The 57,060-nt window shown below is 70.3% G+C and carries 52 protein-coding genes (1 of these 52 only partly in view); 3 read left to right on the top strand and 49 right to left on the bottom strand.

Going from position 1 to position 57,060, the window contains the following annotated elements; genetic code table 11:
* Positions 1–54 precede the first annotated feature (54 nt).
* From pyk to aspS, 47 genes are all read right to left on the bottom strand, one after another.
* Positions 55–1,593, bottom strand: coding sequence for a pyruvate kinase (gene pyk, locus ABD154_RS05580; RefSeq protein WP_198498858.1), 1,539 nt, complete (start codon positions 1,591–1,593; stop codon positions 55–57).
* A 116-nt stretch (positions 1,594–1,709) separates the two neighbouring features.
* Entirely contained in the window at positions 1,710–3,152 is a 1,443-nt protein-coding gene (locus ABD154_RS05585; protein ID WP_211979174.1) for a glutamate synthase subunit beta, read from the bottom strand.
* Positions 3,145–7,842, bottom strand: a complete 4,698-nt coding sequence (gltB, locus tag ABD154_RS05590; RefSeq protein ID WP_211979173.1) for a glutamate synthase large subunit — start codon at positions 7,840–7,842, stop codon at positions 3,145–3,147. Before gltB ends, ABD154_RS05585 begins: the two co-directional genes overlap by 8 nt.
* 188 nt (positions 7,843–8,030) lie before the next feature.
* Positions 8,031–9,191, bottom strand: coding sequence for a prolipoprotein diacylglyceryl transferase (gene lgt, locus ABD154_RS05595; RefSeq protein ID WP_211979172.1), 1,161 nt, complete (start codon positions 9,189–9,191; stop codon positions 8,031–8,033).
* On the bottom strand, positions 9,188–9,994 hold the full coding sequence (gene trpA, locus ABD154_RS05600) for a tryptophan synthase subunit alpha (RefSeq protein WP_211979171.1): 807 nt from the start codon (positions 9,992–9,994) through the stop codon (positions 9,188–9,190). Before trpA ends, lgt begins: the two co-directional genes overlap by 4 nt.
* Positions 9,991–11,205 carry a tryptophan synthase subunit beta gene (trpB, locus tag ABD154_RS05605; protein ID WP_198498863.1) on the bottom strand — a complete coding sequence of 405 codons (1,215 nt, stop codon included), beginning with the start codon at positions 11,203–11,205 and terminating at the stop codon, positions 9,991–9,993. The genes trpA and trpB overlap by 4 nt, the downstream gene beginning before the upstream one ends.
* A 70-nt stretch (positions 11,206–11,275) precedes the next feature.
* A complete protein-coding gene (trpC, locus tag ABD154_RS05610; protein WP_211979170.1) occupies positions 11,276–12,085 on the bottom strand; it encodes an indole-3-glycerol phosphate synthase TrpC in 810 nt (269 codons plus the stop codon).
* Positions 12,082–12,351: an HGxxPAAW family protein gene (locus ABD154_RS05615; protein ID WP_198498865.1), complete on the bottom strand. Its 270-nt coding sequence runs from the start codon at positions 12,349–12,351 to the stop codon at positions 12,082–12,084. The genes trpC and ABD154_RS05615 overlap by 4 nt, the downstream gene beginning before the upstream one ends.
* 169 nt (positions 12,352–12,520) lie before the next feature.
* Entirely contained in the window at positions 12,521–13,156 is a 636-nt protein-coding gene (locus tag ABD154_RS05620; RefSeq protein ID WP_211979169.1) for a Trp biosynthesis-associated membrane protein, read from the bottom strand.
* Positions 13,153–14,691: an anthranilate synthase component I gene (gene trpE / locus ABD154_RS05625; RefSeq protein ID WP_211979168.1), complete on the bottom strand. Its 1,539-nt coding sequence runs from the start codon at positions 14,689–14,691 to the stop codon at positions 13,153–13,155. The genes ABD154_RS05620 and trpE overlap by 4 nt, the downstream gene beginning before the upstream one ends.
* The gene (gene hisI / locus ABD154_RS05630; RefSeq protein WP_198498868.1) at positions 14,672–15,040 is read right to left on the bottom strand and encodes a phosphoribosyl-AMP cyclohydrolase; all 369 of its coding nucleotides are present in this window, start codon (positions 15,038–15,040) and stop codon (positions 14,672–14,674) included. The genes trpE and hisI overlap by 20 nt, the downstream gene beginning before the upstream one ends.
* Positions 15,037–15,801 carry an imidazole glycerol phosphate synthase subunit HisF gene (hisF, locus tag ABD154_RS05635; RefSeq protein WP_198498869.1) on the bottom strand — a complete coding sequence of 255 codons (765 nt, stop codon included), beginning with the start codon at positions 15,799–15,801 and terminating at the stop codon, positions 15,037–15,039. Before hisF ends, hisI begins: the two co-directional genes overlap by 4 nt.
* A gap of 18 nt (positions 15,802–15,819) precedes the next feature.
* Complete coding sequence (locus ABD154_RS05640) at positions 15,820–17,322, bottom strand: carboxyl transferase domain-containing protein (protein WP_211979167.1); 1,503 nt, start codon at positions 17,320–17,322, stop codon at positions 15,820–15,822.
* A gap of 4 nt (positions 17,323–17,326) precedes the next feature.
* Complete coding sequence (locus tag ABD154_RS05645) at positions 17,327–18,550, bottom strand: CaiB/BaiF CoA transferase family protein (protein ID WP_211979166.1); 1,224 nt, start codon at positions 18,548–18,550, stop codon at positions 17,327–17,329.
* 2 nt (positions 18,551–18,552) lie between these two features.
* Positions 18,553–19,014 (bottom strand): PH domain-containing protein, encoded by a 462-nt coding sequence (locus ABD154_RS05650; RefSeq protein ID WP_198498872.1) that lies wholly within the window; start codon positions 19,012–19,014, stop codon positions 18,553–18,555.
* Positions 18,995–19,834, bottom strand: coding sequence for an ATP phosphoribosyltransferase (gene hisG / locus ABD154_RS05655; RefSeq protein ID WP_211979165.1), 840 nt, complete (start codon positions 19,832–19,834; stop codon positions 18,995–18,997). Before hisG ends, ABD154_RS05650 begins: the two co-directional genes overlap by 20 nt.
* A gap of 28 nt (positions 19,835–19,862) precedes the next feature.
* Entirely contained in the window at positions 19,863–20,126 is a 264-nt protein-coding gene (locus ABD154_RS05660) for a phosphoribosyl-ATP diphosphatase (RefSeq protein WP_198498874.1), read from the bottom strand.
* Between the two features lie 45 nt (positions 20,127–20,171).
* Complete coding sequence (locus ABD154_RS05665; protein ID WP_211979164.1) at positions 20,172–20,849, bottom strand: nicotinamide mononucleotide transporter family protein; 678 nt, start codon at positions 20,847–20,849, stop codon at positions 20,172–20,174.
* 24 nt (positions 20,850–20,873) lie between these two features.
* Complete coding sequence (rpe, locus tag ABD154_RS05670) at positions 20,874–21,539, bottom strand: ribulose-phosphate 3-epimerase (RefSeq protein WP_211979163.1); 666 nt, start codon at positions 21,537–21,539, stop codon at positions 20,874–20,876.
* 1 nt (position 21,540) lies between these two features.
* On the bottom strand, positions 21,541–22,914 hold the full coding sequence (locus ABD154_RS05675) for an RsmB/NOP family class I SAM-dependent RNA methyltransferase (RefSeq protein WP_211979162.1): 1,374 nt from the start codon (positions 22,912–22,914) through the stop codon (positions 21,541–21,543).
* Position 22,915: 1 nt separating this feature from the next.
* Complete coding sequence (locus ABD154_RS05680; protein ID WP_211979161.1) at positions 22,916–23,914, bottom strand: methionyl-tRNA formyltransferase; 999 nt, start codon at positions 23,912–23,914, stop codon at positions 22,916–22,918.
* Between the two features lie 31 nt (positions 23,915–23,945).
* Complete coding sequence (locus ABD154_RS05685; protein ID WP_211979160.1) at positions 23,946–26,030, bottom strand: primosomal protein N' family DNA-binding protein; 2,085 nt, start codon at positions 26,028–26,030, stop codon at positions 23,946–23,948.
* 2 nt (positions 26,031–26,032) lie between these two features.
* Positions 26,033–27,235 (bottom strand): methionine adenosyltransferase, encoded by a 1,203-nt coding sequence (metK, locus tag ABD154_RS05690; protein ID WP_211979159.1) that lies wholly within the window; start codon positions 27,233–27,235, stop codon positions 26,033–26,035.
* Entirely contained in the window at positions 27,232–28,533 is a 1,302-nt protein-coding gene (gene coaBC / locus ABD154_RS05695; protein WP_211979158.1) for a bifunctional phosphopantothenoylcysteine decarboxylase/phosphopantothenate--cysteine ligase CoaBC, read from the bottom strand. Before coaBC ends, metK begins: the two co-directional genes overlap by 4 nt.
* A complete protein-coding gene (rpoZ, locus tag ABD154_RS05700) occupies positions 28,530–28,877 on the bottom strand; it encodes a DNA-directed RNA polymerase subunit omega (protein ID WP_198498882.1) in 348 nt (115 codons plus the stop codon). The genes coaBC and rpoZ overlap by 4 nt, the downstream gene beginning before the upstream one ends.
* Positions 28,878–29,441 (bottom strand): guanylate kinase, encoded by a 564-nt coding sequence (gmk, locus tag ABD154_RS05705; RefSeq protein ID WP_198498883.1) that lies wholly within the window; start codon positions 29,439–29,441, stop codon positions 28,878–28,880.
* 18 nt (positions 29,442–29,459) lie between these two features.
* On the bottom strand, positions 29,460–29,771 hold the full coding sequence (gene mihF, locus ABD154_RS05710; protein WP_137823967.1) for an integration host factor, actinobacterial type: 312 nt from the start codon (positions 29,769–29,771) through the stop codon (positions 29,460–29,462).
* A gap of 136 nt (positions 29,772–29,907) precedes the next feature.
* Positions 29,908–30,789: an orotidine-5'-phosphate decarboxylase gene (pyrF, locus tag ABD154_RS05715; protein ID WP_211979275.1), complete on the bottom strand. Its 882-nt coding sequence runs from the start codon at positions 30,787–30,789 to the stop codon at positions 29,908–29,910.
* On the bottom strand, positions 30,789–34,064 hold the full coding sequence (gene carB, locus ABD154_RS05720) for a carbamoyl-phosphate synthase large subunit (protein WP_344250537.1): 3,276 nt from the start codon (positions 34,062–34,064) through the stop codon (positions 30,789–30,791). The genes pyrF and carB overlap by 1 nt, the downstream gene beginning before the upstream one ends.
* Before the next feature lie 9 nt (positions 34,065–34,073).
* Positions 34,074–35,213, bottom strand: coding sequence for a glutamine-hydrolyzing carbamoyl-phosphate synthase small subunit (gene carA / locus ABD154_RS05725; protein ID WP_211979156.1), 1,140 nt, complete (start codon positions 35,211–35,213; stop codon positions 34,074–34,076).
* Entirely contained in the window at positions 35,210–35,704 is a 495-nt protein-coding gene (locus tag ABD154_RS05730; RefSeq protein ID WP_137823963.1) for a PH-like domain-containing protein, read from the bottom strand. Before ABD154_RS05730 ends, carA begins: the two co-directional genes overlap by 4 nt.
* The gene (locus tag ABD154_RS05735) at positions 35,689–36,999 is read right to left on the bottom strand and encodes a dihydroorotase (RefSeq protein WP_211979155.1); all 1,311 of its coding nucleotides are present in this window, start codon (positions 36,997–36,999) and stop codon (positions 35,689–35,691) included. Before ABD154_RS05735 ends, ABD154_RS05730 begins: the two co-directional genes overlap by 16 nt.
* Positions 36,992–37,972: an aspartate carbamoyltransferase catalytic subunit gene (locus tag ABD154_RS05740; RefSeq protein WP_198498886.1), complete on the bottom strand. Its 981-nt coding sequence runs from the start codon at positions 37,970–37,972 to the stop codon at positions 36,992–36,994. Before ABD154_RS05740 ends, ABD154_RS05735 begins: the two co-directional genes overlap by 8 nt.
* Positions 37,969–38,520 carry a bifunctional pyr operon transcriptional regulator/uracil phosphoribosyltransferase PyrR gene (gene pyrR / locus ABD154_RS05745; protein WP_198498887.1) on the bottom strand — a complete coding sequence of 184 codons (552 nt, stop codon included), beginning with the start codon at positions 38,518–38,520 and terminating at the stop codon, positions 37,969–37,971. Before pyrR ends, ABD154_RS05740 begins: the two co-directional genes overlap by 4 nt.
* 121 nt (positions 38,521–38,641) lie before the next feature.
* Entirely contained in the window at positions 38,642–39,049 is a 408-nt protein-coding gene (nusB, locus tag ABD154_RS05750) for a transcription antitermination factor NusB (RefSeq protein WP_137823959.1), read from the bottom strand.
* On the bottom strand, positions 39,050–39,610 hold the full coding sequence (gene efp, locus ABD154_RS05755; protein ID WP_137823958.1) for an elongation factor P: 561 nt from the start codon (positions 39,608–39,610) through the stop codon (positions 39,050–39,052).
* Between the two features lie 129 nt (positions 39,611–39,739).
* On the bottom strand, positions 39,740–40,852 hold the full coding sequence (aroB, locus tag ABD154_RS05760; protein ID WP_198498888.1) for a 3-dehydroquinate synthase: 1,113 nt from the start codon (positions 40,850–40,852) through the stop codon (positions 39,740–39,742).
* The gene (locus tag ABD154_RS05765; RefSeq protein WP_140954958.1) at positions 40,849–41,472 is read right to left on the bottom strand and encodes a shikimate kinase; all 624 of its coding nucleotides are present in this window, start codon (positions 41,470–41,472) and stop codon (positions 40,849–40,851) included. Before ABD154_RS05765 ends, aroB begins: the two co-directional genes overlap by 4 nt.
* A complete protein-coding gene (gene aroC / locus ABD154_RS05770) occupies positions 41,469–42,668 on the bottom strand; it encodes a chorismate synthase (RefSeq protein ID WP_198498889.1) in 1,200 nt (399 codons plus the stop codon). Before aroC ends, ABD154_RS05765 begins: the two co-directional genes overlap by 4 nt.
* 10 nt (positions 42,669–42,678) lie before the next feature.
* A complete protein-coding gene (locus ABD154_RS05775) occupies positions 42,679–43,449 on the bottom strand; it encodes a prepilin peptidase (RefSeq protein ID WP_198498890.1) in 771 nt (256 codons plus the stop codon).
* A 12-nt stretch (positions 43,450–43,461) separates the two neighbouring features.
* Positions 43,462–44,349, bottom strand: a complete 888-nt coding sequence (locus ABD154_RS05780) for a shikimate dehydrogenase family protein (RefSeq protein ID WP_344250544.1) — start codon at positions 44,347–44,349, stop codon at positions 43,462–43,464.
* Positions 44,325–45,452 carry an endolytic transglycosylase MltG gene (gene mltG, locus ABD154_RS05785; protein WP_198498892.1) on the bottom strand — a complete coding sequence of 376 codons (1,128 nt, stop codon included), beginning with the start codon at positions 45,450–45,452 and terminating at the stop codon, positions 44,325–44,327. Before mltG ends, ABD154_RS05780 begins: the two co-directional genes overlap by 25 nt.
* Positions 45,453–45,455: 3 nt before the next feature.
* The gene (ruvX, locus tag ABD154_RS05790; RefSeq protein WP_198498893.1) at positions 45,456–45,920 is read right to left on the bottom strand and encodes a Holliday junction resolvase RuvX; all 465 of its coding nucleotides are present in this window, start codon (positions 45,918–45,920) and stop codon (positions 45,456–45,458) included.
* Entirely contained in the window at positions 45,917–48,571 is a 2,655-nt protein-coding gene (gene alaS / locus ABD154_RS05795) for an alanine--tRNA ligase (RefSeq protein ID WP_198498894.1), read from the bottom strand. Before alaS ends, ruvX begins: the two co-directional genes overlap by 4 nt.
* Positions 48,572–48,738: 167 nt before the next feature.
* Positions 48,739–49,338, bottom strand: coding sequence for a 30S ribosomal protein S4 (gene rpsD, locus ABD154_RS05800; RefSeq protein WP_137824111.1), 600 nt, complete (start codon positions 49,336–49,338; stop codon positions 48,739–48,741).
* Between the two features lie 246 nt (positions 49,339–49,584).
* Entirely contained in the window at positions 49,585–51,069 is a 1,485-nt protein-coding gene (locus ABD154_RS05805) for a replication-associated recombination protein A (protein ID WP_376870939.1), read from the bottom strand.
* Positions 51,070–51,123: 54 nt separating this feature from the next.
* Positions 51,124–52,905, bottom strand: a complete 1,782-nt coding sequence (gene aspS, locus ABD154_RS05810; protein WP_198498895.1) for an aspartate--tRNA ligase — start codon at positions 52,903–52,905, stop codon at positions 51,124–51,126.
* A gap of 101 nt (positions 52,906–53,006) precedes the next feature.
* Between aspS and ABD154_RS05815 the strand changes: the two genes are divergently transcribed.
* Positions 53,007–53,342 (top strand): ArsR/SmtB family transcription factor, encoded by a 336-nt coding sequence (locus ABD154_RS05815; RefSeq protein WP_198498896.1) that lies wholly within the window; start codon positions 53,007–53,009, stop codon positions 53,340–53,342.
* Between the two features lie 42 nt (positions 53,343–53,384).
* Here ABD154_RS05815 and hisS read toward each other — a convergent pair whose 3' ends face one another.
* Together hisS and ABD154_RS05825 are read right to left on the bottom strand one after the other, a co-directional pair.
* On the bottom strand, positions 53,385–54,719 hold the full coding sequence (gene hisS, locus ABD154_RS05820; protein WP_198498897.1) for a histidine--tRNA ligase: 1,335 nt from the start codon (positions 54,717–54,719) through the stop codon (positions 53,385–53,387).
* A 91-nt stretch (positions 54,720–54,810) separates the two neighbouring features.
* Complete coding sequence (locus ABD154_RS05825) at positions 54,811–55,458, bottom strand: MBL fold metallo-hydrolase (RefSeq protein ID WP_198498898.1); 648 nt, start codon at positions 55,456–55,458, stop codon at positions 54,811–54,813.
* 107 nt (positions 55,459–55,565) lie between these two features.
* Here ABD154_RS05825 and ABD154_RS05830 point away from each other — a divergent pair, with 107 nt between their 5' ends.
* Both ABD154_RS05830 and ABD154_RS05835 read left to right on the top strand, forming a co-directional pair.
* Complete coding sequence (locus ABD154_RS05830) at positions 55,566–56,918, top strand: DUF349 domain-containing protein (protein ID WP_198498899.1); 1,353 nt, start codon at positions 55,566–55,568, stop codon at positions 56,916–56,918.
* A 106-nt stretch (positions 56,919–57,024) separates the two neighbouring features.
* Positions 57,025–57,060, top strand: partial view of a hypothetical protein gene (locus ABD154_RS05835; protein ID WP_198498900.1) — the beginning only. The gene runs 579 nt beyond the window's last position; only the first 36 of its 615 coding nucleotides appear in the window; its start codon is at positions 57,025–57,027; the stop codon falls past the right edge of the window.

Raw genomic sequence — 57,060 nt, forward strand, 5'->3', positions numbered from 1 at the left:
ACGAGCCTCACGCGCACAGCGCGAGCGCTCAGTTCACGCGCTCAGTCCAGACGCTCAGCCCTCCGCGGACTGCACGATCGGGATGTCGCGGGTGATCGGCGCCTCGGACACGACGCCGTACCCGGCGAGGGGATCCTCGTCGCTGTCGCTCGAGTCCTGGTACGCCGCGGCCACGCCCTTCGCGGCATCGCCCATCGTGTGGATGCGCAGGGCGTTCGTCGACCCGGGGATGCCGGGAGGCGATCCGGCGACGAGGATCGACTGGTCGCCTTCGCGGGCGGTGCCGTCGGCGAGCAGCACCGCGTCGACCTGCCGGGCCATCTGGTCGGTGTGGCGGACGGTCTTGACGAGGTAGGGCCGCACGCCCCACGTCAGCGCGAGCTGGTGACGGACCTGCGGATCGGGGGTGAAGCCGAGGATCGGCCACCGCGGACGCAGCCGCGACATCCGGCGCACGGAGTCACCGGTCTGCGAGAACGTGCAGAGCAGATCGATGTCGAGCTGCTGAGCGATCTGCACGGCGGCGGCCGTGACGGCGCCGCCCTTCGTGTGCGGGACGGTGCCGAGCGGACGGATCCGATCGAGCCCGTGCTCCTCCGTCGAGGAGATGATCCGGCTCATCGTGCGGATCGCCTCGACCCAGTGGGCACCGACCGAGGTCTCCCCCGAGAGCATGAGCGCATCGGCGCCGTCGAGGACCGCGTTCGCGCAGTCGCTCGCCTCGGCGCGGGTGGGCCGTGAGGCCTCGATCATCGTCTCAAGCATCTGCGTGGCGACGATGACGGGCTTGGCCTGCTGGCGCGCGATCTCCACGGCGCGCTTCTGCACGATCGGCACCTGTTCGAGCGGCAGTTCGACGCCGAGGTCGCCGCGGGCGACCATGATCCCGTCGAAGGCGTCGATGACGGCGTCGAGCTCCTCGACGGCCTGCGGCTTCTCGAGCTTGGCGATGACGGGGGCGCGCACGCCGACCTCGTCCATCACGGCGTGGACGTCGTCGATGTCGGCGGGGCTGCGGACGAAGGAGAGGGCAACCCAGTCGAACCCGAGGCCCAGACCCCATTTGAGGTCGTCGATGTCCTTCTCCGACAGCGCCGGCACGGACACGGGCACACCGGGCAGGTTGATGCCCTTGTGGTTGGAGATCGGACCGCCGATCTCGACCTCGGTGACGACGTCGGTCTCGGTAACCTCGGTGGCCCGCAGGCGCAGGCGGCCGTCGTCGATGAGCAGCGGGTCGCCGACGGACACGTCGTTCGGCAGCGTCTTGAGCGTCGTGCTCACGATCTCCGCGGTGCCGGGCACGTCGCGGCTCGTAATCGTGAAGGTCGCCCCGTCCTCGAGGTACTCCTTGCCGTTGGCGAAGGTGCCGACTCGGATCTTCGGACCCTGGAGGTCGAGGAGGACGGCGACGGCGCGGCCGGTGTCGAGAGCGGCCTGGCGGACCCAGGCGAACTTCTCCTCATGCTCTTCCCGCAGCCCGTGGCTGAGATTGAATCGGGCGACGTCGACGCCCTCATCGACGAGTGTGCGGATGTCTTCGTAGGAATTCTGATTCGGACCCAGTGTTGCGACTATCTTTGCTCGCCTCATGCACTCCACCCTACCTGCACCTCAGGAGTCACATCGACCCTTCTCCGGCAGGAGATCCCTGCCGGAGAGCCGATGCACGCCCTTGTGCGTATTCTCAAATAGTGACACAGATCATTTTACACTGTGAATCCGGTGTCGCGCGGCCGGACCGGTGCCGGAAGCCGCGTCGACCCCGTGAGGTACGTGTCGACCTCGGCGGCGACCGCCCGTCCCTCGGCGATCGCCCAGACGATGAGCGACTGCCCGCGGCCGGCGTCACCGGCGACGTAGACGCCCGGCTGTGACGACGCGTAGCTGTCGTCGCGGACGAACGCTCCGGTGTCGGCGACGTCGAGGCCGAGCGCCTCGGACTCCGGTCCGGAGAACCCGAGCGCGAGCAGGACGAGGTCCGCGTCGAGGACGTGCTCGGTGCCCGGGGTCGGGATCCGCTTCCCGTCGACGAACTGCGTCTCGGAGACCTCGATGCCGGCGACCTCGCCTTCGCCGTTGCCGGCGAAGCCCGTCGTCGACGCCAGGTACTGCCGGGTGCCGCCCTCCTCGTGGGAGGTCTGGACCTCGAAGATCCGCGGCACCGTCGGCCACGGGTCGCGTTCGCTGCGCGAGGCCGGGGGCTTCGCGCCGATCGCGAGCGTCGTCACCGAGGCGGCCTCCTGGCGCAGCGCTGTGCCGAGGCAGTCGGCGCCCGTGTCGCCGCCGCCGATGATGATGACGTTCTTGCCCTTGGCGCTGATCGGCGTGGGATCCCCGCCGGCCTGAGCCTTGTTGCTCGGGACGAGGAAGTCCATCGCGAATTCGACGCCGTCGAGCTCGCGCCCGGCCACCGGCATGTCCCGGGGCACGGTCGCCCCGGTGCAGACGATGACGGCGTCGAAGCGCGACTGGAGCTGCTCGAGGGTGATGTCGACGCCGATCTCGACGTCGGTCTCGAAGCGCGTGCCCTCGGCCCGCATCTGGTGGAGACGCCGATCGATGTGGTGCTTCTCGAGCTTGAAGTCGGGGATGCCGTAGCGCAGCAGCCCGCCGAGGCGGTCGTCGCGTTCGTAGACGACAACGGTGTGCCCGGCGCGGGTGAGCTGCTGGGCCGCGGCGAGTCCGGCCGGACCCGACCCGACGACGGCGACGGTGTGCCCGGTGATGCGGTCGGGGATCTGCGGCTGGATGAGACCGGCGGCGAAGCCCTCGTCGACGATCGTCACCTCGACCTGCTTGATCGTCACGGCCGGCTGGTTGATGCTGAGCACGCACGCGTTCTCACAGGGCGCCGGGCACGCCCGACCGGTGAATTCCGGGAAGTTGTTCGTCGCGTGGAGGAGGTCGACGGCCCGCGGCAGCTCGCCGCGGTACATCGCATCGTTGAACTCCGGGATGAGGTTGCCGAGCGGGCAGCCCTGGTGGCAGAACGGAACGCCGCAGTCCATGCAGCGCGACGCCTGGCGCCGCAGCTGCTCGGGGTCGCCGGCCTCGTAGACCTCGCGGTAGTCGAGCAGGCGGATGGGAACCGGGCGGCGCTGCGGCAGCTCGCGTTCGGTGACGGTGAGGAATCCGTGCGGATCAGCCATTGGTGACCTCCAGAATCTTGCGCCAGGCGGCGTCCGAGTCCGCTGGCGTGCCCTCGGCGGCCATCTCGGACTGGATGTCTCGCACCGCCTGGTAGGCGACGGGAATGATCTTCGTGAAGCGGGAGAGGACGTCCTCGCCGCGGCGCAGGCCGTCGAGCAGCTGGGCGGCCAGCGGCGAGTCCGTCCATTCGACGTGCTCGCCGAGCAGCCGCTCGAGGACCTCCATGTCATCGACGCCGACCCCGGTGAAGCGGAAGACGCCGGCGGCGCGCTCGTCCGGGTTGAGCCGGGCCGGGTTGAAGTCGAGGACGTAGGCGGTGCCGCCGGACATGCCGGCCGCGAAGTTGCGTCCCGTGCCGCCGAGGATGACGGCGACCCCACCGGTCATGTACTCCAGGCCGTGGTCGCCGATGCCCTCGACGACCGCCTCGGCGCCGGAGTTGCGCACCATGAAGCGCTCCCCCACCTGACCGGAGATGAAGAGCTTGCCGCTGGTCGCGCCGTAGCCGATGACGTTGCCGGCGATGACGTTGTGCTCGGGGCGGGTCGGGTTCTCCGGGGCCGGGTGGACGGCCACGGTGCCCCCGGACAGTCCCTTGCCGACGTAGTCGTTGGCGTCGCCGGTGAGGTCGATGCTCACCCCGACCGGCAGGTACGCGCCGAGCGACTGCCCGGCGGTGCCGTGGAGTTCGAGGCGGATCGTGTCCTCGGGCAGGCCGCGGTCGGCGTAGGCCCGGGTGACGTGATGGCCGAGCAGGGTGCCGACGCTGCGGTCGGTGTTGACGACCGTCGAGGAGATCGTCACCGGCGACTTCGTCTCGATCGCCTCCCGAACCTGGTCGAGCAGCTGCGGGTCGAGCTCCCCGTGGAAGTCGCGGAACACCTGACCGGCGCATTTGCGGGCCACCGAGGTGTCCCCGGAGAGGTTGCCCGGGACCGTGAGGATCGTCGAGAGGTCGAGGTCGAGACCGGACTCCCGGGCCCGGTCCTCGTCGACGCGCAGGCGCTCGACGGCGCCGATCGCCTCGTCGAGGGTGCGGAAGCCCAGCTGCGCGAGGTACCCGCGGACCTCCTCGGCGATGAACGTGAAGAAGTTGACGACATGGTCGGCCTGGCCCGTGTAGCGCGAGCGCAGCAGCGGGTTCTGCGTGGCCACGCCCACCGGGCACGTGTCCTTGTGGCACACGCGCATCATGATGCAGCCGGAGACGACGAGCGCGGTCGTCGCGAACCCGAACTCCTCGGCCCCGAGGAGGGCGGCGATGATGACGTCGCGGCCGGTCTTGAGCTGACCGTCGACCTGGACGCTCACCTTCTCCCGCAGGCCGTTGAGGATGAGCGTCTGCTGCGCCTCGGCGAGTCCGAGCTCCCACGGGGTGCCCGCGTGCTTGAGCGAGTTGAGCGGGCTCGCGCCCGTGCCACCGTCGTGACCGGAGATGAGGACGACGTCGGCTCCGGCCTTCGCGACTCCCGCCGCGACCGTGCCGACCCCGACCGCGGAGACGAGCTTGACGTGGACCCGGGCCCGGGCATTGGCCCGGCCGAGGTCGTAGATGAGCTGCGCGAGGTCCTCGATCGAGTAGATGTCGTGGTGCGGCGGCGGGGAGATGAGCCCGACGCCGGGGGTCGCATGCCGGGTCTTCGCGATCCACGGGTAGACCTTCTCCCCGGGCAGCTGACCGCCCTCCCCGGGCTTGGCGCCCTGCGCCATCTTGATCTGCAGGTCGTCGGCCTCGGTGAGGTAGTGGCTGGTCACCCCGAAGCGGCCCGAGGCGATCTGCTTGATCGCCGACCGGCGCTCGGGGTCGAGGAGCCGGTCGACGTCCTCGCCGCCCTCCCCCGTGTTCGACTTCCCGCCGATCCGGTTCATCGCGATCGCGAGCGTCTCGTGGGCCTCCTTCGAGATCGACCCGTAGCTCATCGCGCCGGTGGAGAAGCGCTTCATGATCGCCTCGGCGGGTTCGACCTCGGCGATGTCGATGGGGCCCTCGGCCCCGGGCACGAGGTCGAGGAGGCCGCGCAGGGTCATCAGCTCACGCGACTGGTCGTCGACGGCGCGCGTGTACTCCTGGAAGATGTCGTAGCGCTTCGACGCCGTCGAGTGCTGGAGCTTGAAGATCGTCTCCGGGTTGAACAGGTGGCCCGGCCCCTCCCGGCGCCACTGGTACTCCCCGCCGACCTTGAGGGGCCGATGAGAGGGGCGCGGATGGTCGTCGCGGTGGGCATCGGCGTGGCGCGCGGTGTTCTCCGCGGCGATCTCGCGCATCCCCTTGCCGCCGAGCTGGTGCGGTGTCGACGTGAAGTGCCGGTCGATGAGGTCATCGGAGAGACCGACGGCCTCGAACGTCTGCGCCCCGTGGTAGGACTGCACGGTCGAGATGCCCATCTTCGACATGATCTTGAGCAGGCCCTTGTTGAGCGCGCCGAGGACGTTGGCCACGGCCGCGGATTCGCTCACCCCGGTCACCCGGTCGGAGCGGACGAGGGCTTCGGCGGTCTCCATGAGCAGGTAGGGGTTGACCGCCGAGGCGCCGAAGGACACGAGCGTCGCGGCATGGTGGACCTCGCGGACGTCCCCGGCCTCGACGACGATGCTCACCCGCGTCCGGGACCTCTCCCGCACGAGGTGGTGATGGAGCGCCGAGGTGAGCAGCAGCGACGGGATCGGCGCGAGGTCGGCCGTGGAGTCGCGGTCGGAGAGGATGATGAACACCGCGCCGGCGTCGACGGCGGCGCTCGCCTCGGCGCACAGTGCCTCGATCCGCGCCTCCATCGCGTCGGGTCCGGCGTTGACCGAGTAGAGACCCGAGAGCGTGACGGTGGGACGCGGATTGTCGACGCCGAGGTGGTGGCCCTTGACGTGGCCGATCGCCGCGAGCTCGTCGTTGTCGATGACCGGGCGCGAGAGCATGATGTGCGCGGAGTCGGGGCGGCTGTGCTCGAGGAGGTTGCCCTCCCGACCGAGTCCCGCGGCCATGCTCGTGACGATGTGCTCGCGGATGGAGTCGAGCGGCGGGTTCGTCACCTGCGCGAAGTTCTGGTGGAAGTAGTCGAAGAGCAGCCGCGGGCGCGTCGAGAGGCCCGCGATCGCGGTGTCGGTGCCCATCGCCCCGAGCGGTTCGGCCCCGGTCTCGGCCATCGGGGTGATCAGCAGCCGCAGCTCCTCCTCGGTGTAGCCGAAGGTCCGCTGGCGCCGGCGCACCGAGGCCTGCGGGTGGAGGACGTGGACGCGGGTGGGCAGGTCCTCGAGGCGCTTCGAGGAGTCGGCGACCCACTCGGCGTAGGGGTGCTGGGTGGCGAGCTGGTTCTTGATCTCCGTGTCGGAGATGATCCGCTCGGACTCCGTGTCGACGAGGAACATGCGGCCGGGGGTGAGCCGGCCGCGGCCGACGATGTCGGCCTCGGGCAGGTCGACGACGCCGATCTCACTGGCGAGGACGACGGTGTCGGAGGTCATGACGTAGCGGGCCGGTCGCAGACCGTTGCGGTCGAGCACGGCACCGGCGAGCTTGCCGTCGGTGAAGCCGACGCACGCGGGACCGTCCCACGGCTCCATGAGCAGCGAGTGGTACTCGTAGAAGGCCTTGCGCGACTCCCCCATGCCCGGGTTGTTCTCCCAGGCCTCGGGGATCATCATGAGCATCGCCTGCGGCAGGGACCGCCCCGAGGCGACCATGAGCTCGAGGACGGCGTTGAAGGACGCGGAGTCCGAGGCGCCCGGGGGCACGATCGGGAAGAGGCGCTCGAGGCTCGAGTCGGTCTCGGGCACCGGGGAGGCCAGCAGGTCGGAGGCGAGGTGCGCCTCCCGGGCCCGCATCCAGTTGCGGTTGCCGCGCACGGTGTTGATCTCCCCGTTGTGGGCGATCGTGCCGAACGGCTGGGCGAGCTGCCACGACGGGAACGTGTTCGTCGAGAACCGCGAGTGGACGAGCGCGATGCGCGAGGTCACCCGGTCGTCGTTGAGCTCCGTGTAGTACGGGGCGAGCTGGCCGGTCGCGAGCATGCCCTTGTACGTGATCGTCGCCGGCGACAGCGACGGGAAGTAGATGCCCTCCCGGTCGAGGCGCTTGCGCACGATGTAGGACCGGCGGCGCAGGTCGTCGGCGTCCCGGGCCGGGTAGCGGGCGTCGAACCCGAAGAAGACGTGGCGCATGTGCGGCTGCGTCGAGCGCGCGATCTCCCCGAGCACGCTCTCGTCGCGGGGGACGTCGCGGATGGCGAGGACGCTCAGGCCCTCTTCGGCGGCGATCCGGCGGACGAGCGCCTCCTCGTCGGCGAGCGGCTCCTCCCCGGCGGTCGGGAACTCCCCGGCGGGGATCGGCGACTCGGTCGAGGTCAGGCCGGTGAGGTCGGTGCGGTAGTCCTGGGAGAAGAATCCGATGCCCACGGCGTACTCGCCGGGCGCGGGCAGGTCGATGTCCTGCTCTTCACGGACCACCTCGGCGAAGTAGTCGTGCGGGATCTGCAGGGTGAGGCCGGCGCCGTCGCCGGTGCCCTCGTCGGAGCCGATGCCGCCGCGGTGCTCGAGCTTGCGCAACGCCCTCAGCGCCTGTTCGACGACCTCGTGGTCGGCGGCGCCGCGGTAGCGGACGATGAGAGCGAGACCGCACGCATCGTGTTCGAGCGCGGGGTCGTAGAGTCCGGTGCGCTGCGGCGGGAGTTGTGGGGTCGATGAGGTTTCACGGGACATCGGCTGCCTTCACGGGGTCTAGTCATTCTCCAGCAGACGACGCTGTCTCGAACTGGCTTCGGCATGCCCTGGGGAGATCGTCCTGCGGGCACAGGTGTGACGTGGTTCTCACGGTCGGATTACCAACTTACACCCCGTGAGGGCTCAACGTGAAAACGAGAAAGGACCGAAAGGTGAACCTCAACGTCTCAATTGCCGGACTTTTCGTCCTCTCCTCCGCGGTTCCGCGACCGCACATCGGGGATGATCGAGATCGCCGAGGTGACCGCTCCGAAGAACCCGAACCCGGGCTTCTCGTCGTCCCTGCCCCGCGGCTTCCGCCGCGCACCGGCCCGGTCGGCCGCCGTGTCATCGGCGGTCGCGGTGTCCTGCGCGGGAGCCTGGCCTTGCGCGGCTGAGCGGGTCGACGCGGCGCCTCCGCCGCCGGGCGTGCCGTCGTGGTCGGCCCCGTCGTCCTCGTGTCGGCCGTGCTTGGCCAGGGCGCGGGCGCCGGGCACGTAGATCGTCGACTCGGGCTCCTTGTGGCGTGAGCGGGAGACGAGGAACCAGATGAGTCCGACGGCGAAGACGAGGATCGATGTCCAGATGTTGAGCCGCAGGCCGAGGACGAGTTCGGCGTCGTCGATGCGCAGCGCCTCGATCCACACGCGTCCGAGCGTGTAGTAGCAGATGTAGAGCGCGAAGACCTGGCCGTGGCCGAGGCGGAATTTCCGCGCGGCGACGATGAGGATGAGGCAGCCGGCGAGGTTCCACAGGGATTCGTAGAGGAACGTCGGCTGGAAGAGCGTGTCGGCCGGCAGCGCGGGATCCGGCCAGTTCGGGTTGAGCTGCCCGTCGATGAACTTGTCGATGCGCAGACCCCACGGCAGGGTCGTCGGGGCGCCGAAGAGCTCCTGGTTGAACCAGTTGCCCCACCGGCCGACGGCCTGGGCGAGGATGAGCCCGGGGGCGGCGGCGTCGAGGAACGGGAGGATCCGGATCCCCTGATAGCGGGCGACGAGCCACGCCGCGAGCATGCCGAGCGCCACGGCGCCCCAGATGCCGAGGCCGCCGTTCCAGATCTTGAACGCATCGAGCGGGTTGCCGTTGGGCCCGAAGTACGGGTCAGGGGTGGAGAAGACGTGGTAGAGGCGTCCGCCGATGATGCCCGCGGGCACGGCGATGATCGCGATGTTCCACAGGTCGTCCTCGTGTCCGCCCATCGCCCGCCAGCGCCGCGAGGTCAGCCACAGGGCGAGCAGGATGCCGGCGAGGATGCACAGCGCGTACGCGTGGATCGTCAGCGGCCCGATGGAGAATCCGCTCCACGTGGGAGACGGAATCGCAGCGGTGATGTCGACGGGGCTCATGCACAGCCTTCCCTGAGTTGCGCGGCGAGATCGGACAGGGCGGCCACGCCGCCGTCGTCGAGGCTGCGGACGAGAGCGGAGCCGACGATGACGCCGTCGGCGTAGGCGGCGACCTCGGCGGCCTGGTCCCGGGTCGAGACGCCGAGGCCGACGCACGCGTGCGGGGCGCCTGCCTCGCGGAGGCGGGAGACGAGGTCGCGGGCATGGTCGTCGACGGACGTGCGCACCCCGGTCACCCCCATCGTCGAGGCCGCGTAGACGAAGCCGCGGCTGGCGGAGACGATGCGGCTGATGCGCTCGGGGGTCGAGGACGGAGCGGCGAGGAAGATGCGGTCGAGGTCGTACTCGTCGGAGGCGGCCAGCCAGTCGGCGGCTTCGTCGGGGATGAGGTCGGGGGTGATGATCCCGGCCCCGCCGGCGGCGTCGAGGTCGCGGGCGAACGCGTCGACGCCGTACTGGAGGACGAGGTTCCAGTAGCTCATGACCACCGGCGTCCCGCCCGCCTCGGCGACGGCGCTGACGGCCGCGAAGACGTCCTTCGTGCGCACCCCGCCGGCCAGGGCCTGCTCGGCGGCGCGCTGGATGACCGGCCCGTCCATGCCCGGGTCGGAGTACGGGAGGCCGACCTCGACGATGTCGACGCCGGAGTCGACGAGGGCGGTCATCGCCTCGATCGACCCTGCGACGGTGGGGAACCCGACGGGCAGGTAGCCGATGAGGGCGGCGCTGCGTCCGGAGTCCGCGATCGCGTCGAGCGTCGCCCCGGTGCGGGGACCTGCCTGCGTCTCTGTCGTGCCTGTCATACCTGCACGGCTCCTTCGTCGAAGTAGTCGAACCACGTGGCGGCCGTGGTCATGTCCTTGTCGCCGCGGCCCGAGAGGTTGACGAGGAGGACCGCGTCGGGGCCGAGCTGTCGGCCGACCCGCATCGCCCCGGCCAGCGCATGGGCGGATTCGATCGCGGGGATGATGCCCTCGGTGCGGGCGAGCAGCTGCAGGGCCTCCATCGCCTCGTCGTCGACGACGGGTTCGTAGGTGACGCGGCCGGCATCGTGGAGGTACGAGTGCTCGGGTCCCACCGACGGGTAGTCGAGACCTGCCGAGACCGAGTGCGAGGGCCGTGTCTGGCCGTCCTCGTCCTGGAGGATGTAGGTCGCCGACCCGTGGAGGACGCCGGGGCGACCCCCGGAGAAGCGGGCGGCGTGCCGTCCGGAGTCGATGCCCTCTCCCCCGGCCTCGAAGCCGTAGATGCGGACCTCGGGGTCGTCGAGGAACGCCGCGAAGATGCCCATCGCGTTCGATCCGCCGCCGACACAGGCGAGCACGGCGTCGGGCAGGCCGCCGGTGGCCTCGCGCAGCTGGTCGCGGGCTTCGTCGCCGATGACGCGCTGGAACGCGCGGACCATCGCGGGGAACGGGTGGGGACCGGCGACGGTGCCGATGACGTAGTGCGTGCTGCCGACGTTGGCGACCCAGTCGCGCATCGCCTCGTTCATCGCGTCCTTGAGGGTGCGGGTGCCGTTCGTCACGGCGTTGACCTTCGCCCCGAGCAGCCGCATCCGGGCGACGTTGAGCGCCTGGCGCTGCGTGTCCTCCTCGCCCATGTAGACCTCGCACTCCATGTCGAGGAGGGCCGCGGCGGTCGCCGTGGCGACCCCGTGCTGGCCGGCGCCGGTCTCGGCGATGAGCCGGGTCTTGCCCATCCGCTTGGCGAGCAGAGCCTGACCGAGGGCGTTGTTGATCTTGTGGCTGCCCGTGTGGTTGAGATCCTCCCGTTTGAGGAACACGCGGGCCCCGCCGCAGTGGGCGGAGAACCGCTTGGCCTCGGTGAGCAGGCTCGGGCGCCCGATGTAGGACACCTGCAGCTCGTGCAGCTCGGCCCCGAACTCCGGATCGACCTGGGACTTGCGCCAGGTCTCCTCGATCTCATCGAGGGCCGGGATGAGGGCTTCGGGAATGAACCTGCCGCCGAACGCACCGAAATACGGTCCGGTCTCCTGGCTGGTCTCGGTCATGGTGCGTCCTTTGCGGGTCGTGGTGCGTCCGGCACCGAGGCGGCCGGGGCCGTCTCGGGCGCCGTGCGGGTCAGCGGCTGGGGTGGGGCGTCCGGGGTGTCCGGGCGGCCCGACCGGCGGCGGTGAAGGCGGCGACGGCCGCGGCGGGATCGCCGTCGCGGACGAGGGCTTCGCCGACGAGGGCGACGTCGGCGCCGTCGCGCGCGTAGTCCTCGATGTCGGTTACCGAGGCGACCCCCGACTCGGCGACGAGCGTGGCCTCGGCCGGGGCGAGGGCCGCCAGCGGTGCGAATCGTCCCGTGTCGACGCTGAGGTCCTTGAGGTTGCGGGTGTTGACGCCGATGAGGCGGGCGCCGATGTCGATCGCGGTGGCGAGTTCGGCTTCGCTGTGGGTCTCGACGAGCGCGGTCATCCCGAGGGAGGCGGCGAGGTCGTGGAACTCCCGCAGCTGGGCGGGGCTGAGCGCGGCGACGATGAGGAGGACGAGGTCGGCGCCGTGGGCGCGGGCCTCGTGGAACTGGTACTCGTCGACCATGAAGTCCTTGCGGAGGACGGGCAGGTCGACGGCCGCGCGAACCGCGTCGAGGTCGGCGAGGCTGCCGGAGAAGCGCCGGCCCTCGGTGAGCACGCTGATCGCCCGGGCGCCGCCGGCGGCGTAGAGGCCGGCGAGTGTCCCCGGATCGGGGATCGTCGCGAGATCTCCGCGGGAGGGCGAGCGGCGCTTGACCTCGGCGATGACCCCGAAGTCGGCGCTGAGGTCGAAGGGGCGGACGGCCGGTGCGGCCGCTGTCGCGTCGCGGACGGCCGTCAGCGGGACCTCGCGCCGACGGGCGGCGAGGTCCTCGGTCACCCCGGTGACGATGTCGTCGAGGACGGTCATGTGCGCTTCGGCTTGTTTCCCAGTCCGACGGCGCGCAGGATGATGCCGACGATGAGGCCGAGAACGGTGACGCCGCCGCCGATGTAGGTGATCATCGGGGCATGGATCGTGAAGCCCACGCAGCCGATCGAGAGTCCGATGAGCATGATGATGACGCCGGTCCACCCGGCGACGGAGTTGCCGTGACCGGGATCGGCGATCGCAGCGTAGTCGATCGTGGACTTATCGAGATCGGCGGCACCCGAGCGGGCGACTGATTGCGACATGGTGCTCCTTATGCTGACGTGCACGTGATGGGTCTATTGTGTCATGTCCGAGGTGGTGAGTTCGCATCGACGCGACCTGCAGGACAGGGTCGGGGCAGGATCGTCATGTCCGGAATGCTGATTCCGCATCGACGCGAGAGGCGAGACGTGGCAGACGCCACACGCGCACTCAGGAACTCCGGCTGCTTGTCGGACCGTCGTCGTTGCGCGGGGACTCGTCCTCCGCCGCCTGCGCGTCTGAGGGCTGTGCATCCGCGGACTGCGCGTCCGCGGATTCCGCCGCCGCCTCGGCGCCGGCCTCCTCGCGTCCGGTCTCCACTTCGTCGCCGCGGGAGAGCGCATCCCACGTCGCGGCCGAGTCGAATTCGCCGCCGGCGCCTTCGGCGCTGCGGGCGTACCGATTCGACCCCGTCCAGGTCCGCGAGGCGTAGGCGACCCAGCCGATGACGATGACGCCGACGACGGCGGCGAGCAGCGCGACGATCGGCCATGAGGTCGCCCCCGGGGCACCGATCGCGGTGATCGCGCTGACCCCGTAGCCGAGTGCCGCGAGCTCCGCGAGACCGAAGATGACGAAGCGGCCGATGCGGCCGAACATCGCCGAGAGCAGCCCGCACACAGCGATGATCGCCACGCACGCGGTGGCCACGGGCGAGGCCTGCGTCGTCTCGGCCTGGCCGGGCATCGCGACTCCCGCGGGACCGAGAGTCTCGCTGCTCGCCCCCGCCTGCCACGTGGCCAGGGTGATCGCCCACATGCCGGCGGCGACGACGAGGACGAGGAGGACTCCGCGGGATTTGGTCATCGTGCTCCTTCCGTCAGGCGCTGGACCCGACCGGCTGCTGCGGCGGCTGCGAGCACCGCGGCCGCCTTGTTCTCGGACTCACGATACTCCGTCTCCGGCTGGGAGTCGGCGACGATCCCGCCGCCGGCGAAGACGCTCATCACCCCGCGGGCGAGCACCCCGGTGCGGATGGCGATCGCGAGATCGAGGTCACCGGTGAAGGAGAGGTAGCCGACGACTCCCCCGTAGAGTCCGCGCCCGACGACCTCGAGCTCGTCGATGATCTGCAGGGCACGCGGCTTCGGGGCCCCGGAGAGGGTGCCGGCGGGAAAGGTCGCCCGCAGCACGTCGATGCCGTCGTGGCCGTCGGCGACCTCGCCGCGCACGGTCGAGGAGATGTGCATGATGTGGCTGAAGCGCTCGATGTCCATGAAGGTGCTGACATCGACCGTGCCCGCGGTGCAGACCTTCGCGAGGTCGTTGCGGGCGAGGTCGACGAGCATGAGATGCTCGGCGCGCTCCTTCTCATCGCGGAGCAGCTCCCTCGCGAGCCGGTCGTCGTCCTCCGGGGTCGCCCCGCGGGGACGGGACCCGGCGATGGGGTGGGTGACGACGGTGCCGGAGCGGACCGTGACGAGGGCCTCGGGCGAGGAGCCGATGATGCTCACCGGCTGCCCGTCTGCGTCGTGGAGGCCCAGCAGGTACATGAACGGCGAAGGGTTCGAGTGCCGGAGCATGCGGTAGACCATGAGCGGGTCGGCGTCGCAGTCGGTGTCGAAGCGCTGGCCGAGGACGACCTGGAAGATCTCCCCGTCGACGATGTCCTGCTTCGCGCGCTCGACTCCGGACAGGTAGTCCGCCCGCGGTGTGCGGGTGCGCACCTGCGGTGTCGTGGCCACCGGGACGACCGCCTCGGCGGGAGCAGGACGGGAGAGCCGGGCGAGCATCGTCTCGATCCGCGCCACTCCGGCCGCGTACGCCTCGTCGATGCCGGTGTCGGCCCCGTTGACGTTGACGACGTTGGCGACGAGGGTGAGCGTGCCCGAATAGTGGTCGTAGACGGCGATGTCGCCGGGGATCATCAGCTGCACGGTCGGCAGGCGATGCTCGTCGGGATTGGCGGTGCCGAGCTTCTCGAACTCCCGGATGATGTCCCACCCGAAGTACCCGACGAGGCTCGAGACCATGGGCGGCAGATCGCTCGTGTCGATCTTGAGCAGCTCGAGCGTCGCCGAGACCGCGTCGAGGACGCTGCCGGTCTCGGGCACCCCGACCGGCGGCGTGCCCGTCCAGGTGAAGCCCTCGGGGGTGGTGACGAGCGTCGCCACAGGGGCGGAGCCGATGAACGAATAGCGCGCCCAGGCCCCGGCCTCGGCGGATTCGAAGAGGAACGACCCGGGACCGCCGTCGGTGAGCTTCCGGTAGAGGCTCAGGGGCGTGTCGGTGTCGGCGAGGACCTCGGTGTGGACGGGCACGAGCCGGTGGTCGGCGCCGGCGGCGCGGAACTCGGCGAGGCTCGGGCGGATGGTCAGCGGTTCAGTCGCGTGCGTCGTCACTGATCGTCCTTCCGGTGAAGCAGGTCGCGGTCAGAGTGTGGCAGGCCGGTCCCGTCTGGTCGACGGTCATGAGGAGGGCGTCGGCGTCGCAGTCGAGGGCGAGCGAGCGCAGCGCCTGGGTGTGGCCCGACGTCTCCCCCTTGACCCAGTGCTCCTGCCGGGACCGCGACCAGTAGACGGCGCGGCGTTCGGCCAGTGTCCTCTCGACGGCGGTGCGGTCCATCCACGCGAGCATGAGGACCTCGCGCGTCGTCGCCTCCTGGACGACGACGGGGATGAGCCCGCCGGGCCCGAAGCTGATGATCTCGCGCCAGTTCTCCGGCGTCGCATCGATCTGCTGCTGACTCATCGGACATCGAACCCTTCTGCGCGCAGTGCGTCCTTGACCTCGGCGATGGTGAGCGTCCCGAAGTGGAAGACGCTCGCGGCGAGCAGGGCATCGGCCCCGGCCCGCACGGCGGGGGCGAAGTGCTCGACCTTCCCGGCGCCGCCGGAGGCGATGAGCGGGACGCCCACAGCCTGACGGGCGGCGGCGATGAGTTCGAGGTCGAAGCCCTCACGGGTGCCGTCGGCGTCGATCGAGTTGAGCAGGATCTCGCCCACCCCGCGGTCGGCGGCCTCGCGGATCCAGTCGATCGCGCAGCGGCCCGTGCCCTCACGTCCGCCGCGCACGGTGACCTCGAAGCCCGACGGTGTCGTCGTCTCCCGGGTGCGCCGGGCGTCGAGGGAGAGGACGAGCACCTGGTTGCCGAAGTGCCGGGAGATGTCGCTGATGAGCTGCGGATCGACCACCGCCGAGGTGTTGACGGAGATCTTGTCCGCGCCGTCGCGCAGGAGCCGGTCGACGTCGTCGACGCTGCGCACTCCCCCGCCGACGGTGAGCGGGATGAACACCTGCTCGGCGCTGGCCCGGACGACATCGTGGACGGTCTCCCGGTCGCCGCTGCTCGCGGTGACGTCGAGGAACGTCAGCTCGTCGGCCCCGGACTCGCCGTAGACACGTGCGAGTTCGACCGGGTCTCCGGCATCCCGGAGGTCGGCGAAGCGCACGCCCTTGACGACGCGTCCCTCATCGACGTCGAGGCACGGGATGACTCTCACGGCAACCATGGTTCTCTTCTCTCTTCTCTAGATCCCGAGCGTGCGGTAGCGCTCCATGCGGCGGGCCAGCCGGCGCTCTGACTGCGCCCGCATGAGCTCGATGAGCTCGAACTCGAGGGTCTGTCCGACCCGGGCGACGAAGTCGAGGGGTTCGTCGCTGGCATCGGGATGTTCGGCGATGATCCGGTCGACGACTCCCGTGGCGAGCAGCTGGGGAGCGTGGACGCCCTGGCTCTGCGCCATCTGCGGGGCGAAGTCGGTCGTCCGGTGGACGATCGCCGAGGCGCCCTCGGGCGGCAGCGGCGACAGCCAGCCGTTCTCGGCGCTGAGCACGCGGTCGGCGGGGATGAGCGCGAGCGCCCCGCCGCCGGAGCCCTCCCCGAGGATGAGGGAGACGGTGGGGGCGTCGAGGTTCGCGAGCTCGGCGAGCGAGCGCGCGATCTCTCCGGCCATCCCGCCCTCCTCGGCGGATTGGGACAGGGCGGCGCCGGGGGTGTCGATGACGGTGACGAGCGGCAGGTCGAGCTCTCTGGCCAGGCGCATGCCGCGGCGGGCCTCCCGCAGCGCGGCCGGACCGAGCGGTGCCCGCGAGTCCTGCCGGAAGCGGTCCTGGCCGAGGACGATGCACGGGGCGGAGCCGAACTTCGCGAGCGCGAGCAGCAGCCCGGGATCCTTCTCCCCCTCCCCGGTGCCGTTGAGCGGGAGCACCGTGTTCGCCGCGGTGCGCAGGAGATCGCGGACGCCCGGGCGTTCGGGACGGCGGGACCGGGTGATCGCCGCCCACGCATCCGACTCGGGGTCGATCGTGCCCGGGCGGGTGTCCGGGTCGGGCACGCGCGGAGGCACCTCCTTGGCGCCCATGAGGACGTCGAGGACCCGGGAGACCGTCGTCTGGATCCGCTCGGGACCGATGACGGCGTCGATGATCCCGTGCTTGTGGAGGTTCTCCCCGGTCTGCACACCCTCGGGGAACGACTCGCCGTAGAGGGCTTCGAAGACGCGGGGGCCGAGGAAGCCGATGAGGGATCCGGGTTCGGCGACGGTGACGTGGCCCATCGAGCCCCACGAGGCGAACACGCCGCCGGTCGTGGGATGCCGAAGGTAGACGAGGTAGGGCAGACCGGCCCGACGGTGGGCGACGACGGCGTTGGTGATCTTCACCATCGAGAGGAACGCGACGGTGCCCTCCTGCATCCGGGTGCCCCCGGAGGCGGGACCGGCGAGCAGCGGCAGGCCCTCGAGCGTGGCCCGCTCGATCGCGTCGACGAGCCGCTGGGCGGCGGCGACGCCGATCGATCCGGCGAGGAACCGGAACTCTCCGGCGACGACGGCGACCCGGCGGCCGCCGATCGTGCCCTCCCCGGTGATGATCGCCTCGTCGACCCCGGACTTCTCACGGGCCGCGGCGAGTTCGGCGGCATAGTCCTCGGAGATGCCTCCGGCGGGGGTGATGGGGGCCTCGTCCCAGGAGACGAAGGACCCCTCATCGACGACGATGTCGACGAGTTCGTGCGCGTTCAGCCTCGCCATCGTCTCAGTCCCCGCCCTCGGGCGCCGACTCGCCGGTGAGCCACGCCGCGATCGCCTCGGCGTCCTCATCGAGCAGCGGCGGGGCCTCGTGCGTCCTCTTCGTCGTCTCGACCTCCCCGTCGGCTCCCGTGTCGAAGAACCGCAGCGGGGGTCCGGGCAGGTCGATGTCGCCGAGCACGGGGTGGTCGACGGAGACCTTGAGCCCCTGGCTCAGCGCCTGCTCCCAGTCGTAGACCTCGGCGAGGGTGCGCACCGTGCCGGCGGGGATGCCCGCGGCGCTGAGCTTCTCGAGCAGCTGCGCGGACGTGAAGTCGGCGAAGCGGGATTCGATGAGGGCGATGACGGCCGGGCGGTTGGCCACGCGCTCGGCGTTGTCGGCCATGCCCGGGGTGGCCGGGTCGATGTCGAAGGCCGCGGCGAACTTCTGCCAGAGGCTCTCGTTGCCCACGGAGATCTGCACGGCCCCGTCCTGGGAGGCGAAGAGGCCGTACGGGGACAGGGACGGGTGGTGGTTGCCGCCGGGCTGCGGGTTCTCCCCGGCCACGGTGGCCCGGGTTCCCTGGAACGCGTGGACGCCGACCATGCCGGCGATGAGCGAGGTGCGCACGATCTTCCCGCGCCCGGTGCGCTCGCGCTCGAGCAGGGCGGCGAGCACCCCGTAGGAGCCGTAGATGCCGGCGAGCAGGTCGGCGATCGGCACGCCCACCCGCTGCATGTCCTCAGGCCCGGACCCGGTCAGGGACATCAGTCCCGCTTCGCCCTGGGCGATCTGGTCGTAGCCGGCGCGGGCGGCCTCCGGCCCGTCGTGGCCGAAGCCGGTGATCGAGAGGATGACGAGGCGCGGGTTGATCTCCAGGCACGTGGCCGGGGAGAACCCGAGGCGGTCGAGGACGCCGGTGCGGAAGTTCTCGATGAGGACGTCGGCGCGGGCGATGAGCGCCCGCAGCGTGTCCTTGCCGGTCTCGGATTTGAGGTCGAGGGCGATCGACTCCTTGTTCCGGTTCGCGGAGAGGAAGTACGTCGCCTGCGGATCGTCGGCGGGACCGACGAAGGGCGGACCCCACGAGCGGGAGTCGTCGCCGCGGCCGGGGTTCTCGACCTTGATGACCCGGGCGCCGAGGTCGCCGAACATCATTCCCGCGTGCGGACCCGCGAGGGCGCGGGAGAGATCGATGACGGTGTACCCGCTCAGCGGCCCCTCACCTGTGGCCGGTGCGTCGTCGAACATGCCTAGTCCTCCTCATATGTGGTCCATGTGGTCACGAGCTTACGCAGTCGGGCGACCTCGTCGTAGGCGCGGGGGCCGTCGGCGTGCTGGACGGCCATGACCGCGCACGTCGAACCGTCGGCGAGGTCGAGGATCGCCCACGGGTCGTCGCCGTACGTCGAGAACGTCACCCCGAGGATCTGCCCCCAGCCGAACCGGCGGGTGCGCACGATGTTGCGCACCGTCAGCCCCGCCTCGTCGGGGCGGGCCTCGATGCTGCCGACCCGCAGGAGGGCGGCTGCGAAGAGGACGCCGAGGAGGTTCATCCACACGACGTCGAACCACGTCCACGGCCGCCAGTCGACGACGAGGAGGGCGACGGAGAGCACCGCGAAGCCGACGAAGACGACGGCCGCGCCGACGAAGCCGAGCACGCGGACCCGCCGGGGCCGGAAGACGGCGAACTCAGATGCGGCAGGCGCCAATGTTCGTCACCAGGATCGCGCGCGCACCGACCGCGTAGAGGCGGTCCATGACGTTGTTCACGGACTTCGCCTCGACCATGACCCGCACGGCCACCCAGCCGGTCTCCTGCAGCGGGGAGACCGTCGGCGATTCGAGTCCCGGGGTCAGGCTGATCGCCTCGGGCACGAGGCGCTCTTCGATGTTGTAGTCGACGAGCACGTACTGGCGGGCGACCATGACGGATTCGAGGCGGCGCTTGAGCACCTCGATCGAGGCGTCGGCGCCGTCGCGCTGGACGAGGACGGCTTCGGACTCGAGCATCGGCTCCCCGAAGGTCTCGAGGCCCGCCGCCCGCAGGGTGCTGCCGGTCTCGACGACGTCGGCGACGGCATCGGCGACGCCGAGCTGGATCGAGACCTCGATGGCGCCGTCGAGCTGGACGGTCTCGGCCGTGATGCCCCGGGCGTCGAGGTCGGTCTGGACGAGATGCGGGAAGCTCGTGGCGATCCGCTTGCCGGCGAGTTCGTCGACGCTGTCGTAGCGGCCGCGCTCCCCGGCGTAGAAGAAGCGGGAGTTCCCGAAGCCGAGGCCGATGACCTCCTGGGCCTTCGCCTGGGATTCGAGGAGGAGGTCGCGACCGGTGATCCCGGCGTCGAGGATGCCGGAGCCGACGTAGACGGCGATGTCGCGGGGGCGCAGGTAGAAGAACTCGACCCCGTTCGTCTCGTCCCGGTGGACGAGGGTCTTCGATCCGCGCCGGGTCGAGTACCCGGCTTCGCTGAGCATGTCGGTGGCGGCTTCGGAGAGGATGCCCTTGTTGGGCACGGCTACACGCAGCATGGCGTCCTTTGCGAGGAGGAGAGGAAGGTCACAGGTGGGCGTTGACGTCGTCGAGGCTTAAGTCCTTGGCGATCATGAGCACCTGGAGATGGTAGAGCAGCTGGGAGATCTCCTCGGCGAGCTCGTCCGGCGTCTCGTACTCCGCGGCCATCCACACCTCGGCGGCCTCCTCGACGATCTTCTTCCCGATCGCATGGACTCCCGCGTCGAGTTCGGCGACGGTCTTCGATCCGGCGGGCCGGTCGAGGGACTTGGCGAGGAGTTCAGCGTAGAGAGAGTCGAAGGTCTTCACGTGATCCAGGGTAGACCATCGCCGCTGCGTGCCCTGACCGGGGTCTCAGGTCCCGGACGCGGCATCCGGGCCGCGGGTGATGTCGGTCGCACCGGTGTGCGGGGCGGAGATCGTCTGCTTCGAGCGCTTCGACCAGTCGAGGAAGCCGATGACGACCATGACGAGGAAGATGAGGTAGACGGCGCCGGAGAAGACGAGTCCCCCGGCCACGGCCAGCGGGATGCCGACGAGGTCGACGGCGAGCCAGACGAACCAGAACTCGACGATCGCCCGTCCCTGGGCGTACATCGCCACGAGGGAGCCGATGAAGATGTAGGCGTCGGGGTAGGGGTTCCACGACCAGCCGCCGACGGAGAGGATGTACCCGAAGACGGCGGTGCCGATGACGAGGGCGGCGATGAGCCCGATCCGCTCCTTCCACGTCGCCCACCGGACGACGACCTCGCCCTTGACCTCCTGCGACTTCCGCCACTGCGTCCATCCCCAGACGGCGGCGACGATGATGACGACCTGGCGGGAGGCATTGCCGCCGAGACCGGCCGAGAGCGAGGCGGAGAAGAGGAGGATCGACCCGAGGATCTGCACCGGCCAGGAGAGGATGTTCCGCTTGAGGGCGAGGACGACGGTGGCCAGCGCGCAGATGTTGCCGAAGAGATCCGAGTACGGCACGGGTTTGCCGAGCAGCTCGAAGGCCGGGGTGTTGAGCCAGGAGAGGAATTCCATGATGTGCCTCGGATCGCGGGTCGGTCAGTGGGTGTGGGAGGCGGAGGCGAGGCTGCGGAGCTCGGCGATCGCCGCGGCCGCATCCTCGGCGCTGTAGACGGCGGACCCGGCGACGAGGACGTCGGCACCGGCGTCGACGACGCGCTCGACGGTCGCGGCGGAGACGCCGCCGTCGACCTGCAGCCTGATCTCGAGTCCGGAGGCGGAGATCGCCTCCCGGGTGCGGGCGATCTTCGGCAGGCACACGTCGAGGAATTTCTGCCCGCCGAAGCCGGGTTCGACGGTCATGATGAGGATCTGGTCGAATTCGGGCAGGAGGTCGATGTAGGGCTCGATCGGGGTCGCGGGCTTGAGCGCGAGGCTCGCCTTCGCCCCCAGCCGCCGCAGCTCCCTGGCCAGTCGCACGGGGGCCGCGGCCGCCTCGGCGTGGAAGGTCACCGAGGCGCACCCGAGCTCCGCGTACACGGGCGCGTTGCGGTCGGCGTCGGCGATCATGAGGTGCGCGTCGAGCGGGATCGGGCTGATCGCCTGGATCCGCTCGACGACGGGCGGGCCGAAGGTGAGATTGGGCACGAAGTGGTTGTCCATGACGTCGATGTGGGCCATGTCCGCCGTCGCGATCTTCTCAAGCTCCCCGCGGAGGTCGGAGAAATCGGAGGAGAGGATGCTCGGGTTGATCTCGATCGCCATATCAGTTCGCCTTCTTCAGCAGGGCCAGGAACATTCCGTCGGTGTCGTGGACGTGGGGCCACAGCTGCGCGTAGCGGCCGTCGCCGCGGCTGACCGAGGCGAAGGAGTCGGCCTCGGCGCCGGTGACAGCGGCGAGCACGGCCGGGGTGTCGAGGATCTCCACGTCGTCGCCGGTCTCCTTCCGCCGCCGGCGGAGGACGTCGTCGACGACGAGGACGGTCTCCGCATAGTGAGGTGAGCACGTCGAGTAGGCGACGACGCCGCCAGGCGCCGCCGCGTCGAGGGCGGAGGCGAGGATCTCCCGCTGGAGCGCGGCCAGGGCGTTGACGTCGTCGGGGCTGCGCCGGTACCGGGCCTCGGGCCGGCGCCGCAGCGCACCGAGGCCGGTGCAGGGGACGTCGACGAGGATCTTCGCGTACGGGCCCTCGGCGTCTCGGGCATCGGCGACGCCGACGGTGACGTTGTCGAGCGCCTGGGTCGAGGTCTCGACGAGGGAGGCCCGGTGCGGGCTCGAGTCGAACGCGTCGAGGGACTCGCCCTCGGTGCGGGCGCGGGCGGCGAGGACAGCGGCCTTCCCGCCGGGGCCCGCGCAGAGGTCGGCCCACGTCCCGTCCGGGGCGGCCGCCTCGGCGAGTGCGAGGGCGACGAGGGCGGAGCCTTCGTCCTGGACGCGGGCGCGACCGTCGGCGACGGCGGGGATGTCCTTGGGCACGGCCGTCTCGAGGTGGACGCCGAGCGGCGAGAGCGGGGTCGGGGTGCCGGGCAGCGCGCTGCGGTCGAGGAGTCCCGGCAGGGCGGTGACGGCGACCTGGGCCGGAGTGTTGTCGGCGGTGAGCAGCGCATCGAGTTCGCCGGCGTCGCGGCCGTGGCCCTTGAGCGCCTGGGTGAGCGCCCGGACGATCCATTCGGGATGCGAGCTGGCGATCGCCTGCCGGGCGGTCTCCGAGCGCCCCTGCCCGACCCGGTCGAGCCAGGTCTGCCGGTCGGCCTCGGAGACCCGGCGCAGCACCGCGTTGACGAAGCCCGCGGTCTTCGGGGCCGCGTATTTGACGACTCCGACGGTCTCGGAGAGCGCGGCGTGGTCGGGCACGCGCATCGCGAGGATCTGGTGGGCGCCCATCCGCATCGCCGCGAGCGGTTCGGGGTCGATCTGCGTGACCGGTCGACCGGCGGCGTGGGCGATGACGGCGTCGTAGAACTCCTGTCCGCGCAGGGTGCCGTACGTGAGTTCGGTGGCGAACGCGGCGTCCTGGGGGTTCAGGTGCGTGCGGGCGATCTTCGCCGGCAGCAGGAGGTTCGCGTACGCGTCCTTCGTGTCGACGTCGGTGAGCACCTCCCACGCGAGCCGGCGGGGCAGGTTGGGCTTCTGGGCCATCTCAGGCCTCCTTGCTCGTCGTGGCGCGGCCGGCGTCGGCCGGTGCGGCGGCGTCGATGCGGACCTCGCCGTGTCCGCGCAGATAGTCGGCCGCGCTCATGCGGGGTTTGCCGAAGGGCTGGATCTCGCTCACGCGCAGCCAGCCGTCCCCGACCCCGAGCACGGCGGCACCGTCGTGGGAGGTGAGCAGGCCGACCTCCGCCGAGGCGGTCGGGGCCGGAGTCGGGGCGGCGTCGCCTCCCACCGGGGTGAGGCCGAAGAGCTTCGTCCGCTTCCCGTCGACCGTCACCCACGGTCCCGGTGCGGGGCTGACCCCGCGGGAGCGGGCGACGACCTCGGCACCGGGGCGGGTGAGGTCGAGGTGGGCGTCGGCGGCGGTGATCTTCTCGGCATGGCTCGGCTGAGCGCCTGCGGCGATGAGCGCGTCCTGCGGGGTGAAGTCCGCGGTGCCGGCGGCGAGATCGTCGAACGCGGCGACGAGTTCGCCGGCCCCGACCGCGGCGTAGGCGGCCAGTGCCGCGGCGGCGTCGTCCTGATCGAGCGGCAGGGTGCGGGTGCGCACGACATCGCCGGTGTCCATGCCGGTGTCGATCCGGAAGACGCTCACCCCGCTCGTCGTCTCCCCCGCGATGAGGGCGCGCTGGATCGGGGCGGCCCCGCGGTGGGCGGGCAGGAGCGAGAAGTGGAGGTTGAACCAGCCGAGTCGCGCCGTCGACAGCGCTGCGGGTCCGGCGATCGCGCCGTAGGCGACGACGGCGACGGCATCGGCGCCGATCTCCCGCAGCTGCCCGATGACGTCCCCGCGCAGACGATCGGCTTCGATGACGGGCAGTCCGAGCTCGAGCGCCCGGGCCTTGACGGGTGAGGGGGTGAGGACGCGCTTGCGGCCGACCGGGGCGTCGGGACGGGTGAGCACCGCGCGGACCGTGTGGTCGGAGGCGACGAGCGCCTCGAGCGCGGGAACGGCGACCTCCGGGGTGCCGGCGAAGACGATATCCACAGAAAGAGATTGTACGTCGTGGGCGCCGGGCTCAGAGCGACCGGGGATCGTCGATGCGCACCCGCACCTGCGGCAGCTTCTTCGCCGAGCGCGCCGCCGTCGTCTCGGCCAGGCGCGTGCCGATGTGGGGGCCGGCGGCGATCGGGAAGGCGGCGACGACGCGCTGACCGTCCTCGTCGTCGTCGCGGATGAGTTCGGTGAGCTCCGGCACCTCGGCGAGCACGGCGTCGATGTCGGTGCCGGGACCGGTGAGTTCGACGATCCGGCGGTACGGCGGGAACCCGAGCTCCCGGCGGTCGGCCAGCGACCGCGTCATCGTCACGGCGGGGTCGAAGGTCGTCAGCGCCCCGCGGATCGTCTCATCGGCATCACCGAGGTAGACGACTCCCCCGTCGGTGCGCGAGCGGACGAGGGAGGCCGCCCGCATCCGCCGCCGCACCCCTTCGTCGCTCGCCCGCATCCACGGGCCCGGCCACAGGGTGTCGAGGAGGATCCCCGCGGCGTAGCCGCCGATCGCGTAGGGTTCGGCGCCGGTCGTCGCGACGACGACGCGGGGGGCGAAGTCGAGGGCGACGGGGATGTCGTCTCCCCCGGATTCGACGATCTCGATGCCCGGCAGCGCCTTGACCAGCTCCTCGACGGTGCGGGTGCGTCCGCGCACGATAGAGCGCACCTGGTGGGAGCGGCAGCGCGCGCACGTGAAGGTCTCGGAGTGGTACCCGCACGTCCGACACGCGAAGGGCCCGACCTCGGACTGGGTCGACAGCGGCGATTCGCACACCGGGCAGCGGGCCGTCTCCTGGCATCGCGCGCACGCGAACACCGGGTAGTACCCGCCGCGGGGGACCTGGACGAGGACGGGGCCGGGCGCGCTCCCGTCCCGGGGCTTGAGCGCCGCGCGCATGATGTCCCACGCCCGGGTGGGGATCCGCTGCCACGCGTAGGGGTCGCGCTCCTCGTCGGGGACGACGACGAGCGGTGAGGAGCTGCGGCGGGCCGCGGCAGCGGGGCTGATGTCGCGCAGCCACCCGATCTCGACGAGCCGCTCGACCTCGGCGCTGCGGTCGGTCGAGGCGAAGAGGAGACCGGTCTCCTCGAGGTTCGACCGGAGCAGGCTGACCTCCCGCGCGTGCGGGTAGGGGGCGTGCTGGTCGAGGTAGTTCTGGTTCGCGTCGTCGAGGCAGATGATGACGCCGAGGTCGGCGAGCGGGGCGAAGGCGGCGGCGCGAGTGCCGATGATCAGGCGGGTGTCGCCGAGGAGGCCACGCAGCCACGCCGCCCACCGCTGCTCCGGTGACTGGTCGGCGTGGAGGGCGGTGTACTCGGTGATCTGCCCGCCGCGGGCGATCTCGGCCTCGAGCGCTGCCGAGAGCACCGCGATCTCCCGGTGGTCGGGGACGAGCCAGAGCACGGCGGCACCCCGGGCCAGAGCGGCCCGCGCGGCGCGCAGTCCCGCGGTGATCCACCCGAGGCCGGGGGTGGTGCCGGGAGTGAAGGTGAGCGCGAGGCGGGCGCGGTCGGACCCGGCGGTGCCGGGATCGCCGTCGGTGACCTCGGTGCCGGCCTCGATGACCCACTCGCCGAGGGCGTCGACGATCGGGGGCTCCTCGGGGGCGTCCTCGTCTCGGCCGGGATCGTCCCGGCCGGGCTCGTCGCCTGCGGTCTTGCCGCCGGTCTCCCCCATCTGCCGCCGCTCGATCGCGCGGAGCACGGCCTTCTCGGCGCGGGCGTGGCGGGGTGGGATCGCGAGCCGGAGCACATCGGGCAGGGTGCCCGCGTACCGGGTGGCGACGGCCTCGCAGAGTTCGAGGAGGGCGGGGGTGAGCACGGGCAGCGGGCTTGTGATCCGCTCGATGACGGCGAGCGGACCGATGTGGTCGCTCTCGTCCGCGCGTTCGAGGATGAACCCGTCACGGAGCCGGCCGGCGAACTTCACGCGCACCCGCACCCCCGGCTGCGCCGCCTCGGCGAGCTTCTCCGGGACGGCGTAGTCGAAGGCGCGCGCGAGATGCGGGACCGGGTGGTCGACGAGGACGCGGGCGACGGGCGCGTCCGGGGCGAGCGGCACCTGCCCCACAGCGGTGGTGCCGGTCGCGATGGGAAGGGGCTCGTCCACTCTCAGTGCGCGGACACGGCGCGCAGCAGGTCGTCGGCGCGGTCGGTCCTCTCCCACGTGAAGTCGGGCAGCTCACGGCCGAAGTGACCGTACGTCGAGGTCTGCGAGTAGATCGGGCGGAGCAGGTCGAGTTCGCGGATGATCATCGCCGGGCGCAGGTCGAAGACCTCGCGGATGGCCTTGGTGATCGCCGCGGGGTCGACCTTCTCGGTGCCGAAGGTCTCGACGTAGAGGCCCATCGGGTCGACCCGGCCGATCGCGTAGGAGACCTGGACCTCGGCGCGGTCGGCGAGTCCCGCGGCGACGATGTTCTTCGCCACCCAGCGCATCGCGTAGGCAGCCGAGCGGTCGACCTTCGAGGGGTCCTTGCCGGAGAACGCGCCGCCGCCGTGGCGGGAGAAGCCGCCGTAGGTGTCGACGATGATCTTGCGCCCCGTCAGTCCCGCATCGCCCATCGGGCCGCCGGTGACGAAGGGCCCGGCGGGATTGATGTGGATCTTCTCATTGCCGCGGTCGAGTCCCGAGGCCTCGGCGATCGGGCCGACGACGAACTCCTCGATGTCAGCCTTGAGCTGGTCCTGGGAGATGTCGGCGGCATGCTGGGTGGAGACGACGATGTTCTCGAGCGAGACCGCGGTGTCCCCGTCGTAGCCGATCGTCAGCTGGGTCTTGCCGTCGGGGCGGAGGTAGGACAGCTCCCCGGACTTGCGGACGGCGCTGAGCTTCTCGGCCATCCGGGAGGCGAGGTGGATGGGCAGGGGCATGAGGACGTCGGTCGCGTTGTCGGCGTAGCCGAACATCAGACCCTGGTCCCCGGCGCCCAGCGACGAGCCGTGGTCGGTCTCGAGCGCCTCGCGGAAGTCGAGCGGGTTCGTCACCCCGGAGTGGATGTCGAGAGACTGGCTGCCGATCGAGACCGACACACCGCACGAATGGCCGTCGAAGCCGGTGTCCGAGGAGTCGTAGCCGATGCCGGTGATGAGGCTGCGGACGATGCCGGCGACATCGGCGTACGCGTCGGTGTTGACCTCACCGGCGACGTGGACGAGCCCGGTCGTCACCATCGTCTCGACGGCGACCTTCGCGTTCGGGTCCTTGGAGAGGAGGTCGTCGAGCACGGCGTCGCTGATCTGATCGCAGATCTTGTCGGGGTGGCCTTCGGTGACGGATTCGGAGGAGAAGTAGCGCAGTTCGGATGTACTCACGGCGTCGATTCTACTGGGGTGGTGCGGCGGGCGATTTCGGCAACGACCTTTTGCGCAACATCGTCCTTCGTGCCCGCCAGCGTCGCCGCGTCGACGACGTCGGAGCCACCGTCCCCGGCGGCGAGGATGACGACCTCGGTGACGTCGTGGCCGAAGGCGCGGTCGGCGGAGACGTCGTTGAAGACGAGGAGGTCGGCGCCCTTGCGACGGAACTTCGCCTCGGCGTACTCGTGTGCGGTGTGGGCGGCGTCGCCGGTCTCGGCGGCGAAGCCGACGATGAACTGGCCGGGTCGGCGGTCGGCGACGAGCCCGGCGAGGACGTCGGGGTTCTGGACGAGTTCGATGCTCATCCCCTCGTCCCCGGACTTCTTGAGCTTCGCATCGGCGAGCCGGGCCGGCCGGAAGTCGGCGACGGCGGCGGCCATGATGATGATGTCGGCGTGCTCGGCCGCCGTGGCCATCGCGGCCTGGAGGTCGAGGGTCGATTCGATCGGGGTCACGGTGATGCCGGCAGGCAGGTCGGCGAGCAGTCCGGAGTCGACGTGCGCGGCGACGAGTTCGACCTGCGCGCCGGCGGCGAACGCGGCGCGGGCCAGCGCGATGCCCTGTTTGCCCGAGGAGCGGTTGCCGAGGAACCGGACGGGGTCGAGCGCCTCTCGGGTGCCGCCGGCGCTGACGACGACGCGCCTGCCGCTCAGGGGGCCCGTGGAGTCGGTGCCTGCCGTGCCGGCCTGGGCAGCGGCGGTCTCAGTCGTGCCGGCCTCGGTCGTATCGGCCTGGGCCGCGGCGAGGGCGAAGGCGACGATCTCCTCGGGTTCGGGCAGGCGCCCCGGTCCGGAGTCGGGTCCGGTGAGACGGCCGACGGCGGGGTCGAGGACGTGGACACCGCGCTCGCGCAGCGTCGCGATGTTCGCCACGGTCGCGTGGTTGTGCCACATCTCCGTGTGCATCGCAGGCGCCACGACGATCGGCGCCGTCGTCGTGAGCACCGAGGCGGTGAGCAGGTCGTCGGCGAGGCCGGCGGCGATCTTCGCGATCGTGTTCGCCGTGGCCGGGGCGACGATGAGGAGCTCGGCCTCATGGCCGATGCGCACATGGTTGACCTTGTCGACCTCGTCGAAGACGTCGGTGGTCACGGGCTGTCCCGACAGCGCTTCGAAGGTCGGGGCGCCGACGAACTTCAGGGCGTCGGCGGTGGGCACGACCGTGACGGTGTGCCCGAGCTCCCGGAGGCGCCGGATGACGTGCGCCGATTTGTAGGCGGCGATCCCACCGGCGACTCCGAGGACGATTCTCACTGGTCGCTGAAGTCGATCGCGCCGTCGGTGTTCACGGGCGCCTCGGCGGTCTCCTCGACGGTCGTCGTCGCGAAGTCGGCTTCGCTGATCTCACGGGAGACGATCTTGCCCTCGTTGATCTCGCGCAGGGCGATCGACAAGGGCTTCTCGTGGGGTTCCGGGGTGACGAGCGGTCCGACGTTCTCGAGCAGACCCTCCTGCAGCTGTGCGTAGTAGGAGTTGATCTGGCGCGCACGCTGAGCGGCGACGGACACGAGTTCGTACTTCGAGCCGGTGACGGTGAGGAGTTCGTCGATCGGCGGATTGGTGATGCCTTCGGGCTGAGCAGGCAAGGGGTGTCCCATCTAATCGAGTGTGGATATACCCATCAATTGTATGAGTTCTTCTGCCGCAGTGCGAACACTGTCGTTGACGATGGTGACGTCGAACTCGGATTCGGCGGCGAGTTCGGCCCGCGCCGTGGTCAGCCGCCTCGCCTGCTCCTCGGCGCTCTCGGTGCCGCGCCCGGTGAGCCGGCAGACGAGTTCGTCCCAGGTCGGCGGGGCGAGGAAGACGAAGAGGGCGTCGGGCATCTTCGCCTTGACCTGGCGCGCCCCCTGCAGGTCGATCTCGAGCAGGGAGGGGATGCCTTCGGCGAGGTGCTGCCGCACGGGCCCCGACGGGGTGCCGTAGCGGTGGCGGCCGTGGACGACGGCGTACTCGAGCATCTCGTCGCGGGAGATGAGCCCGTCGAACTCGTCGTCGGAGACGAAGTGATAATGAACACCGTCGATCTCACCGGGGCGCCGGGGCCGCGTCGTCGCAGACACCGAGAACCAGATCTCGGGGTGGTGCTGTCTGATATAGGAGCTGATGGTGCCTTTTCCGACTGCGGTGGGTCCCGCGAGAACGGTGAGTCGAGTGTTCACAGATCTAAAGTGTCACACTCAGGAGTATTTCTCCAACAGGGCGTTCTTCTGGTGCACGCCGAGGCCCTTGATGCGCCGCGATGAGGCGATCCCGACCTCTTCCATCGCCGCTTCGGCCCGGCGATCGCCCACTCCGGGCAGCGACCGGAGGAGGTCGAGCACGCGCATCTTCGCGAGTGCTTCGTCCTTCCCTGCCTTCTTGAGCACTGCCGCAAGATCGGTCTCACCGCTCTTGAGGGCCGACTTCACCTCGGCGCGCACCTGTCGAGCCTTGAACGCTTTGTCAAGAGCGGCCGAACGCTGTTGCGGGGTCAATGGTTCGAGTGCCACATTATCTCCTCTGTCACCATGAACGGGCAGGTAGGGAAGTTGCTTCAGTCTAAAACACAAACCATGACAACCGACACAGCGCAGGGAAGAAAATCCGCGCCCCGGCCCTACTGTGCGGTAGGCCGCAGGGAGCCGCTCAGCGCCCGGCGGACACCGGCGGGGGTGCCGTCAGGGACGCGTTGAGGCTGCGGGCCGCCTCCGCGAGACCGGCCGGTCCGGCGGCGAGCACGGCCCGGGAGACGGCGACGACGACCTGGTGTCGTGCGAGCGCCTCGGGCCCGAAGACGTCGAGGAGTTCGTCCCGGCCGGCCCCCTGCGCCCCGACGCCCGGGGTGAGGAGCGGTCCCCCGCAGGCGCTCGGGTCGAAGCCGAGGTCCCGTGCGGCCGATCCGATCGTCGCCCCGACGACGAGGCCGAAGGGGCCGAGCTCACCCGCTCCCCCGGTGAGCTCGGCATTGCGGGCGGCGACGGCGGCGGCCACGGACCCGGCGACGGAGTCGCCGAAGCCAGGGGCCTCGGCACCGGTGCGGGCGTGCTGGACGTCCGCGCCCTCGGGGTTCGAGGTGAGCGCGAGGACGAAGAGGCCCCGATCGTGGGCCGCGGCGAGGTCGAACGCGGCGGCCAGGGCTCCGACGCCGAGGTAGGGCGAGACCGTGATGGCGTCGGCGGACAGGGGTGAGTCCGGGAGCAGATGGGCCTCGGCGTAGCCGGCCATCGTCGAGCCGATGTCCCCGCGCTTGACGTCGAGGATCGTCAGCAGCCCCTGCTCCCGGCACGCCGCGAGGGTGTCCTCGAGGGCGGCGACGCCGGCGGAGCCGAAGCGCTCGAAGAACGCGGCCTGCGGTTTGACCGCGGCGACCGTCCCCGCGAGCGCCTCAACGGTGCGCAGCCCGAACTCCCGGACGCCGGCGGCGCTCCGCGGCAGCCCCCACGTCTGAAGGAGATGGTCGTGGGGGTCGATGCCCACGCACACGGGACCGTGGGCGGCCATCGCCGCGGTGAGCCGGGTGGAGAACATCACGCGCTCCAGTCCTGGAGGCTGCGCACGCCGAAGGTCTTGTCGCGGACGACGTGGAGCGAGGTCACGGCGGCGGCGAATTCGGCGATCGTCGTGATGAGCGGCACCGAGTTCGCGGTCGCCGCGGCGCGGATCTCGTAGCCGTCGGCGCGCTCCTGACGGCCGGAGGGCACGTTGATGACCATGTCGATCGTCCCGGCGGCGAGGTAGTCGAGGACCGTGCGGTCCTCGGCGTCGGCCTCGAAGTGCTTGTGGACCTGGGAGGTCGCGATGCCGTAGCGGGAGAGCACGGCAGCCGTGCCCGTCGTCGCGACGACGTCGAAGCCGAGGTCGACGAGCTCCTTGACCGGCAGGACCATCGCCCGCTTGTCGCGGTCGGCGACGGAGACGAACACCGTGCCCGAGGTGGGCAGCTTGATCGAGGCGCCGAGCTGGCCCTTGGCGAACGCCGTCGGGAAGTCGTGGTCGATGCCCATGACCTCGCCGGTCGAGCGCATCTCAGGGCCGAGGATCGAGTCGACGACCTTGCCCTCGACGGTCCGGAACCGGCGGAACGGCAGCACGGCCTCCTTGACGGCGATCGGGTGCTCGAGCGGCAGGGTCGAGCCGTCGCCGGTCTCCGGCAGCAGATCGCCGCGCAGGTCGGCGATGGTCCGGCCCACGGCGATGAGCGCGGCTGCCTTCGCCAGCTGCGTCGACGTCGCCTTCGAGACGAACGGCACGGTGCGCGAGGCGCGCGGGTTGGCTTCGATGACGTAGAGGACGTCGGCGGTGATCGCGAACTGGATGTTGAGCAGGCCGCGGACGCTCACGCCTTCGGCGATCGCGCGGGTGGCCTGCCGGACGCGGTCGAGGACGTCCTCGCCGAGGGTGAGCGAGGGCAGCACGCACGCGGAGTCGCCGGAGTGGATGCCGGCCTCCTCGATGTGCTCCATGATGCCGCCGATGAAGATGTCCTCACCGTCGTAGAGGGCGTCGACGTCGATCTCGATGGCGTCCTCGAGGAACCGGTCGACGAGGACGGGCCGGTCGACGGAGACCTCGGTGGCGGTGGCCATGTAGTCGAGCAGCTGCGTGCGGTCGTAGACGATCTGCATGCCGCGGCCGCCGAGGACGTAGGAGGGGCGCACGAGCACGGGGTAGCCGATCTCCGCGGCGATCGCCGCGGCCTGGGCGGCGGTGACGGCGGTGCCGTGCTTGGGCGCGGTCAGTCCCGCCCGGTCGAGGACGGCGCCGAATTCGCCCCGGTCCTCGGCGAGGTCGATCGCCTCGGGCTGGGTGCCGAGCACCGGCACGCCCGCCGCCTTGAGCTGGTCGGCGAGCCCGAGCGGGGTCTGCCCGCCGAGGGTGCACACGACGCCGGCGACGGGGCCGGCGGCGAGCTCCGCGTGGTAGACCTCCATGACGTCTTCGAACGTCAGCGGTTCGAAGTAGAGGCGGTCGGCGGTGTCGTAGTCGGTCGAGACGGTCTCGGGGTTGCAGTTGACCATGACGGTCTCGAAGCCGGCCTCCCCGATCGCCATCGTCGCGTGGACGCACGAGTAGTCGAACTCGATGCCCTGTCCGATCCGGTTCGGACCCGACCCGAGGATGAGGACGGCGGGGCGCTCCCGCGGGGCGACCTCGGTCTCCGCGTCGTAGCTCGAGTAGTGGTACGGGGTGTGCGCTTCGAACTCTCCCGCGCACGTGTCGACGGTCTTGAAGACGGGGCGGATGCGCAGGGCGTGGCGGATGCCGGTGACGACCTCGGTGGTGAGGCTGCGCAGCCCGGCGATCTGCTCGTCGGAGAACCCGTGGTTCTTCGCGACCCTGAGCACCTCGGAGTCGAGCTCGTCGGCGTCGGCGATGAACTGCGCGACCTCGTTGATGAGCTCGATCTGGTCGAGGAACCACGGGTCGATCCCGCAGGCCTCGTGGACCTCGGCGTTCGTCAGGCCCGCGGCGAGCCCGCGCTGGACGGAGTGGATGCGGTCGGCGGTGGGGTGGGCGATCCGTTCGAGGAGGGCCTCGCGCACCTCGTCGTCGCTGATGTCGGGCAGGTCCGACCAGTCGAACGAGGAGCCCTTCTGCTCCATCGAGCGCATCGCCTTCTGCAGGGCGGTCGTGAAGTTGCGGCCCAGCGCCATGACCTCGCCGACGGATTTCATCGTCGTCGTCAGGGTCGGGTCGGCGGCGGGGAACTTCTCGAAGGTGAAGCGCGGGATCTTGACGACGACGTAGTCGAGGGTCGGCTCGAAGCTCGCCGGGGTGACCTTCGTGATGTCGTTGGGGATCTCGTCGAGGGAGTAGCCGACGGCGAGCTTGGCCGCCATCTTCGCGATCGGGAAGCCCGTGGCCTTCGACGCCAGCGCCGAGGACCGGGAGACCCGCGGGTTCATCTCGATGACGACGATGCGACCGGTGGCCGGGTCGACGGCGAACTGGATGTTGCAGCCGCCGGTGTCGACGCCGACGGCGCGGATGATGTCGATGCCGATGTCGCGCATCGTCTGGTATTCGCGGTCGGTGAGCGTCAGCGAGGGGGCGACGGTGATCGAGTCACCGGTGTGGACGCCGACGGGGTCGACGTTCTCGATCGAGCACACGACGACGACGTTGTCCTTGTGGTCGCGCATGAGCTCGAGCTCGTACTCCTTCCAGCCGAGGATCGACTCCTCGAGGAGGACCTCGGTCGTCAGGGAGTCCGAGAGCCCGGCACCGGCGATGCGGCGCAGATCCGTCTCGTCGTAGGCCATGCCCGACCCGAGGCCGCCCATCGTGAAGGAGGGACGGACGACGAGCGGGTAGCCGAGCTCTTCGGCCCCGGTCAGCGCCTCGTCGAGGGTGTGGCAGATGACGGAGCGGGCCACCTCGGCGCCGCATTCCTCGACGATGTCCTTGAACTTCTGGCGGTCCTCACCGCGCTGGATCGCGTCGACGTCGGCGCCGATGAGCTCGACGCCGTACTTCTCGAGCGTGCCGGCGTCGTGGAGGGCGATCGCGGCGTTGAGCGCGGTCTGCCCGCCGAGGGTCGGCAGGAGGGCGTCGGGGCGCTCCTTGGCGATGATCGACTCGATGATGTCGGGGTCGATCGGTTCGACGTAGGTGGCGTCGGCGACGTCGGGGTCGGTCATGATCGTCGCGGGGTTCGAGTTGATGAGGATGACGCGCAGGCCCTCGGACCGGAGCACACGGCACGCCTGGGTGCCGGAGTAGTCGAACTCGCAGGCCTGTCCGATGACGATGGGACCGGAGCCGATGACGAGGACGGATTCGATATCGCTTCTCAGTGGCATGGGGTCTCCTTAGGCGCGGGCGGACATGAGGTCGACGAACCGATCGAACAGGTAGCTCGAATCGTGGGGCCCGGCCGCTGCCTCGGGGTGGAATTGGACGGAGAACGCGGGGATGTCGAGGCACTGGAGTCCCTCGACGACGTCGTCGTTGAGGCACACGTGGGACACGGCGACGCGGCCGAAGTCCGGGTCCGCCGGGGCCGTGGTCTCCCCCTCGAGCGGGGCGTCGACGGCGAAGCCGTGGTTCTGGGCGGTGATCTCGACCTTCTCGGTCGTCCGGTCGATGACGGGGACGTTGATGCCGCGGTGGCCGAAGGGCAGCTTGAACGTGCCGAAACCCAGGGCCCGGCCGAGCAGCTGATTGCCGAAGCAGATGCCGAAGAACGGGATCCGTGCGGCGAGCACCTGCCGCAGCAGCTCGACCTGGTCGTCGGCGGTCGCGGGATCGCCGGGACCGTTGGAGAAGAACACCCCGTCGACGCCGAGGGCCTCGATCTCGGCGAAGCTCACCGAGGCGGGCAGGACGTGGACGTCGATGCCGCGCTCGGCCAGTCGCTGCGGGGTCATCGCCTTGATGCCGAGGTCGACGGCAGCGACGCTGAACTTCGCTTCGCCGACAGCGGGCACGAACTCGGGTGCGGAGACGCTGACCTCCTCGGCGAGTCGGGCCCCGGCCATCCGCGGGGTCTCGAGGACCGTCTCGAGCATGACGGTCGGGTCGAGCTCGGCGGCGGGACCGGAGAAGATCCCCATCCGCATCGCTCCCTTGTCCCGCAGGTGGAGGGTGAGCGCCCGGGTGTCGACGTCGCTGATGCCGACGATGCCCTCGGACTTGAGCCGCTCGTCGAGGTCGCCCTCGCTGCGCCAGTTCGACGAGACGCGGGAGGCGTCGCGGACGACGTAGCCGGCGGCCCAGAAGCGGCGGGACTCGTCGTCGGCGGCATTGACGCCGGTGTTGCCGATGTGGGGTGCGGTCTGGATGATGATCTGCCGGTGGTACGACGGATCGGTCAGGGTCTCCTGGTAGCCGGACATCGCGGTGACGAACACGGCTTCGCCGACGGTCTGGCCGATCGCGCCGTAGGCGGATCCGGTGAACGTGCGGCCGTCTTCGAGCACGAGGACGGCGGGGGTGGTGGACAGTCTCATGGTGCCTCTACGATCATCTCTCGGATGCGGTTGACGGTGGGGGCGGTGTCGGCGGAGTACCGGGCGCGGAAGCCCGTGTCGACGAGGGTCTCCCCGAGCCTCCAGGTGATGCGGACGATGCCGCCGCGTTCGACGAACTTCCCGATCATCCCCGAGGTGGTGTCGACGGAGACGATGTCGGAGCGCGGGATGATGAAGTCCTCCCGCCCGGCGAGGTCCATGATGACCCCGGCGTCGGTGACGACGAGCTCGCCGCTGGTGCGGATGCCCAGGCCGTGGACGGCGACGCGGTCGAGCGGGTTGCCGGCCGTCGTCGTCGAGACGTACGAACCGGCCACGGGGTCGGCGATCGGGGTGATGCCGAGGCCCGGCTTGACGGGGGCGGCGACGTCGGTCTGTCGGCTCTTGCGCCGCGACCAGCCCCAGGTCAGGGCGAGGAGGATGAGGAGGAGGATGCCTGCGATGATGAGGACGCTCACTGTTCGGTCCATGACGCTCCTGCCGGATGGGGGGTGGTGAGTTCGCCGTCTGCGAGCACGCGGTGCCCGTAGAAGAACGTGTCGGTGATCGCGGTGGCGACCTCGAGACCGGCGAAGGGGTTGTTCCTGCCCTTCGTCGCGTGGTCGGCCGGGACGATCGTGTGCGGGGCGTTCGGGTCGATGAGCACGAGGTTCGCGCTCGCACCCGTCTCGAGGCTGCCGTGGCCGGTGGCGCCGGTGATCCGGGCGGGGGCCTGGGACATCACCCGGGCGATGTCGCCGAAGTCGAAGTCGTAGTCGCGCATCGCCTCGACGACGATGGGCAGGGCGGTCTCCATGCCGACCATGCCCATGGCCGCGGCCGACCATTCGCTGCACTTGTGTTCGGCGGTGTGCGGGGCGTGGTCGGTGCCGATGACGTCGATCGTGCCGTCGGCCAGCGCCTCCCGCAGGGCCGTGACGTCGCGCTGCGCGCGCAGCGGCGGGTTGACCTTGTAGACGGGGTCGAAGGTGCGCACGAGTTCGTCGGTGAGCATGAGGTGATGCGGTGTGACCTCGGCGGTGACCCGGACTCCTCGCGACTTCGCCCAGCGGACGATGTCGACGCTGCCGGCGGTCGAGACGTGGCAGATGTGGAGGCGGGAGCCGACGTGTTCGGCCAGCAGCACGTCACGGGCGATGATCGACTCCTCGGCGACCGCGGGCCAGCCGGGCAGGCCGAGTTCGGCCGAGACCACGCCCTCGTTCATCTGCGCGCCCTCGGTGAGCCGGGGCTCCTGCGCGTGCTGGGCGATGACGCCGTCGAAGGTCTTGACGTATTCGAGGGCCCGGCGCATGAGCAGCGGGTCGGAGACGCAGATCCCGTCGTCGGAGAAGATCCGCACGCGGGCCTCCGAGCGGGCCATCGCGCCGAGTTCGGCGAGCTGCCTGCCCTCGAGCCCGATGGTCACGGCGCCGATGGGCACGACCTCGGTGAAGCCGGCGCTGCGACCCAGCCGGTGGACCTGTTCGACGACGCCGGCGGTGTCGGCCACGGGGGCGGTGTTCGCCATCGCGTGGACGCACGTGTACCCGCCGGCGGCGGCGGACCGGGAGCCGGTGAGCACCGTCTCCGCGTCCTCCTTGCCGGGTTCGCGCAGGTGGGTGTGCATGTCGACGAGGCCGGGCAGGGCGATGAGTCCGGTGGCGTCGATGACCTCGGGGTCGGGCCCGAGGAGGTCGGGGTCGACGAACGCGCCGTCGGCGATCGCGATGTCGGCTGGGCCGCGGCCGAGCACGTCGGCGCCCTGGATGAGGTAGTCAGTCAATGGTCTCCTCCTGACCGGTCAGCAGACGGTAGAGCACCGCCATGCGCACGCTCACACCGTTCTCGACCTGGTCGAGGACGAGGGCGCGGGGTGAGTCCGCGGCGGCCGCGGAGATCTCGAAGCCCCGGTTCATCGGCCCGGGGTGCATGATGAAGGCCGACTCCGGCAGGGCCCACAGGCGGGCCTCGCTCAGTCCCCACAGGCGCGCGTACTCGCGGGCGTTGGGGAAGAACGACTCGTGCATCCGCTCGTGCTGGACGCGCAGCATCATCACCGCGTCGAAGTCCTGGCCGGCGATCGCCTCGTCGAGGTCGTAGTGGATCGTCACCGGCCACGTCTCCGCGCCCCAGGGCAGGAGCGTGGGCGGGGCGATGAGGTGGACGTCGGCGCCGAGGCGGTCGAGCAGGTGGACGTTCGACCGGGCCACCCGGGAGTGGAGGATGTCGCCGACGATCGCCACGGTGGCGCCGTCGAGGCCCTTCCCGCGGGGTCCGTCCTTGACCGCCCCCGAGGCGGGGAAGCCGCCCAGCGCCCGGCGCAGGGTGAAGGCGTCGAGCAGGGCCTGTGTGGGGTGTTCGTGGGTGCCGTCCCCGGCGTTGACGACGGGGACGTCGATCCAGCCGGTGTCGGCGAGGCGCTGCGCGGTGCCGGCGGCGGAGTGGCGGACGACGATCGCGTCGGCGCCCATCGCGGAGATCGTCTGGACGGTGTCCTGGAGGCTCTCGCCCTTCGACACCGAGGAGCCCTTCGCGGAGAAGTTGAGGACGTCGGCGGACAGGCGCTTCGCGGCGGCTTCGAAGGAGAGCCGGGTGCGGGTCGAGTCCTCGAAGAAGAGGTTGACGACGGTGCGGCCGCGCAGCACGGGCAGCTTCTTCACCTCGCGCTCACCGACCTGCGCCATCTCCTCGGCGATGTCGAGGATCGCGACGGCGTCCTCGCGGGTCAGCGACGCGGTGTCGAGGAGGTGCTTCATTCGCGGCCTCCGGAGATCGTCACGGCGTCGGTTCCGTCGATCTCGGCGAGCGAGACGTTGACGCGTTCGCTGCTCGAGGTGGGGAGGTTCTTGCCGACGTGGTCGGCGCGGATCGGCAGGTCCCGGTGGCCGCGGTCGACGAGGACGGCCAGACGCACCTTGGCGGGGCGGCCGAGGTCCGAGAGCGCGTCGAGGGCGGCCCGGATCGTCCGGCCCGAGAAGAGGACGTCGTCGACGAGGACGACGGTGGTCCCGTCGATGCCCTCCCCGGGGATGTCGGTGGGGGCCGGTGCCCGGTAGGCGTTCGAGCGCAGGTCATCGCGATACATCGTGATGTCGAGGCTGCCGACGAGTCCCGGAGCGCCCTGCGGACGGTCGGAGATGTCGGCGATGAGCTCACCGAGGCGGGTGGCCAGGGGCACTCCGCGGCGGGGAATGCCGAGGAGGACGAGATCGTCGGTGCCCTTGTTGCCTTCGATGATCTCGTGGGCGATGCGGGTCATCGCCCGCCGCATGTCTGCGGCATCGAGCACTGTTCGCTCAGTCATATCTGCCCTTCTCCGCCTCTCGGGACGGTGGTTAAAGGAGCGTGGTGTGCTCAGTCTAGCGCGCGCCTGCGCCGGCCCGAGCGGTGGGTCCGCTGCGCCCGGCGAGTGCGGGCGCAGCGACTCACGTCAGCGTCGGTTTGACGTCGAGGATGCGCGAGAGCAGACCCGAGACGAAGCCCGGGGAGTCGTCGGTCGAGAACTGCTTCGCGAGCATCTTCGCCTCGTCGATCGCGGCGGTGTCGGGAACCTCGTCGTTGAAGAGGATCTCCCACGTGCCGATCTCGAGCAGCGCCCGGTCGACGGCCGGCATCCGGTCGATCGTCCAGCCCTCCGAGTAGGTGGAGATGATCTCGTCGATCTCCTCGCGGTGGGACTTCACGCCGTCGACGATCTCGACGGCGTACGCCTTCATCGGGTAGTCGGGGTCGTTCGACCGCATGGCCACGACCTCGTCGATGTCGAGTCCCCGCTGCCCCGCTTCGAAGAGGAGCTCGAGGGCCCGGCGTCGGGCCCGGGTGCGTGCTCCCACTTACTTGACGCGGCCGAGGTAGTCACCCGTGCGGGTGTCGACCTTGATCTTCGTGCCCTCTTCGAGGAAGAGCGGGACCTGGATCTCATAGCCGGTCTCCAGGGTCGCGGGCTTCGATCCGCCGGTCGAGCGGTCGCCCTGGAGGCCCGGTTCGGTGTGGGAGATCGTCAGCTCGACGGAGGCCGGGAGCTCGACCGACAGCGGGGTGCCGTCGTGGAAGGAGACCTGGAGCTCCTGGTTCTCGAGCATGTAGTTCGCGGCGTCGGCGACGAGGCTCGCCGGAATGGTCACCTGGTCGTAGTCCTTGGCGTCCATGAAGACGTAGTCGGAGCCGTCGTGGTAGAGGTACTGCATGTCACGGCGGTCGACGTTGGCGGTCTCGACCTTGGTGCCGGCGTTGAACGTCTTGTCGATGATCTTGCCGGAGATCACGTGCTTGAGCTTGGTGCGGACGAACGCGGGACCCTTGCCGGGCTTGACGTGCTGGAACTCCAGCACCTGCCACAGCTGGTTGTCGAGGTTGAGCACGAGGCCGTTCTTCAGGTCGTTCGTTGTCGCCACTAATCCGTCCTTCTTCACATCATGCCCCGCACGATGCGGTCGTGTCAGGGGGCGGCGGTTTCGCCAATGAGCGATTCTAGCAAGCCCGCACTGCCACTGTCATACGCGCTCAGGGAGCGCCCCCGTCGCTCACGCGCCGGGCCCGAGCAGCCTGCGCGGGGAGTCCTCGCCGATCTCCTGGTACGCGGTGTGGAGGAGGGAGACGTCGGGGATCTCGACGGTCGCGGGCTGACCGATGTCGCTCAGCAGCACCATGCGCAGCATCGACCCGCGGGCCTTCTTGTCCCGCTTCATCGTGTCGAGCAGCTGCGGCCACACGTCGGCACGGTACCCGGTGGGCAGGCCGAGCTTGGTGAGCAGCTCGCGGTGGAGGTCGACGACCTCGGCGGGGAGGTTCTTCACCATCGCCGCGACCTCGGCGGCGAAGACCATGCCGACGGACACGGCCGCGCCGTGGCGCCACTGGTAGCGCTCCTTGTGCTCGATCGCGTGGCCGAGGGTGTGGCCGTAGTTGAGGATCTCGCGGCGCCCGGCCTCCGTGAAGTCGTCGGCGACGACCTCGGCCTTCACGGCGATCGCCCGTTCGATGAGTTCCCGGAGCACGGGTCCGTTGACGTCGGCGATCTCCTCCTTCGTGTGGTCGCGGAGGAGGTCGAGGATGACGGGGTCGGCGATGAAGCCGGCCTTGACCACCTCGGCGAGCCCGGTGAAGAGCTCGTTCTCCGGCAGGGTGGACAGCGTGTCGAGGTCGACGAGGACGCCGGCGGGGGCGTGGAAGGAGCCGACGAGGTTCTTGCCCTCGGCCGTGTTGATCCCGGTCTTCCCGCCGATCGCGGCGTCGACCATGCCGAGGACCGTCGTGGGGATGTGGATGACGCGGATCCCGCGCAGCCATGTCGCGGCGACGAATCCGCCGAGGTCGCTCACCGCTCCCCCGCCGACGGTGACGATCGCGTCGGTGCGGGTGAAGTCGGACTGCCCGAGCACCTGCCAGCAGAAGGCGGCGACCTGGATGTGCTTGGCCTCCTCGGCGTCGGGGATCTCCGCGACGATCGCGTCGAGTCCCGTCGCGCCGAGGTCGTCGCGCACCGCCTCGCCCGTCGAGCGCAGGGCGCGGGGGTGGATGACGAGGACCTTCTCGACCTGGGGTCCGAGCAGGTCGGGCAGCTGCCCGAGCAGTCCCTGACCGACGAGCACCGGGTAGCGGCCTCCGGCGTCGACGTCGATGGTGGTCACGGTCATGGGGTCTCCTTGGTCTGCTGGTACTTCGCGTAGTCCTCGGCCCGCTGGAGGCCGGTGAGGACGTCGACGATGCGGTTGACGACGGTCGAGGGCGGTGAGTTCGAGGCGTGGACGCGGAACGTCGCCACCTGCTGGTAGAGGGGTTCGCGTTCGGCGACGAGGGCGAGCCAGTTCTCCACCGGGGAGCCCGCCCCGCGCAGCAGCGGCCGGTGCGGGGCGTTGAGCCGCGGGGCCACGGTCTCGGTGTCGATGTCGATGTGGACGACCTTGATCGCGGGGTGGAGCAGCTGCGCGCGGGTCCCGGAGTTGAGTATCGCTCCCCCGCCGAGGGAGACGATGCCGGGGCGGTCGAGGAGTCGGCGCAGCGCCCGGCGCACGACTTCGCGTTCGAGGCGGCGGAAGTGGTCCTCACCGCGTTCGACGAAGATGTCGGCGATGACGCCGTGGCGGTCGACGATGTTCGCGTCGGTGTCCGTCAGGGGCAGGCCCAGCCGGTCGGCGAGGAGCCGGCCGATCGTCGACTTCCCCGCCGCCGGCGGCCCGGTGAGCACGATGCGCGAGTGCGCGGCGGGCACCGGTTCGAGCGGCGGGACGGGTTTCGGAAGCGGGTGCTCGCTCATCGTCCGATGCGCAGGTTCTCCGGGATGGCGGCGAGGTAGCCCTCCAGGTTCCGCTTCGTCTCGGCCACCGAGTCGCCGCCGAATTTCTCGACGACCGCCTCGGCGAGGACGAGGGCGACCATCGCCTCGGCGACGACGCCGGCGGCGGGCACGGCGCAGACATCCGAGCGCTGGTGGTTGGCCTTCGCCGGCTCCCCGGTGACGACGTCGACGGTCGACAGGGCGCGGGGCACGGTGGCGATCGGCTTCATCGCCGCGCGCACGCGCAGCGGCTCGCCCGTCGACATGCCGCCCTCGGTGCCGCCGGCGCGGTTGCTCGCCCGGTGGTAGCCGGAGGCGCCGACGAGGATCTCGTCGTGGGCGGCCGATCCGGGGCGGGCGGCGGTGAGGAAGCCGTCGCCGACCTCGACGCCCTTGATCGCCTGGACGCCCATGAGGGCACCGGCGAGGCGGGAGTCGAGGCGGCGGTCCCAGTGGACGTGGGAGCCGAGGCCCGGCGGGAGGTCGTAGGCGAGGACCTCGACGACTCCGCCGAGGGTGTCCCCGGCCTTCTTCGCTGCGTCGATCTCCGCGACCATCCGGGTCGACAGCGCCGGATCGAAGCTGCGGACGGGGTCGCCGTCGAGGGCGTCGACGTCACTGGCGCGCGGCAGCGGGGCGTCAGCGCCGGGTGCGTTCTCGACGCCGCCGATCGCCACCGTGTGGGAGACGAGGGTGATGCCGAGTTCGCCGAGGAACTTCGCGGCCACGGTCCCGAGCGCCACGCGCATCGCCGTCTCCCGGGCCGAGGCGCGTTCGAGGACGGGGCGGGCCTCGTCGAAGCCGTACTTCTGCATCCCGACGATGTCGGCGTGGCCGGGGCGCGGACGGGTGAGCGGGGCGTTGCGGGCCTGACCGTCGAGGTCGGACTCGTCGATGGCGTCGGCGCTCATCACCGTCTCCCATTTGGGCCATTCGGTGTTGCCGACCTCGATCGCCACCGGCGAGCCGAGGGTCTTCGCGTGGCGGACGCCGCCGAGGATCCGGACCTCGTCGGCTTCGAACTTCATGCGCGCGCCCCGGCCGTAGCCGAGCCTGCGCCTGGCGAGGTTGACGCGGATGTCGTCCCTGGTGATCGGGATGTGGGCGGGCAGCCCCTCAATGATCCCGATCAGCGCTTCGCCGTGGGATTCGCCTGCAGTCAGCCATCTCAACATTCCACCGATTCTACAAAACGAACGGTGCCCCCACCGACCCCAGCCACAGACCGGACAGCATCGCGGGACCGAACGGGATCGTCGTCGCCTTGAGGTCGTGGGCGCGCAGGCCGGCGATGAGCGCCCAGACCCCGGCGATGAGCACGCTGAACAGGAGGACGACGAGCGGGGCCCACGGGGAGAAGAGCCCGGACACACCGGCGACGACGAACGCGAGCTTGACGTCGCCGAGTCCCATCGTCGGCTTCCGCACGAGACGTCCGACGAGGTGGATGGCGCCGAAGAGGAGGATGCCGACGATCGCTCCGAGGAGGGCGAACCACCACAGCGTCGAGTTCCCGACGAGGATGCCGGTGATGAAGGCGGCGCCGAGGAGGGCGATGAGCGGGTAGACGATCCGGTCGGGCAGGCGGCGGATGAGGAGGTCGGTGACGAGGAGGACGGGTGTGGCGGCCGCTCCGGCGCCGAGGCTGAGGCTCGTCAGCGCGAAGTCGATCCCCGTCGGGTGGGGTGGGGTGAGCGTCGTGCCGCTGCCCGGCGCGTGGGCCGTCCATTCCGGTGGGTGGGGAATCGCCTGGTCGATGGGGAAGAGCGCAGCGGCGACCGCGGCGAGGGCGACGGCTGCGAGGATGAGGAGGCTCGGCCGGAAGGCGCGGGAGCCGGTGAGGGCGGTGAGGTCGGCGTCGTCGGCGAGCCACCGGGCGGGGGTCGCGACGAGGAGGGCGGCGAGGCCGCCGGCGATGACCGCGGTGACGGCGATGAAGAGCGCGTGTGCGACCATGCGCGGCCCCGGTCAGGCCTTCTCGGCCGCGCCGTGCATCGCCTCGGCCACCGCCGCCAGCTGCGCCGCGGTGAGCGGGGTGCCGGCGGCCGCGGCGAAGAAGAGCGCGAACTGGGCGACGGCCTGTTCGACGAGCATCGCGATGCCCGGGACGGGGGTGAAGCCGTGGGCGGCGGCGTCGGTGAGCAGCGCGGAGTCCGCGGCGTAGGCGACGTCGAGGGCGACCCCGGGCCCGGCGGGCCAGGTGAGCGCGGGGGCCGCCTCGGCGGGGAGGGTCGAGAATGCGATCGCCGAGTCCGCGATCGTCGTCAGCGGTCCGGTGCCGGCGCTCATCCCCAGTCGGTCGGCCAGGTCGAGGACGGCGGCGGCCCGGGCGGGACTGCGGACGAGGAGGTCGACCTCGGTGACGCCGAGGCGGTGGCAGGCGAGCAGGGCCGACCGGGCGGTGGCTCCGGCGCCGAGGATCGTCGCCCGCCCGCGCCCGGCCGCCCGCCCGCGCCCGGCCGCCTCGGTGTCGGGGAGGACGGGAGTGAGCGCGCGGACGATGCCGTCGACGTCGGTGTTCGCCACTGTCGTCGCATTCGCACGGACGAGGGTGTTCGCGACCCCGGTCGCCTCGGCGGTGTCGTCGAGGATCCAGCCGCGGTCCCGGGCGAGTGCGACGAGGCGCTCCTTGAGCGGCATCGTCAGGGAGAACCCGGTGTGGTCGGGGTGGGCGTCGAGGAAGGTAACAAGGTCGTCGGCGCCGACCTCGGCACGCTCATAGCTGCTGTCGGTGAAACCGAGCGCGGCGAACGCCGCAGTGTGGAGCGCCGGTGACTGCGAGTGTGCGATCGGGCGCCCGAGGACGGCGGCGCGGATGCGCGCGCCCGCCGCTATCCCCCGTTCTCCCGCAGCCATGCGCGGTACTCCTCGACGTTCTTCTGGTGGTCGGCGTACGTGTCGGCGAACTTCGTCTCCCCCGTGTCGGGGTTGACGGCGACGAAGAACTGCCAGGTTCCGTCGGCCGGGTTGAGGGCCGCGTCGACGGCGCCGGCGCTCGGGGAGTTGATCGGTCCCGGGGGCAGTCCCTTCGCCTTGTACGTGTTGTAGGGGCTGTCGGAGCTGCGCTCCTCGGCCGTCGTCGTGAGGTCGGCGCGGGCACCGAAGATGTAGGCGACGGTCGCATCGGACTGGAGGAGCTGACCGGTCTGGGACTGGTCGGAGATCCGGTTGAGGAAGACGCGGGCGACCTTCTTCCGCGTCTCCTCGTCGCCCGGAGATTCGATCTCGACAAGGCTGGCGAGGGTGAGGACGCGGTTGGCGTCGGCGTTCTCGATGCCGGCGGTGTCGAGTTCGAGCTTGGTCTTGTCGACCATCTCCTGGACGATCATCTCCGCGGTCTTGCCCGCCCCCACCTCGTAGGTGGCCGGGTAGAGGTAGCCTTCGAGGCTCGGGGCCTCGACGTCGAGGTCGTAGTCCGCGGGCTTCTTGTCGTCGATGGCCTTGTCGACCTCTTCGGCCTTCATCCCCGATTCGATCATCGTCGCCTTGATCTGCTCGATCTTCCGGCCCTCGGCGATCGTCATCGTCGGCGGTTTGATCGGATTGATGAACGCATCGACGGCGGCGGCCGAGCTCATCTGCTCGCGCATGACGATGGGACCGGCCTGGATCGTGAGGTTGCGGCGCTCGACCTCGTCGAGGAAGGGCTTGGAGTCCTTGATGACGCCCTCTTCGACGAGCTGGTTGGCCACCGACCGCGCCGAGGCGCCCGGTGGGATCTCGAGGGAGACCTCGGTCGTGCCGTTGCCCTCGTAGTCGGAGCCGCCGCCGAAGAGGTCGTCGACGACTCCCCCGGCAGCGCGGAGGCCGAAGAATCCGCCGAGGCCGAAGACGAGGACGCAGATGACGACGATGACCGTCGTGCGCCGCTTGCGCATCATCCGCCGCCGCTTCTTCGCTTTGATCTCGGAACGGGACAGTCCTTCGTCGTCCGAGAACTCACCGGGGAACGGAATCATTGCTCACTCTCCTGTGTGGGGCAGCTCGCGACCTGCGGGCGTGCCCGTGTTGCGTTCGGATTCGAGCGCATTCTGCAGAATGATGACCGCCGCCTGGGCGTCGACGATCTCCCGGCGCTGGCGGGAGTTCTTTCCCGCTGCGGCCAGGGCGCTGTGGGCTTCGACGGTGCTGAAGCGCTCGTCGATGAGGCGGATGGGCACCCCGGCGTCGATCTTCACCGCGAAGTCGAGGGCGGCGTCGGCGGCCGCCCGCGCGGTGCCGTCGAGGGACTTGGGGTCCCCGACGAGGAGTTCGATGGGCTCGTATTCGGCGATGATCTCCCGCAGCTGCCGCAGCGCTGCCGGTTCGTCGGTGCGGCGCACCACGGTCAGCGGGGTCGCGAGGATCCCCTCGGGGTCGCAGGCTGCGACCCCGATGCGCACCGAGCCGATGTCGAGACCCAGTCGGCGCCCCCTCCTCAGTGTCACGTGAGCTCCGCCTTGACCGCGCTGATCGCCGCGGTGATCTGCGCGGGGTCGCTGCCGCCGCCCTGCGCGAGGTCGGGCTTGCCGCCGCCTCCGCCGCCGAGCGTCGAGCTCGCCAGGGACACGAGTCTGCCGGCCTGGTTGCCGGCCTGGCGCGCCGCCTCGGTGGTCGCGATGACGACGACGGGCTTGCCGCCGGAGACTCCGATGCCGAGGACGACGGCGGAGCGGTCGGAGACGCGGGCGCGCAGGTCGGTGACGATCGTGCGGACGTCCCCGCCGTTGGCGACCTCACCGAGGTCGGCGACGACGAAGAGGGTCCCACCGACCGTTTCGGCGCCCTCGAGGAAGCGGCCGGCCTGGGCGAGCAGCTGCTGCGAGTGGAGGCGGGCGATCTCCTTCTCCGCGTCCCGGAGCCTGACCATGAGCTCCGAAACCCGGTCCTTGACGTCGGTGCCGGGGACCTTGAGCATCTCGGACAGGGAGGACACGATCGTGCGCTCGGCGGCCAGGGAGCGGAAGGCGTCCATGCCGACGGCGGCTTCGATGCGGCGCACTCCGGAGCCGACGGAGGCTTCGGAGAGCACGGAGATCGGTCCGACCTCCGCCGAGGCGGCCACGTGCGTGCCGCCGCACAGCTCACGGGAGAACGGTCCGCCGATGTCGACGACGCGGACGATGTTCGGGTACTTCTCGCCGAAGAGGGCCATCGCGCCGGAGCGCTTGGCCTCCTCGAACGGGAGGTACTCGGTGCCGACGTCGTAGTTCGAGCGCACGGCGAGGTTCGCGACGTCTTCGATCTCGTCGCGCATCTGCGCGCTCGGGGCCTCCGGGAAGGAGTAGTCGAAGCGCATGTAGCCGGGCTGGTTCATCGAACCGGCCTGGACGGCGTGGGTGCCGAGGATCTCCCGCAGTGCGGCGTGGACGAGGTGGGTGGCCGTATGGGCCTGGGAGCCCTGGAAGCGGTGCTCGTGGTCCACCTCGGCGAGGACGTCGGCGCCGACGGGGATCTCCCCGTCGACGACCTCGATGCGGTGGGCGGCGAGTCCCTTGAGCGGGTTCTGGACGTCGAGGACGCGGGCGGTGAAGCCGTCGCCCTTGATGAGGCCGACGTCGGCGCGCTGGCCGCCGGATTCGGCGTAGAACGGGGTGAGGTCGAGGACGAGGTTACCGGTCTGTCCGGTGGTGAGCACCTCCTGGGCTTGACCGTCGACGACGATGCCGCGGATCCGGGAGTCGGCTTCGAGGGCGTCGTAGCCGACGAATTCGCTCTGCCCCTCGTCGAGCAGCGCGGAGTACGCGGTGAGGTCGGTGTGGCCGCCGCCCTTCTTCGCCTTCGCGTCGGCCTTCGCGCGGGTGCGCTGTTCGGCCATGAGGGAGCGGAAGCCCTCCTCGTCGACGCTGACACCGTGTTCGGCGGCCATTTCGAGGGTGAGGTCGATCGGGAAGCCGTGGGTGTCGTGGAGGGTGAAGGCGACGTCGCCGCTGATCGTCTTGTCGGAGCTGTCGAGCTTCTCGTACGCGGTCTCGAAGAGCTGGGTGCCCGATTCGAGGGTGCGCAGGAACGCCTTCTCCTCGGCGTAGGCGATGCGCGAGATCCGGTCGAAGTCGGTCTCGAGCTCCGGGTAGGAGTGCTTCATCGCGTTCATCGACACGGGCAGCAGGGAGGGCATGACCTCGGTGGTGACGCCGAGGAGGCGCATCGCCCGCACGGCCCGGCGGATGAGGCGGCGGAGGATGTAGCCGCGGCCCTCGTTGCCGGGGCGCACGCCGTCGCCGATGATCATCAGGGCGGAGCGGACGTGGTCGGCGACGACGCGCATCTGCACGTCGGAGTGGTGGTCGGCGCCGTACTCGTGGCCGGACAGCCGGCTCGCCTCGGCGATGACGGGGAAGACCTCGTCGATCTCGTACATGTTCTCGACGCCCTGGAGGAGGAACGCGACGCGTTCGAGTCCCATGCCGGTGTCGATGTTCTTCGCGGGCAGCTCGCCGGCGATGTCGAAGTCGACCTTCGAGCGGACCTCGGAGAGCTCGAACTCCATGAACACGAGGTTCCAGATCTCGATGTAGCGGTCCTCGTCGGCCTCCGGGCCGCCTTCGGCACCGTAGGCGGCGCCGCGGTCGAAGTAGATCTCCGAGCAGTAGCCGCCGGGTCCGGGCTGGCCGGTGTGCCAGAAGTTGTCCTCGTTGCCGCGCAGCTGGATGCGCTCGCGCGGGATCGAGGTCTCCTCGAGCCAGAGGTCGATCGTCTCGAGGTCGTCCTCGTGGACGGTGGCCCAGAGCAGGTCGGGGTCGAAGCCGAGTCCGCCGTCCTCGGTGGGCTGGGTGAGCAGGCCCCATGCATAGCGGATGGCTTCGCGCTTGAAGTAGTCGCCGAAGGAGAAGTTGCCGTTCATCTGGAAGAACGTGCCGTGGCGGGTCGTCTTCCCGACCTCTTCGATGTCGGCGGTGCGCACGCACTTCTGCACGCTCGTGGCGCGGAGGAAGGGCGCGGGCTCACGGCCGGTGAGGTACGGGATGAACTGCACCATGCCGGCGATGTTGAAGAGGATCGAGGGATCGGAGCTGATGACCGACGCCGAGGGCACGACCACATGTCCGTTCGCCTCGAAGTAGTCGAGCCAGCGCTTCTTGATCTCTGCCGTCTTCATCCAAGGCCTTTCAGGTGTTGCGTCTGCGGTGGGTGCGGTGCGCACCCGTTCCACACTAGTTTAATTGCTCACCAGTCGAGATGGTGATGGCCTGCGAGTCGTCGAACCCGCAGATGAATGCACGACTGCCCGGAACGCGGGCGTTCCGGGCAGTCGGGCGAGGCGGCTCAGCGCGAGTAGAACTCGACGACGAGCTGCACGTCAGCGGTGATGGGGACCTCTTCGCGCTTGGGGCGGCGCAGGAGGGTGGCCTGCAGGCCCTCAAGGTTGACGTCGAGGTAGCCCGGGACTGCCGGAAGAACGTCCTTGTGTCCGCCTGCCGCGGCGACCTGGAACGGATCCATGTCGGCGCTCTTCGGGTGGACCTGGATGGTCTGGCCTTCCTTGACGCGGAAGGACGGGCGATCCACGCGCTGGCCGTCGACCGTGATGTGGCGGTGGACGACGAACTGGCGGGCCTGAGCGATCGTGCGGGCGAAGCCGGCACGGAGGACGAGGGCGTCGAGACGCATCTCGAGGAGCTCGACGAGGTTCTCACCGGTCAGACCTTCGAGGCGCTTGGCCTCCTTGTAGGTCTTGAGCATCTGGGCCTCGCGGATGCCGTACTGGGCGCGCAGACGCTGCTTCTCCTTGAGGCGGACCGAGTAGTCGCTGTCATTGCGGCGACGGGCGCGGCCGTGCTCGCCCGGAGGGTAGGGGCGGCGCTCGAAGTACTTTTCAGCCTTCGGGGTCAGCGGCAGGCCGAGGGCGCGCGAGAGGCGGGCCATCCGGCGGTTACGTGCTGGTGCTGGCACTGGGTTACCTTTCTTGGGTGCGGGTCGTCCCGGCAGGCATCGAAGTCCTCGCCCTGATCGGAACCGTTGTTTCCCCGGTTGGGAAAGAGGGATTGAGCGTCGAGAACCGCTCGCACCGACCGCCTTTACATATGAGGCACAACAGCTGACTATCTTAGCCGAGTTCGCACCCTTCCCGCAATGCGGACGGAGGCGCTGCGACGCGGATCACGCGGAGGGTCACTCGCCGCGGAGGATCTTGCGGATCGTGGCCAGCCGCTCTTCGATGGTGCGCTCGAGGCCGTTGCCCGAGGGCGTGTAGTACTCCGTGCCCTTGAGCGTCTCAGGCAGGTGCTCCTGCGGGGCGACCCCGTGGGGGTAGTTGTGGGCGTACATGTAGCCCTTGCCGTGGCCGAGGGCCTTCGCTCCCGGATAGTGCGCGTCGCGCAGATGGTTGGGAACCTCACCGGACTTCCCGGCTCGGACATCGGCGATCGCGGCGTCAAGGGCCTTGTAGCTCGCGTTCGACTTCGGGGCCATCGCCAGGTAGGTGACCGCCTCGGCGAGGGGGATCCGACCTTCGGGCATCCCGATGTTCTGCACCGCCGTCGAGGCGGCCACAGCGATCGGCAGCGCCTGCGGATCGGCCATCCCGATGTCCTCGGCCGCGGAGATGACGACGCGGCGGGCGATGAATCGGGGATCCTCACCGGCGACGATCATCCGCGCGAGGTAGTGGAGGGCTGCGTCGACGTCGGAGCCGCGGATCGACTTGATGAACGCGGAGATGACGTCGTAGTGCTGGTCGCCGTCCCGGTCGTAGCGGAGCACGGTCTCGCTGCTCGCTTCGGCCACCGCCTCCTCGGTGATGAGGATCGGACCAGCATCGCTCTCGCCGGGCTCGCTTTCACCCGGCGCCTCGTCGCCCGCCTCGTCCGCGTCAGCGCCGCTCTGCTCCGCGCCGGCGTCGCCCTGCTCGGCTGCCTGCGCCGCGGCGATCCCGGCCGCGGCCTCGAGGAGGGTGAGTGAGCGCCTCGCATCGGCCCCGGAGATGCGGACGATGAAGTCCTTCGCCTCGGGGTCGAGGGCGAACTGGCCGGCCAGTCCCCGCTCACTGGCGATCGCGCGCTCGAGGAGCTGCGCGATCGCCGCGTCGTCGAGCGGGCGCAGCGTGAGCATGAGCGAGCGGGAGAGCAGCGGCGAGATGATCGAGAACGACGGGTTCTCCGTCGTCGCCGCGACGAGGACGACGAGCCGGTTCTCCACCGCCGGCAGCAGCGCGTCCTGCTGCGCCTTGGAGAACCGGTGGATCTCGTCGAGGAAGAGCACGGTCGTGCGCCCGTACATCTCGCGTTCGCGGCGGGCGTTCTCGATGACCTGCCGGACGTCCTTGACCCCGGCCGTGATCGCCGAGAGCTCGACGAACCGACGGCCCGGGGCATGCGAGATGACATGCGCGAGCGTCGTCTTGCCGACTCCGGGAGGACCCCAGAGGATCACCGAGGAGGCGCCGGCCCGGTCTCCCCCGCTCGCCTCGACGAGCTGGTTGAGCGGGGACCCGGGGAACGTCAGATGGTCCTGGCCGACGACCTCGGCGATGGTGCGCGGACGCATCCGCACCGCGAGCGGATCGAGCGCGCGCCCCTGACCGGGCTCGAACGCACCGCTGCCCGGACCGGGATTGTCCCGGTCCGGGTCGGAGAAGAGGTCGGGCCCGTCGGTCACCGCGAACCCTGACTCATCGGGGTGCCTGAGTCACTGCATCACGCGATCACTGCATCACGCGTCGGCGTCGGCGTCCGGATCGAAGTCGACGCCCGCCTCGGCGCGCTGCGCCTCGGTGATGGGGGCCGGTGCCTGCGTGAGCGGATCGTAGCCGCCGCCGGACTTCGGGAACGCGATGACCTCGCGGATCGAATCGACCCCGGCGAGCAGGGACACGATGCGGTCCCAGCCGAAGGCGATGCCGCCGTGCGGGGGCGCCCCGAACTTGAAGGCCTCGAGGAGGAAGCCGAACTTCTCCTGCGCCTCCTCCTCGGAAATGCCCATGATCTCGAAGACGCGCTCCTGGACGGCGCGCTGGTGGATGCGGATCGACCCGCCGCCGATCTCGTTGCCGTTGCAGACGATGTCGTAGGCGTAAGCCAGCGCCGCCCCCGGATCGGATTCGAGGGAGTCGAGGAACTCCGGCTTCGGAGCGGTGAAGGCGTGGTGGACGGCCGTCCACTGGCCTTCGCCGACGGCGACGTCACCGGCGGCCTGAGCGTCGGCGGCGGATTCGAAGAGCGGGGCGTCGACGACCCAGACGAACGCCCAGTCGCCGTCCTTGATCAGGCCGGTGCGCTCGGCGATCTCACGGCGCGCGGCACCGAGGAGGGCCCGCGAGCTTCCGGCATCGCCGGCGGCGAAGAAGATCGCATCGCCGGGGTTCGCTCCGGCGGCCTCGACGAGACCGGCCTTCTCCTGATCGGAGATGTTCTTCGCGACGGGACCGGTCAGCGTGCCGTCCTCGGCGACGAGGACGTACGCGAGGCCCTTCGCGCCGCGCTGCTTCGCCCAGTCCTGCCACGCGTCGAGCTGCCTGCGCGGCAGCGAGCCGCCGCCGGGGTAGACGACGGAGCCGACGTACGCGGACTGGAAGACGCGGAACGGGGTCTCGGAGAAGAATTCGGTGAGGTTCGTCAGTTCGAGGCCGAAGCGCAGGTCGGGCTTGTCCGACCCGAACCGCTCCATCGCCTCGTGGTAGGTGATGTGCGGGATCGGCGTCTCGATGTCGTAGCCGATGAGCTTCCACAGGGCGACGAGGATCTCCTCGGCCAGGGCGATGACATCGGCCTGCTCGACGAACGAGGCCTCGATGTCGAGCTGCGTGAACTCCGGCTGCCGGTCGGCGCGGAAGTCCTCGTCGCGGTAGCAGCGGGCGATCTGGTAGTAGCGCTCCATGCCGGCGACCTGGAGGAGCTGCTTGAACAGCTGCGGCGACTGCGGCAGGGCGTACCACGAACCGGGCTGGAGGCGGGCCGGGACGAGGAAGTCGCGGGCGCCCTCGGGCGTCGACTTCGTCAGCGTCGGCGTCTCGATCTCGACGAAGCCGTGCTCGTCGAGGACTCCGCGGGCGGCCTTGTTGACCGCCGAGCGCAGCCGCATCGCATGTGCCGGACCCGACCGGCGCAGGTCGAGGTAGCGGTACTTCAGGCGGGTCTCCTCACCGACGGTGCCGGCATCCTCGGCGTGGTCGGAGACCTGGAACGGCAGCGGGGCCGCCTCGGCGAGGATCTCCACGCTCGTGTCAACGATCTCGATCTCACCGGTGGGCAGGTTGGGGTTCTGGTTGCCCTCGGGGCGCAGGGCCACGGTGCCGGTGACCTTGACGACGGTCTCGTTGCGCAGCGCGTGCGCGTCATCCTCGCGGACGACGACCTGGACGATTCCCGAAGCATCCCGCAGATCGATGAAGGCGACACCTCCATGATCGCGACGGCGATCGACCCACCCGGCGAGGGTGACGGTCTCTCCTGCGTTGGCGGCACGCAGGCTTCCGGTTTCGTGGCTTCGCAGCACTGATGGGCTCCTTTACGATGGTGATGCGGGGAGTGCGTGACCAATGATAGTCGCTCGAACACCCTACCCCCGCACGCGTACAGCGCGGACAGAGAGGACCCATGGACGCAACGGAGACCGACCCGACGCCCACCTCGGCGCAGGTCGAGGTCGCCGCCGAGACGTTCCGCATGCTCTCGCAGGCGACCCGGCTGCGGGTCGTGTGGACGCTCGTGCACCAGGAGCTCGACGTCTCCTCCCTCGCCGAGGCGATCGGGGCGACCGTGCCGGCAGTCAGCCAGCATCTCGCCAAGCTCCGGTTGGCCGGGCTCATCTCCTCCCGCCGGGAGGGGCGGCGGATCTTCTACACCGTCGACGACCCGCATGTCGTCTCGATGGTCCGGGAGATGTTCGAGCACATCGCCCCCGACGGGTCGCTCGCCCCGGATCCGACTTAGGCGTCCTCACTGTCCGGCCCGCGCCCGGTCCCGCGCGCTCCCCTACGCCCCGGTCACACGGGGCCGGAGATCCTCGGCCGGGGGCTCCCACGTCTGCGGGTCGGCCGGGGTCTGCTCACCGGAGCGGATGTCCTTGACCTCGTGGCCTGCCTCGCCGTCGGTGAACCAGACGAACGGGATGTCCCGGCGTTCGGCATAGCGGATCTGGCGGCCGAACTTCGCGGCACTCGGGGAGACCTCGCAGGCGATGTCGCGGGCGCGCAGAGCCGCCGCGACGGCGTCTGCCTCGCCGCGGCGCTCCTCGTCGGTGACGGCGATGACGACGGCCGAGGGGGTGCCCCGAGTCGCGGAGATGCCGCTGTCCTCACCGAGGACGAAGGCCATGAGCCGGGAGATGCCGATCGACATGCCCACCCCCGGGTAGGTCTTCTTGCCGACCGTCGCGAGCGAGTCGTAGCGTCCGCCCGAGGCGACGGAGCCGAGCTCCTCGTGGCCGACGAGCTGCGTCTCGTAGACGGCGCCCGTGTAGTAGTCGAGTCCGCGCGCGATCTTCAGCTGCGCGACGAGGACGCCGGGAGCGCGCTCGGCCGCGGCGGCGAGCATCGTCGTCAGCGCCTCCAGCCCCTCATCGAGGAGCGGGTGGCTCACGCCGAGGGCGCGGACCTCGTCGGCGAAGTCGGGCGAATCGGATTCGATCGCGGCCAGCGCCAGGCACAGCTGCTGCTGTCGCTCATCGGCACCGGCGTCGGCGGCGAGCAGCTTCGCGACCTCCTCGGGCCCGATCTTGTCGTACTTGTCGAGGCTGCGCAGCACGGCGGGGATGTCGGTCAGCCCGATCCCCCGGGCGAAGCCCTCGAGGAGGCGGCGGTCGTTGACGACGATCCGGATCGGCGGGACGCCGAGCGGGGCGAGGCGGGCGAATGCGTCGGCGATGGCGAGCGGGATCTCGACCTCGAAGTGTCCGGGCAGCTCACCGTCGGCGATGATGTCGATGTCGGCCTGGATGAACTCGCGGTAGCGGCCCTGCTGCGGGCGCTCCCCGCGCCACACCGGCTGGATGCGGGTGGCCCGGAACGGGAAGCTCAGCTCGTTCGCGTTCTCCGTGACGAAGCGGGCCAGGGGCACGGTGAGATCGAAGTGGAGGCCGAGCGGGTTGCGCTCGGTGCCCTCGGAGTGGAGACGGGAGACCGCGAAGATCTCCTTGTCGATCTCCCCGTCCTTCGCGAGCTGGCTCAGCGGTTCGACGGCGCGGTGGTGGAGGGCGGAGAAGCCGTGGAGGGCGAAGGTGTGGTCGAGGATGTCGATGATGCGCTTCTCGATCACGCGCTCGGCCGGGAGCCGTTCCGGGAATCCGGACAGACGGGCTGACTTCGCCATGGTTCTCCTTGCTGTGGGGTGGTGCAGGGATGGTGCACTGTCGTTCGTGTGGGTGGTGCTCACGGGCCGGTGTCTGCTGTGCCGGGTCGGCTCAGAGGAACGGGTTCGTCCGCAGTTCGTGACCGACCCGGGAGGCCGGACCGTGTCCAGGATAGATGGGAACGTCGGGCAGGGTCGCAAACGCCCGCAGCGTGTCCGCCATCGCCGCAGCGTCCCCGCCGGGCAGGTCGATGCGTCCGATCGCACCGGCGAAGACGACGTCACCGGTGAAGATGACCTCCTCGCCGTCGGCGCTGACGGACAGCAGCGTCGAGCCCTCGGTGTGGCCGGGGGCGGCGATCGCGGTGACGGTGAGCCCGGCGACGGTGACGACGGTGCCCGCGTTGAGGGGGACCACCTCGGCGGGGGCCTGCCATCCTTCGAGCAGCGGAGCGATCATCTGCGCGAACTGAGGGCCCAGCGTCTCCCCCGGTGCGCTGACCCGGTAGTGGTCGGGTTCGCCGAGGTGGACGGGCACGTCCCAGCGGCCGAGCAGCGAGGGCAGCCCGAGGATATGGTCGGGATGTCCGTGGGTGAGGAAGATCGCGACGGGGGTGAGTCCTTCGGCGGCGGCGAGCTCGGCGAGCTCGGGTCCGGCGTCGTAGCCGGCGTCGATGAGGATGCAGTCGCTCTCCCCCTCGGCTCGAACGGCGTAGCAGTTGACATCGAGGAATTCGGCGCGCGTCGTGAAGACATCCATGGCCAAAGTCTAACGAGGGGTGACGTGGTGGTTATGCTGGGATAACCCCAGCAGATCGAGTGATCGGCGCCAGCGCCGGTTCGACCGATGAAGAATAGGTGAGAAACATGTCGACCCCGACTCCGAAGCCGACTCCCCGTCCCTCAGCCGTCCCGCGTCCGCAGGCAGCGCAGCCGGTGGCCGGCAGCATGGTCGACCATGACGCCGAGGTGGCGCGCGCGGTCACGCACGGTCGCGCCGACGAGCAGGGCACCGTCTTCGTCATCACCGCCGATGGCGAACGCGAGGTCGGCCAGTACCCGGACGCGACCGGCGACGAGGCCATCGAGTACTTCGCGAAGAAGTACGTCGAACTCCTCGAACACGCCGCTCACCTGCGCAGCCGCCTCTCAGCCGGGGCGCCGGGCCGGGAGGTCACGCACGCGGCGACGACGCTGCGCGAGTCGCTGGCCGAGGCCAACGTCGTCGGTGACCTCAAGGGACTCGGCGCCACCCTCGACACCCTGATCTCCGATGCGAAGGCGACGGAGTCGAAGCAGGCGGCCCGCACCGAGGCGGCCAAGCTCGAGGCCGCGCAGAAGCGCGAGGAGCTCGTCGTCGAGGCCGAGAGCCTCGCCGGCAAGGACCCGGACAAGATCCAGTGGAAGGTCTCCGGGGCTCGCCTGCGCGAGCTCTTCGCGCAGTGGAAGGACATGCAGCGCAGCGGACCGCGCCTGCCGCGTTCGGTCGACCAGGAGCTGTGGGGCCGGTTCTCGCAGGCGCGGAACACGTTCGAGCGCAAGCGCAAGGACTTCTTCGCCGAACTCGACAAGCACAACTCCGAGGGCAAGCGGATCAAGGAGAAGATCGTCGCCGAGGCGGAGGCCCTGTCCGGCTCGACCGATTTCCGCACGGTGTCCCAGAAGTACAAGGACCTCATGAGCCAGTGGAAGCGCGCCCCCCGGGCCTCCCGCAAGGACGATGACGCGCTCTGGGCGCGCTTCCGGGCCGCACAGGACGTCTTCTTCGCCGCCCGCGACGCCGAGAACGCCGCCCTCGACGAGGAGTTCAAGGGCAACCTCGTCGTCAAGGAGGAGCTGCTGAAGAAGGCCCAGGCGCTGCTCCCGATCACCGATCCGACCGCCGCGAAGCGTGAGCTGCGGGTCATCCAGGACGAGTGGGAGGAGGCCGGGAAGGTTCCCCGCGCCGATGTCTCCCGCATGGAGAACGGTCTGCGCGAGGTCGAACGGGCGCTGGCCGAGGCCGAGGACGCCGCGTGGAAGCGCAGCAACCCCGAGACGAAGGCGCGGACCTCGGGGGCGCTGAGCCAGCTCGACGAGTCGATCGCCGAACTCGAGGCGGCGCTGGAGAAGGCGAAGACCGGCGGCGACGAGAAGGCCGTGGCCGATGCGCAGGCAGCCCTCGATGCCCGCCGGGCGTGGCGCGATCAGCTCGCGCAGACGGCCGCCGAACTCGACTGACTGACCTGTTCGGCAGTTATCCACAGGCGGTGCGGTCGCCGGACGGTTATCCACAGGCTCCGTTTCCGCTCTTGATCTCAGCGCGCCGGGCGACGAGAGTTGCGCCATGGAGGACATCTTCCGTCTCAGCGATTTCGGCTAT

Source organism: Brevibacterium sanguinis, assembly GCF_039528855.1.
GTDB classification, from domain to species: Bacteria; Actinomycetota; Actinomycetes; order Actinomycetales; family Brevibacteriaceae; genus Brevibacterium; species Brevibacterium sanguinis.

What these genes read in the sequence shown, in the direction of transcription:
- pyk (WP_198498858.1), bottom strand. Translation starts at nt 1,593, where the DNA reads ATGAGGCGAGCAAAGATAGTCGCAACACTGGGTCCGAATCAGAATTCC.
- ABD154_RS05585 (WP_211979174.1), bottom strand. Translation starts at nt 3,152, where the DNA reads ATGGCTGATCCGCACGGATTCCTCACCGTCACCGAACGCGAGCTGCCG.
- gltB (WP_211979173.1), bottom strand. Translation starts at nt 7,842, where the DNA reads ATGTCCCGTGAAACCTCATCGACCCCACAACTCCCGCCGCAGCGCACC.
- lgt (WP_211979172.1), bottom strand. Translation starts at nt 9,191, where the DNA reads ATGAGCCCCGTCGACATCACCGCTGCGATTCCGTCTCCCACGTGGAGC.
- trpA (WP_211979171.1), bottom strand. Translation starts at nt 9,994, where the DNA reads ATGACAGGCACGACAGAGACGCAGGCAGGTCCCCGCACCGGGGCGACG.
- trpB (WP_198498863.1), bottom strand. Translation starts at nt 11,205, where the DNA reads ATGACCGAGACCAGCCAGGAGACCGGACCGTATTTCGGTGCGTTCGGC.
- trpC (WP_211979170.1), bottom strand. Translation starts at nt 12,085, where the DNA reads ATGACCGTCCTCGACGACATCGTCACCGGGGTGACCGAGGACCTCGCC.
- ABD154_RS05615 (WP_198498865.1), bottom strand. Translation starts at nt 12,351, where the DNA reads ATGTCGCAATCAGTCGCCCGCTCGGGTGCCGCCGATCTCGATAAGTCC.
- ABD154_RS05620 (WP_211979169.1), bottom strand. Translation starts at nt 13,156, where the DNA reads ATGACCAAATCCCGCGGAGTCCTCCTCGTCCTCGTCGTCGCCGCCGGC.
- hisI (WP_198498868.1), bottom strand. Translation starts at nt 15,040, where the DNA reads ATGAGTCAGCAGCAGATCGATGCGACGCCGGAGAACTGGCGCGAGATC.
- hisF (WP_198498869.1), bottom strand. Translation starts at nt 15,801, where the DNA reads ATGGTTGCCGTGAGAGTCATCCCGTGCCTCGACGTCGATGAGGGACGC.
- ABD154_RS05640 (WP_211979167.1), bottom strand. Translation starts at nt 17,322, where the DNA reads ATGGCGAGGCTGAACGCGCACGAACTCGTCGACATCGTCGTCGATGAG.
- ABD154_RS05645 (WP_211979166.1), bottom strand. Translation starts at nt 18,550, where the DNA reads ATGTTCGACGACGCACCGGCCACAGGTGAGGGGCCGCTGAGCGGGTAC.
- hisG (WP_211979165.1), bottom strand. Translation starts at nt 19,834, where the DNA reads ATGCTGCGTGTAGCCGTGCCCAACAAGGGCATCCTCTCCGAAGCCGCC.
- ABD154_RS05665 (WP_211979164.1), bottom strand. Translation starts at nt 20,849, where the DNA reads ATGGAATTCCTCTCCTGGCTCAACACCCCGGCCTTCGAGCTGCTCGGC.
- rpe (WP_211979163.1), bottom strand. Translation starts at nt 21,539, where the DNA reads ATGGCGATCGAGATCAACCCGAGCATCCTCTCCTCCGATTTCTCCGAC.
- ABD154_RS05675 (WP_211979162.1), bottom strand. Translation starts at nt 22,914, where the DNA reads ATGGCCCAGAAGCCCAACCTGCCCCGCCGGCTCGCGTGGGAGGTGCTC.
- rpoZ (WP_198498882.1), bottom strand. Translation starts at nt 28,877, where the DNA reads ATGGGACACCCCTTGCCTGCTCAGCCCGAAGGCATCACCAATCCGCCG.
- pyrF (WP_211979275.1), bottom strand. Translation starts at nt 30,789, where the DNA reads ATGTTCTCCACCCGGCTCACCGCGGCGATGGCCGCCCACGGTCCCGTG.
- carB (WP_344250537.1), bottom strand. Translation starts at nt 34,064, where the DNA reads ATGCCACTGAGAAGCGATATCGAATCCGTCCTCGTCATCGGCTCCGGT.
- carA (WP_211979156.1), bottom strand. Translation starts at nt 35,213, where the DNA reads ATGAGACTGTCCACCACCCCCGCCGTCCTCGTGCTCGAAGACGGCCGC.
- ABD154_RS05730 (WP_137823963.1), bottom strand. Translation starts at nt 35,704, where the DNA reads ATGGACCGAACAGTGAGCGTCCTCATCATCGCAGGCATCCTCCTCCTC.
- ABD154_RS05740 (WP_198498886.1), bottom strand. Translation starts at nt 37,972, where the DNA reads ATGAAGCACCTCCTCGACACCGCGTCGCTGACCCGCGAGGACGCCGTC.
- pyrR (WP_198498887.1), bottom strand. Translation starts at nt 38,520, where the DNA reads ATGACTGAGCGAACAGTGCTCGATGCCGCAGACATGCGGCGGGCGATG.
- aroB (WP_198498888.1), bottom strand. Translation starts at nt 40,852, where the DNA reads ATGACCGTGACCACCATCGACGTCGACGCCGGAGGCCGCTACCCGGTG.
- ABD154_RS05765 (WP_140954958.1), bottom strand. Translation starts at nt 41,472, where the DNA reads ATGAGCGAGCACCCGCTTCCGAAACCCGTCCCGCCGCTCGAACCGGTG.
- aroC (WP_198498889.1), bottom strand. Translation starts at nt 42,668, where the DNA reads ATGTTGAGATGGCTGACTGCAGGCGAATCCCACGGCGAAGCGCTGATC.
- ABD154_RS05775 (WP_198498890.1), bottom strand. Translation starts at nt 43,449, where the DNA reads ATGGTCGCACACGCGCTCTTCATCGCCGTCACCGCGGTCATCGCCGGC.
- ABD154_RS05780 (WP_344250544.1), bottom strand. Translation starts at nt 44,349, where the DNA reads ATGGCTGCGGGAGAACGGGGGATAGCGGCGGGCGCGCGCATCCGCGCC.
- mltG (WP_198498892.1), bottom strand. Translation starts at nt 45,452, where the DNA reads ATGATTCCGTTCCCCGGTGAGTTCTCGGACGACGAAGGACTGTCCCGT.
- alaS (WP_198498894.1), bottom strand. Translation starts at nt 48,571, where the DNA reads ATGAAGACGGCAGAGATCAAGAAGCGCTGGCTCGACTACTTCGAGGCG.
- rpsD (WP_137824111.1), bottom strand. Translation starts at nt 49,338, where the DNA reads ATGGCCCGCCTCTCGCGCGCCCTCGGCCTGCCGCTGACCCCGAAGGCT.
- ABD154_RS05815 (WP_198498896.1), top strand. Translation starts at nt 53,007, where the DNA reads ATGGACGCAACGGAGACCGACCCGACGCCCACCTCGGCGCAGGTCGAG.
- hisS (WP_198498897.1), bottom strand. Translation starts at nt 54,719, where the DNA reads ATGGCGAAGTCAGCCCGTCTGTCCGGATTCCCGGAACGGCTCCCGGCC.
- ABD154_RS05825 (WP_198498898.1), bottom strand. Translation starts at nt 55,458, where the DNA reads ATGGATGTCTTCACGACGCGCGCCGAATTCCTCGATGTCAACTGCTAC.
- ABD154_RS05830 (WP_198498899.1), top strand. Translation starts at nt 55,566, where the DNA reads ATGTCGACCCCGACTCCGAAGCCGACTCCCCGTCCCTCAGCCGTCCCG.